General features: G+C 63.6%; 53 protein-coding genes and 2 pseudogenes (1 of these 55 only partly in view). 25 read left to right on the forward strand and 30 right to left on the reverse strand.

What is annotated here, in order from left to right; translation table 11 throughout:
• From BDO18943_RS28455 to BDO18943_RS28485, 7 genes are all read right to left on the reverse strand, one after another.
• Positions 1–954: CheR family methyltransferase (locus BDO18943_RS28455; protein WP_175024902.1), on the reverse strand; the 954-nt coding region annotated here is incomplete at its 3' end.
• Positions 951–1463 carry a chemotaxis protein CheW gene (locus tag BDO18943_RS28460; protein ID WP_043177938.1) on the reverse strand — a complete coding sequence of 171 codons (513 nt, stop codon included), beginning with the start codon at positions 1461–1463 and terminating at the stop codon, positions 951–953. The genes BDO18943_RS28455 and BDO18943_RS28460, both read right to left, overlap by 4 nt.
• Positions 1460–3136 carry a methyl-accepting chemotaxis protein gene (locus BDO18943_RS28465; protein ID WP_175024903.1) on the reverse strand — a complete coding sequence of 559 codons (1677 nt, stop codon included), beginning with the start codon at positions 3134–3136 and terminating at the stop codon, positions 1460–1462. Before BDO18943_RS28465 ends, BDO18943_RS28460 begins: the two co-directional genes overlap by 4 nt.
• Before the next feature lie 123 nt (positions 3137–3259).
• Positions 3260–4393 carry a hybrid sensor histidine kinase/response regulator gene (locus BDO18943_RS28470; RefSeq protein ID WP_175024904.1) on the reverse strand — a complete coding sequence of 378 codons (1134 nt, stop codon included), beginning with the start codon at positions 4391–4393 and terminating at the stop codon, positions 3260–3262.
• A gap of 481 nt (positions 4394–4874) precedes the next feature.
• Positions 4875–6458, reverse strand: a complete 1584-nt coding sequence (locus tag BDO18943_RS28475) for a Na+/H+ antiporter (protein WP_175024905.1) — start codon at positions 6456–6458, stop codon at positions 4875–4877.
• A gap of 240 nt (positions 6459–6698) precedes the next feature.
• Entirely contained in the window at positions 6699–8132 is a 1434-nt protein-coding gene (locus BDO18943_RS28480; RefSeq protein WP_175024906.1) for an aldehyde dehydrogenase family protein, read from the reverse strand.
• 29 nt (positions 8133–8161) lie between these two features.
• A complete protein-coding gene (locus BDO18943_RS28485) occupies positions 8162–9802 on the reverse strand; it encodes an acetolactate synthase large subunit (protein WP_175024907.1) in 1641 nt (546 codons plus the stop codon).
• 350 nt (positions 9803–10152) lie between these two features.
• On the opposite strand from BDO18943_RS28485, the gene BDO18943_RS28490 reads away from it, so the two are divergent.
• A complete protein-coding gene (locus tag BDO18943_RS28490) occupies positions 10153–10470 on the forward strand; it encodes a type II toxin-antitoxin system RelE/ParE family toxin (protein WP_240199875.1) in 318 nt (105 codons plus the stop codon).
• 3 nt (positions 10471–10473) lie between these two features.
• Complete coding sequence (locus BDO18943_RS28495; RefSeq protein WP_021157290.1) at positions 10474–10773, forward strand: addiction module antidote protein; 300 nt, start codon at positions 10474–10476, stop codon at positions 10771–10773.
• A gap of 48 nt (positions 10774–10821) precedes the next feature.
• Here the strand turns inward: BDO18943_RS28495 and BDO18943_RS28500 are convergent, their stop codons facing one another.
• From BDO18943_RS28500 to andAc, 5 genes are all read right to left on the reverse strand, one after another.
• On the reverse strand, positions 10822–12108 hold the full coding sequence (locus tag BDO18943_RS28500; RefSeq protein ID WP_175024909.1) for a DUF445 domain-containing protein: 1287 nt from the start codon (positions 12106–12108) through the stop codon (positions 10822–10824).
• Between the two features lie 169 nt (positions 12109–12277).
• The gene (gene andAa / locus BDO18943_RS28505) at positions 12278–13498 is read right to left on the reverse strand and encodes an anthranilate 1,2-dioxygenase system ferredoxin--NAD(+) reductase (protein WP_175024910.1); all 1221 of its coding nucleotides are present in this window, start codon (positions 13496–13498) and stop codon (positions 12278–12280) included.
• On the reverse strand, positions 13488–13814 hold the full coding sequence (gene andAb, locus BDO18943_RS28510) for an anthranilate 1,2-dioxygenase ferredoxin subunit AndAb (protein ID WP_175024911.1): 327 nt from the start codon (positions 13812–13814) through the stop codon (positions 13488–13490). The genes andAa and andAb overlap by 11 nt, the downstream gene beginning before the upstream one ends.
• A gap of 20 nt (positions 13815–13834) precedes the next feature.
• Complete coding sequence (gene andAd / locus BDO18943_RS28515) at positions 13835–14323, reverse strand: anthranilate 1,2-dioxygenase small subunit AndAd (RefSeq protein ID WP_011355917.1); 489 nt, start codon at positions 14321–14323, stop codon at positions 13835–13837.
• Between the two features lie 14 nt (positions 14324–14337).
• Complete coding sequence (gene andAc / locus BDO18943_RS28520) at positions 14338–15609, reverse strand: anthranilate 1,2-dioxygenase large subunit AndAc (RefSeq protein WP_089453466.1); 1272 nt, start codon at positions 15607–15609, stop codon at positions 14338–14340.
• A 213-nt stretch (positions 15610–15822) separates the two neighbouring features.
• Between andAc and andR the strand changes: the two genes are divergently transcribed.
• Entirely contained in the window at positions 15823–16782 is a 960-nt protein-coding gene (andR, locus tag BDO18943_RS28525; protein ID WP_175024912.1) for an anthranilate 1,2-dioxygenase regulatory protein AndR, read from the forward strand.
• 146 nt (positions 16783–16928) lie between these two features.
• Here the strand turns inward: andR and BDO18943_RS28530 are convergent, their stop codons facing one another.
• Positions 16929–17819: a LysR family transcriptional regulator gene (locus tag BDO18943_RS28530; protein WP_175024913.1), complete on the reverse strand. Its 891-nt coding sequence runs from the start codon at positions 17817–17819 to the stop codon at positions 16929–16931.
• A gap of 91 nt (positions 17820–17910) precedes the next feature.
• On the opposite strand from BDO18943_RS28530, the gene BDO18943_RS28535 reads away from it, so the two are divergent.
• From BDO18943_RS28535 to catC, 3 genes are read left to right on the forward strand one after another with little or no spacing between them, the layout of a single operon-like run.
• Positions 17911–19044 (forward strand): muconate/chloromuconate family cycloisomerase, encoded by a 1134-nt coding sequence (locus tag BDO18943_RS28535; protein WP_175024914.1) that lies wholly within the window; start codon positions 17911–17913, stop codon positions 19042–19044.
• 31 nt (positions 19045–19075) lie between these two features.
• Positions 19076–19978 (forward strand): catechol 1,2-dioxygenase, encoded by a 903-nt coding sequence (catA, locus tag BDO18943_RS28540; RefSeq protein ID WP_043177969.1) that lies wholly within the window; start codon positions 19076–19078, stop codon positions 19976–19978.
• A gap of 43 nt (positions 19979–20021) precedes the next feature.
• Positions 20022–20312 (forward strand): muconolactone Delta-isomerase, encoded by a 291-nt coding sequence (gene catC, locus BDO18943_RS28545; protein WP_011355923.1) that lies wholly within the window; start codon positions 20022–20024, stop codon positions 20310–20312.
• 105 nt (positions 20313–20417) lie between these two features.
• Here catC and BDO18943_RS28550 read toward each other — a convergent pair whose 3' ends face one another.
• Entirely contained in the window at positions 20418–21602 is a 1185-nt protein-coding gene (locus BDO18943_RS28550; protein ID WP_175024915.1) for a hypothetical protein, read from the reverse strand.
• Between the two features lie 152 nt (positions 21603–21754).
• The gene (locus BDO18943_RS28555) at positions 21755–22540 is read right to left on the reverse strand and encodes an NAD(P)H-dependent oxidoreductase (protein WP_175024916.1); all 786 of its coding nucleotides are present in this window, start codon (positions 22538–22540) and stop codon (positions 21755–21757) included.
• Positions 22541–22626: 86 nt separating this feature from the next.
• On the opposite strand from BDO18943_RS28555, the gene BDO18943_RS28560 reads away from it, so the two are divergent.
• Both BDO18943_RS28560 and BDO18943_RS28565 read left to right on the forward strand, forming a co-directional pair.
• On the forward strand, positions 22627–23520 hold the full coding sequence (locus BDO18943_RS28560; protein ID WP_175024917.1) for a LysR family transcriptional regulator: 894 nt from the start codon (positions 22627–22629) through the stop codon (positions 23518–23520).
• A gap of 163 nt (positions 23521–23683) precedes the next feature.
• A complete protein-coding gene (locus BDO18943_RS28565) occupies positions 23684–24088 on the forward strand; it encodes a DUF2471 family protein (protein ID WP_011355927.1) in 405 nt (134 codons plus the stop codon).
• A 250-nt stretch (positions 24089–24338) separates the two neighbouring features.
• On the opposite strand, the gene BDO18943_RS28570 is transcribed toward BDO18943_RS28565, so the two are convergent.
• Positions 24339–26372: an NADPH-dependent 2,4-dienoyl-CoA reductase gene (locus tag BDO18943_RS28570; RefSeq protein ID WP_089453568.1), complete on the reverse strand. Its 2034-nt coding sequence runs from the start codon at positions 26370–26372 to the stop codon at positions 24339–24341.
• A gap of 85 nt (positions 26373–26457) precedes the next feature.
• Between BDO18943_RS28570 and BDO18943_RS28575 the strand changes: the two genes are divergently transcribed.
• The 3 genes from BDO18943_RS28575 to BDO18943_RS28585 are packed head-to-tail and all read left to right on the forward strand — an operon-like array spanning position 26458 to position 28783.
• Entirely contained in the window at positions 26458–27540 is a 1083-nt protein-coding gene (locus tag BDO18943_RS28575) for an AraC family transcriptional regulator (protein WP_175024918.1), read from the forward strand.
• Complete coding sequence (locus tag BDO18943_RS28580; protein WP_235996212.1) at positions 27540–28184, forward strand: hypothetical protein; 645 nt, start codon at positions 27540–27542, stop codon at positions 28182–28184. Before BDO18943_RS28575 ends, BDO18943_RS28580 begins: the two co-directional genes overlap by 1 nt.
• Positions 28181–28783, forward strand: a complete 603-nt coding sequence (locus tag BDO18943_RS28585) for a hypothetical protein (protein ID WP_175024919.1) — start codon at positions 28181–28183, stop codon at positions 28781–28783. The genes BDO18943_RS28580 and BDO18943_RS28585 overlap by 4 nt, the downstream gene beginning before the upstream one ends.
• Positions 28784–28803: 20 nt before the next feature.
• Here the strand turns inward: BDO18943_RS28585 and BDO18943_RS28590 are convergent, their stop codons facing one another.
• The 3 genes from BDO18943_RS28590 to BDO18943_RS28600 form a co-directional block, all read right to left on the reverse strand.
• A complete protein-coding gene (locus tag BDO18943_RS28590) occupies positions 28804–29253 on the reverse strand; it encodes an aconitase X swivel domain-containing protein (protein ID WP_175024920.1) in 450 nt (149 codons plus the stop codon).
• Positions 29246–30493, reverse strand: a complete 1248-nt coding sequence (locus BDO18943_RS28595; protein WP_175024921.1) for an aconitase X — start codon at positions 30491–30493, stop codon at positions 29246–29248. The genes BDO18943_RS28590 and BDO18943_RS28595 overlap by 8 nt, the downstream gene beginning before the upstream one ends.
• 185 nt (positions 30494–30678) lie before the next feature.
• Entirely contained in the window at positions 30679–31107 is a 429-nt protein-coding gene (locus BDO18943_RS28600; protein WP_175024922.1) for a MarR family winged helix-turn-helix transcriptional regulator, read from the reverse strand.
• 91 nt (positions 31108–31198) lie between these two features.
• On the opposite strand from BDO18943_RS28600, the gene BDO18943_RS28605 reads away from it, so the two are divergent.
• The 7 genes and pseudogenes from BDO18943_RS28605 (at position 31199) to BDO18943_RS28635 (ending at position 37750) form a co-directional block, all read left to right on the forward strand.
• Entirely contained in the window at positions 31199–32119 is a 921-nt protein-coding gene (locus BDO18943_RS28605) for a LysR family transcriptional regulator (protein ID WP_175024923.1), read from the forward strand.
• A gap of 81 nt (positions 32120–32200) precedes the next feature.
• Complete coding sequence (locus BDO18943_RS28610) at positions 32201–32632, forward strand: MarR family winged helix-turn-helix transcriptional regulator (RefSeq protein ID WP_175024924.1); 432 nt, start codon at positions 32201–32203, stop codon at positions 32630–32632.
• Between the two features lie 64 nt (positions 32633–32696).
• The gene (locus BDO18943_RS28615; RefSeq protein WP_175024925.1) at positions 32697–33791 is read left to right on the forward strand and encodes an HlyD family secretion protein; all 1095 of its coding nucleotides are present in this window, start codon (positions 32697–32699) and stop codon (positions 33789–33791) included.
• A gap of 13 nt (positions 33792–33804) precedes the next feature.
• Positions 33805–35379 carry a DHA2 family efflux MFS transporter permease subunit gene (locus BDO18943_RS28620; protein ID WP_175024926.1) on the forward strand — a complete coding sequence of 525 codons (1575 nt, stop codon included), beginning with the start codon at positions 33805–33807 and terminating at the stop codon, positions 35377–35379.
• A 19-nt stretch (positions 35380–35398) separates the two neighbouring features.
• Entirely contained in the window at positions 35399–36835 is a 1437-nt protein-coding gene (locus tag BDO18943_RS28625; RefSeq protein ID WP_175024927.1) for an efflux transporter outer membrane subunit, read from the forward strand.
• Between the two features lie 115 nt (positions 36836–36950).
• Positions 36951–37381, forward strand: a pseudogene (locus BDO18943_RS43175) (STM2901 family protein).
• Between the two features lie 3 nt (positions 37382–37384).
• Positions 37385–37750 carry a DUF1493 family protein gene (locus tag BDO18943_RS28635; protein WP_175024928.1) on the forward strand — a complete coding sequence of 122 codons (366 nt, stop codon included), beginning with the start codon at positions 37385–37387 and terminating at the stop codon, positions 37748–37750.
• A gap of 51 nt (positions 37751–37801) precedes the next feature.
• Here BDO18943_RS28635 and BDO18943_RS28640 read toward each other — a convergent pair whose 3' ends face one another.
• The 8 genes and pseudogenes from BDO18943_RS28640 to BDO18943_RS28670 all read right to left on the reverse strand — a co-directional run bounded on the left by BDO18943_RS28640 (position 37802) and on the right by BDO18943_RS28670 (position 42482).
• Positions 37802–37984: a hypothetical protein gene (locus BDO18943_RS28640; protein WP_175024929.1), complete on the reverse strand. Its 183-nt coding sequence runs from the start codon at positions 37982–37984 to the stop codon at positions 37802–37804.
• A gap of 7 nt (positions 37985–37991) precedes the next feature.
• Positions 37992–38615, reverse strand: coding sequence for a LysE family transporter (locus BDO18943_RS28645; RefSeq protein ID WP_175024930.1), 624 nt, complete (start codon positions 38613–38615; stop codon positions 37992–37994).
• Positions 38616–38697: 82 nt separating this feature from the next.
• Positions 38698–39357, reverse strand: coding sequence for a hypothetical protein (locus tag BDO18943_RS28650; protein WP_175024931.1), 660 nt, complete (start codon positions 39355–39357; stop codon positions 38698–38700).
• A gap of 25 nt (positions 39358–39382) precedes the next feature.
• Positions 39383–39889, reverse strand: coding sequence for a hypothetical protein (locus tag BDO18943_RS28655; RefSeq protein WP_175024932.1), 507 nt, complete (start codon positions 39887–39889; stop codon positions 39383–39385).
• 142 nt (positions 39890–40031) lie between these two features.
• Positions 40032–40664: a glutathione transferase gene (gene yfcF, locus BDO18943_RS28660; RefSeq protein WP_175024933.1), complete on the reverse strand. Its 633-nt coding sequence runs from the start codon at positions 40662–40664 to the stop codon at positions 40032–40034.
• A 116-nt stretch (positions 40665–40780) separates the two neighbouring features.
• Positions 40781–40876 (reverse strand): annotated as a pseudogene (locus tag BDO18943_RS42780) (TIGR02594 family protein); the annotation flags it as partial.
• A gap of 98 nt (positions 40877–40974) precedes the next feature.
• A complete protein-coding gene (locus BDO18943_RS28665; protein ID WP_175024934.1) occupies positions 40975–42075 on the reverse strand; it encodes an SH3 domain-containing protein in 1101 nt (366 codons plus the stop codon).
• Positions 42072–42482 (reverse strand): TIGR02594 family protein, encoded by a 411-nt coding sequence (locus BDO18943_RS28670; protein WP_175024951.1) that lies wholly within the window; start codon positions 42480–42482, stop codon positions 42072–42074. Before BDO18943_RS28670 ends, BDO18943_RS28665 begins: the two co-directional genes overlap by 4 nt.
• 260 nt (positions 42483–42742) lie before the next feature.
• Between BDO18943_RS28670 and BDO18943_RS28675 the strand changes: the two genes are divergently transcribed.
• The 4 genes from BDO18943_RS28675 (at position 42743) to BDO18943_RS28690 (ending at position 47435) form a co-directional block, all read left to right on the forward strand.
• Positions 42743–43717 (forward strand): hypothetical protein, encoded by a 975-nt coding sequence (locus BDO18943_RS28675; RefSeq protein ID WP_175024935.1) that lies wholly within the window; start codon positions 42743–42745, stop codon positions 43715–43717.
• A gap of 108 nt (positions 43718–43825) precedes the next feature.
• Complete coding sequence (locus BDO18943_RS28680; protein ID WP_175024936.1) at positions 43826–44737, forward strand: LysR substrate-binding domain-containing protein; 912 nt, start codon at positions 43826–43828, stop codon at positions 44735–44737.
• Positions 44738–44870: 133 nt separating this feature from the next.
• Positions 44871–46187 carry an MFS transporter gene (locus BDO18943_RS28685; RefSeq protein ID WP_175024937.1) on the forward strand — a complete coding sequence of 439 codons (1317 nt, stop codon included), beginning with the start codon at positions 44871–44873 and terminating at the stop codon, positions 46185–46187.
• A 12-nt stretch (positions 46188–46199) separates the two neighbouring features.
• Complete coding sequence (locus tag BDO18943_RS28690; protein WP_175024938.1) at positions 46200–47435, forward strand: metal-dependent hydrolase family protein; 1236 nt, start codon at positions 46200–46202, stop codon at positions 47433–47435.
• An 84-nt stretch (positions 47436–47519) separates the two neighbouring features.
• On the opposite strand, the gene BDO18943_RS28695 is transcribed toward BDO18943_RS28690, so the two are convergent.
• Entirely contained in the window at positions 47520–47765 is a 246-nt protein-coding gene (locus tag BDO18943_RS28695) for a hypothetical protein (RefSeq protein ID WP_235996215.1), read from the reverse strand.
• Between the two features lie 53 nt (positions 47766–47818).
• Between BDO18943_RS28695 and BDO18943_RS28700 the strand changes: the two genes are divergently transcribed.
• The 3 genes from BDO18943_RS28700 to BDO18943_RS28710 all read left to right on the forward strand — a co-directional run bounded on the left by BDO18943_RS28700 (position 47819) and on the right by BDO18943_RS28710 (position 53103).
• Complete coding sequence (locus tag BDO18943_RS28700) at positions 47819–50146, forward strand: AAA family ATPase (protein WP_175024939.1); 2328 nt, start codon at positions 47819–47821, stop codon at positions 50144–50146.
• Entirely contained in the window at positions 50143–52038 is a 1896-nt protein-coding gene (locus BDO18943_RS28705; RefSeq protein ID WP_175024940.1) for a UvrD-helicase domain-containing protein, read from the forward strand. Before BDO18943_RS28700 ends, BDO18943_RS28705 begins: the two co-directional genes overlap by 4 nt.
• A gap of 66 nt (positions 52039–52104) precedes the next feature.
• Positions 52105–53103: an HNH endonuclease gene (locus BDO18943_RS28710; RefSeq protein WP_175024941.1), complete on the forward strand. Its 999-nt coding sequence runs from the start codon at positions 52105–52107 to the stop codon at positions 53101–53103.
• 1255 nt (positions 53104–54358) lie between these two features.
• Here BDO18943_RS28710 and BDO18943_RS28715 read toward each other — a convergent pair.
• Both BDO18943_RS28715 and BDO18943_RS28720 read right to left on the reverse strand, forming a co-directional pair.
• Positions 54359–55147 (reverse strand): hypothetical protein, encoded by a 789-nt coding sequence (locus BDO18943_RS28715; RefSeq protein ID WP_175024942.1) that lies wholly within the window; start codon positions 55145–55147, stop codon positions 54359–54361.
• A gap of 104 nt (positions 55148–55251) precedes the next feature.
• Positions 55252–55956, reverse strand: the 3' end of a protein-coding gene (locus BDO18943_RS28720; protein ID WP_175024943.1) for a methyl-accepting chemotaxis protein. 1158 nt of this gene lie beyond the right edge of the window; only the last 705 of its 1863 coding nucleotides appear in the window; the start codon falls outside the window, past its right edge; the stop codon is at positions 55252–55254.

Below are 55956 nucleotides of genomic sequence, written 5' to 3' on the forward strand. Positions count from 1 at the left end.
CACCGAGCGCGTCGCCGCGAGCGGCGCGACCGTGAAGCGCTCCGTGCGCCGATTCGACGCCGCCGCCGACAACGACGCCACCGGGCGGGCCGCGCATGCGTCGGCCGTCGCGCCGGCGGGCTCGCGATGAAATGCGAATGCCAGCGGCACGCGCGCCGAGCGCATCCCGTGCCGCATCGCAACACCCGTTTCGGCCGGCCCGACGAACAGCATGCCGTCGCCGGCAAGACGCGCGTCGAGCGAGCGGATCACGCGATCCTGCGCATCGCGATCGAAGTAGATCAGCACGTTGCGGCAGAACACGAAATCGTAGCGAATGCCGGTATCGACGGCCGGTTCGACGAGGTTCGCCTGACTGAACTGAACGCACGCGCGCACGCGCTCGTCGAGCAGCCAGCCATCGCGGGTCGGCGTGAAGTGCCGCGCACGGAATTCCGTCGCGGTGCCGCGGAACGCATTGCGCCCGTAGCAGCCGAGCCGCGCCTGCTCGATCGCGCGCGCGCTGAGGTCGATCGCGTCGATCGTGAAGCTGGCCGGGTCGAGCCCCGCGTCGAGCAGCGCCATCGCCGCCGAATACGGCTCCTCGCCCGTCGAGCACGGCGCGCTCAGCACGCGGATCACGCGGCCGGGCAGCGCGGCGAGCCGCTCCACCGCGAGCCGCGCGAGCGTCGCGAACGCCTCGCGGTCGCGGAAGAACCAAGTCTCGGGCACGACGAACAGCTCGATCAGCGCACGCCGTTCGTCGGCCGACGCGTTGAGCTGCTGCCAGTAGGCGTCGAGCGCGTCCTGCGTCACGGGCGGCCGCGCCGCCGACGGCAGGCGCTCGCCGTCCGCCTGCAGCGCATGCACGCGTTCCGTCAGCGCGCGGCTCAGGAAATCGTTACCGAGCGAATCGGGGTCGATGCCGGTCTCGCGCAGCAGCCAGCCGCGAAATCGCGATTCGGACTCTTTCATGCAGACTCTCCCCCGTGGCCCGGCAGGCCGTCGAACAGATACAGGCGCGCGACGTCGTCGATCAGGTCGGATACCGACACCTGTTGCACGACGCCGTCGGGCGTGTTCGCGACCGGCCCGAGCCAGCGCGTGCGCGCGGTCGAGATGCCGCTCGTGCGAAACGCGGCGCGGTCGATCCGCATCGTCTGCGTCGCGCGCTCGACGATCAGCCCGATCGTGCGCTCGCCGCCGGCCTCGTCCGCGCGATAGCGAACCATCACGAGCCGCGTCGAACGCAATGCATGCGCGCGGCGCCCGAGCGCCAGCATCGGCACGTCGATCACCGGCACCGGCTGGCCGCCGCGCATCAGCAGCCCGGCGATCCAGTCGGGTGCGCCGGGCACGGCCTTCGTGACCGCGAGCGGCAGCACCTCGTCGATGCCGGCCGCGTCGAGCGCATAGCGTTCGCCGTCGAGCTCGAACATCAGGAACAGCGCGTGGGCGCCGTTCTGCGTGTCGGCGCGCGTCACGCGTCGACCTTGAAACGCGACACGCTGGTGCGCAACTGGTTCGCGACGAGCGTCAGGTCGTCGATCGCCTGCGACGACTGGCGCAGCGACTCGGCCGTCTGCTGCGCGGCCTCCGACAGTTGCGACAGCGCCTGCGTGATCTGCTCGGCGCCGTTCGCCTGCGTCTGCATCCCTTCGTTGACCATCTGGAAGCGCGGCGCGAGCGTCTGCACCTCGGCAATGATCTGCGACAGCTGCCCGCCGACCTGCTGCACGTCGAGCATGCCGCGGCGCACTTCCTCGGAGAACTTGTCCATCCCCATCACGCCCGCCGACACCGCCGACTGGATTTCCTTCACCGTCTGCTCGATGTCGTAGGTCGCCACCGCCGTCTGGTCGGCAAGGCGGCGAATCTCGGTCGCGACGACCGCGAAGCCGCGGCCGTACTCGCCGGCCTTCTCGGCCTCGATCGCCGCGTTCAGCGACAGCAGGTTGGTCTGGTCGGCCACCTTGGTGATCGTCGCGACCACCTGGTTGATGTTCAGCGCCTTCTCGTTGAGGATCGCGAGCTTCGCGTTCACCGAACCGGCCGCGTCCATCACGCTGCGCATCGTCTCGCCCATCCGCGTGAGCCCGCTCTGGCTCACGCCCGCGAGCGTCGCCGACTGCTCGGCCACGCCGGCCACCTCGTTCATCGTGCGCAGCAGGTCGCGCGACGTTGCGAAGATCTCGCGCGAGGTCGCGCCGATCTCGGTCGTCGTCGCCGCGGTTTCGTTCGCGGTTGCCTGCTGCTCGCGCGACGTCGCCGCGATCTCGGCCACCGACGTCGTGACCTGAAGCGACGACTGCTGGGCGCGCGCCACGAGTTCGGTCAGCTCGTCGGCCATCCGGTTGAAACCCGTCTCGAGCGTGCCGAATTCGTCGCGGCGGCGCAGGTCGAGGCGGCGCGTCAGGTTGCCGGTGCGCATCACGTCGTGCACCTCGACGAGCCGCGCCATCGGTACGGTCACCGAACGGTACAGCACGTAGCCGAGCGCGAGCGCGGACAGCAGCACGAACGTCACCGCGACCGCGAGCACGATCTCGGTATCCTGCACGGATTCGCGGATCAGCTTCGCGGATTGCTCGGCGAACTTGCGGTTTTCCTGCACCAGCACGTTCGCGTTGCGCACGACCTCGGTCCACGCGGGCAGCGTTTTCGCGTACGCGGCGACGGCCTCCTCGCGCGACACGCGGCTCTTCTGCACGGCTTCGTTCAGCAGCGGCACGTAGTGGTCGTACGCGCCGCGGAACGCCGCGAAGCGCTGCCGGTCGTCGTCGCGGAACGTCGTGCTCTGGTAGTCGGCCGTCAGCGACTCGATGTCCTTCAGCGCGTCGGAGATCTTCGCGAGATCGCGTTGCACGGTTTCGGGCTCGGTGTCGACGAAGGTCGCCTGCTGCAGCAGCGTGAACGATTCGTTGACCGAACCACGCAGCGTCGACGCGAGGTAGACGCCGGGCAGCGAGTCGCGCTCGATGCTGATGGCTTCGGTATTGATCGCGCGCAGTCGCTCGTACGACACGCCGGCTGTCACCAGCATCAGCACGAACAGTACGCCGAAGCTGAGCAGGATGCGATTGCCGAGCGTCAGCCGGGCAGCGCCGATCGTCGGATGCAGGCTTTCATTGGTCGCGCGGGGCGTCACGGTGGCCATGTTCGTTATGGGCTTTCTAAAATCAGCGTTGAAAAAATTCGCGCCCGCCTGTGCGCCGGACGGCGCGCCACGAGCGCATCGGGGTCTGCGGGCAGCGCGGCGCCGGCAGGCCGCGCCGCGAAATCACCGCTCCGCTTGCGCCGGCAGCCGAAGCGCGACCATGAAGCCGCGCGCCGTATTGCGCATCAGGATCTGGCCGCGATGCCGCGCCGCCGTCGCGCGGACGAACGCGAGCCCGAGGCCGAAGCCGCTGCGCGCCGCGCCATGCACGGATTCGAGCTGCACGAACGACTCGGTCGCGGCCGCGCGCTGCTCCGGTGCGATCCCGGCGCCGGTATCCTCGACGCCGATCAGCCAGGCGCCGTCCTCGCCGCCCAGCGTGCAGTGCACGTCCGTGCCGGCCGGGCCGTACTTCAGCCCGTTGTCGATCAGGTTCGCGACCGCGCGCGTGAGCATCATGCGGTCGCCCATCGTCACGCACTCGGTATCGGGCACCTGCGCGGCGACCCGGCTGCCGAGCCCGGCCGCCTTCTCCCACAGCTGGTCGACGGCGTCGAGCACGATCTCGTTGAGACTCACGACCTCGTGCGCGCGGCGCTCGGACTGCGCGCGGGTCAGGTGGATGAAACCATCGGCCAACGCGAGCGCGCGCCGGGCATGGCCGGCAATGCGCTCCATGATCGCCGGCATGTCGCCATGCTCGGCCCGGTAGACGTCGAGCAGCGCAAGGATCGACGTCTGCGGCGAACGCATGTCGTGCGACAGGAAATCGAGCGCCTCGTCGCGCTGCCGCGACATCAGGTACGAATTCGAGTGATAGCGGATACGGGCGGCCAGCTCCATCGCGTCGGGGAGCTTCACCAGATAGTCGTTCGCGCCGGCAATGAACGCCTCGCGCTTGACGATCGGCTCCTCCTTCGCGGACAGCACGATGATCGGCACGCGTGCGGTGCCGGCATCCGCGCGCCACGCGCGGACGAGATCGAGGCCGTCGATCTCCGGCATCACGAGATCCTGCAGGATGACCGTCGGCTTCACGTCGCGCGCGACCGCCATCGCCCGGTGCGCGTCAGTGCACACGTGCAGGTCGATGTCGTGTTCGCTGCGCAGCGCGCGGCGGATCACCTCGCCGACGAACGGTTGATCGTCGACGAGAAGGACCGATAACCCCGATTCAAGACAATCCGAGGCATTATCACCGCTCGATTCTTTCATAAATACAGTTTCAAACGCCGATTCTCCAATCGATTCTTTCATGGGAGTTGTTTATCCGGCTTGGACGCTATCTTATTTCGGCGGTTGAAAATCCCGCCCGATTCCGCCGATTTGGCCTGTCGGCACTGCCTAGCGGGGCTTCGGACGCCGATTTCTCCCCGTTGGCGGCCGCATTACCTCCGCATCCTTTCTCTCAATAAACATAACCGGCTGATTCTAAATGAAATTAGAACACAGCATCTATCTCCTTCCGGTTTAGTTTTGCCAAATATGACGAAGGAGCCGGAAACAGTTAAATCAGATCATTTCCGGATTCGAAAGACGATAACGTTTGCGAGACCGGCGCCATAAGGCTTGCATGCGCTGCAAGGCCGGCTGCCCGTCGCATTGGGGGCCGGATGAAAAAGCGCCGAATCGGCGCGCAGGCGGAAGAAAAAATTGCGCGCCGGGCAACGATCGGCCCACGCGCGTCGCGCCGGCCGGAGCCGGCCACGCGACGGCGCTATGACGGTGGTGTGCGGCCTTACCCGCGCGCGTGCTGCGCGGACACTTCCTGTAGATCGAGGTCGCGTTCGAGCGCGTGCAGCATCTCGTCGTGGATGTGCCCCGAACGGTGCAGGCGCAACAGTTCCGCGCGCCCGGCCCGGATCGCGGCCAGCACGACGTCGTAGTGCGCGGTACGCACTTCTGCCGGATACGCGGGCTCGTCCTTCGCCCGCTCGGTCAGCTCCGCGCGATACGTGTACTGCTCGAGCAGGCGCGGATGAATCACGACCCCGTTCTCGTCGCGCACGAGCGGCTGGATCGCCGCGAGCTGGGCAGCCTCGACGTACGCCCATGTCTGCGGCTCGGTCAGGTGATGTGCCTCTCGCTCTACGCGCTGCGGCAGGCGCAGCAACCGGATCAGCGGCCCGATCGTCGTGCCCTGCAGCAGCACGGTGACGAGGATCACCGCGAACGACGCGACCAGGATCACGTCGCGGCCGGGCATCGCCTCGGGCAGCGACAGCGCGATCGCCAGCGTGACGACACCGCGCATCCCGGCCCAGCTCATGATCGTCGCGGCCTTCCAGTCGGGCGCTTCGCCGCGCCGCGCGATCCCGCGCACGGGCCACTTCAATGCCTCGACCGCGTAGATCCACACGAAACGCGACACGATCACTGCCGCCAGCACCGCGAGCATCGGCGGCACCATCGTGGCGAGCACCTGCTCGAAGCCGCCGAGCCGGTGGATCGCGCCGCGCAGCGACAGCCCGATCAGCACGAACACCATCGCTTCGAGCAGGAACACGATGACCTGCCAGAATGCGGTGCCGCGCGTGCGCACGGCCGCCGAGAACACCTCGTGCTGATGCCAGCCGACGATCATGCCGGCCGTGACGGTGGCGATCACGCCGGACACCTCGACCATTTCGCCCGCGATATAGGCGATCCAGCCGGCAATCACCGCGACGGTGATCACGAGGTAGTCGTCTTCGAGCTGCTTCAGGAACCACACGACGAGCTTGCCGACCGCGAAGCCGATCGCCACGCCGCCGAGCCCGAGCTCCGCGAAGCGCACGACCGCGTGCTCGAGGCTGAACGCGCCGGTGAGCGCGGCCGCGACCGCGAAGCGGAACAGCACGAGGCCGGCCGCGTCGTTCAGCAGGCTCTCGCCTTCGAGCAGCACCATCAGCCGGCGCGGCAGCGCGACGCGTTCCAGCACGGCCTTCGCTGCAACGGCGTCGGGCGGCGACACGATCGCACCGAGCGCGAAGCACGCGGCCCACGGCAGCGACGGCGCCACCCAGTGCACGGCGAAGCCGACCGCAAACGTCGTGAACACGACCGCGCCGATCGCAAGCAGCAGGATGCCGCCGACATTGCGCTTGAACTCCTCCCACACCGAGAAATACGCACCGTCCATCAGCAGCGGCGGCAGGAACACCAGCAGCACCAGTTCGGGATCGAGATTGATCGGCGGCAGGCCGGGGATGAACGCGATGCCGATGCCACCGATCAGCAGCGCGGCAGCGGGCGGTAGCCGCAGCCGCTTGGCGATGCATTCGAGCGCGACGATCGCGAGGAATGACAACAAAACCAGCTTGAATGCCGAGACGGGAGACATGAATCGACCTCGTGAAGAATGAATTGCGCTTTCCGGCGTCGTACCCCGGTCGGCAGTTTCGCGCGATTACATCACGAGGCGGGGCCCGCAGTCGAGCGCGGTCGGGCTGCCGACCACGCAGCACGGGCACGGCGCACGTCCGGTGCCGGCCCGATACGTACACCGCCATGAAAAACGGCACGCGGGCCGGCCCGATCGCCCGCCCGCGTGCCGTCGCGGCACCCTGCTGCTGCCCGCGCGTTACCGGCGCCGCACGACCATCAGCCGAGGCTCGGTCATGTCCTCGATCGCGTAACGGATCCCTTCGCGGCCGAGGCCCGAATCCTTAACGCCGCCATAGGGCATGTTGTCGACGCGGAACGATGGCACGTCGTTGATCACGACGCCGCCGACCTCCAGCTCGTCCCACGCGCGCTGTGCGTGCGTCAGCGAATCGGTAAACACACCGGCCTGTAGCCCGAAATCGCTGTCGTTCACGCGCGCGAGCGCATCGTCGAACCGGTCGAACTTCTCGAGGATCGCAACGGGGCCGAACGCCTCCTTCCGGTACAGGTCCTGCTCATGCCCGACGTTTTCCAGCAGCGTCGCCTCGAACATCGCGCCATCAACCTTGCCCCCCGCGACGATCTTCGCGCCCGCCGCGACGACTGCATCCATCCAGCCCGACAGCCGGCGCGATTCGGATTCGGAGATCATCGGGCCGACGAACGTCGACGGATCCTTCGGATCGCCCATTTTCAGCGAACGCGTCTTCGCGATCAGCTTCTCGCGCAGCGCGTCGTAAAGATCGGCATGCACGAGGATCCGCTGCACGCCGATGCAGCTCTGGCCCGACTGGTAGTACGCGCCGAACGCCAGACGCTCGACCACGTAGTCGAGCCGGTCGCGCTGATCCGCATCGACGATCGCAGCCGCGTTGCCGCCGAGTTCCAGCACGACTTTCTTCTTGCCGGCCTTCTCCTTCAGCGCCCAGCCGACGGCCGGCGAACCCGTGAACGACAGCAGCTTGAAACGCTCGTCGGTCGTGAACAGGTCGGCGCCGTCGCGGTGCGCGGGCAGCACCGAGAACGCCCCCTTCGGCAGATCGGTTTCCGCGAGCACCTCGCCGATGATCAGCGCGCCGATCGGCGTGCGGCTCGCGGGCTTCAGCACGAACGGACAACCGGCCGCGAGCGCGGGCGCGACCTTGTGCGCGGCGAGGTTCAGCGGAAAATTGAACGGCGAGATGAACGAGCACGGGCCGACCGGCACGCGCTTCGTGTAGCCCGTATAGCCCTGCGCACGCGCGGAGATTTCGAGGTTGATGATCTCGCCGTCGATTCGCACCGATTCTTCCGACGCCACGCGGAACGTGTCGATCAGCCGCGTCACTTCGCCCTTCGAATCGTTGATCGGCTTGCCGGCCTCGATGCACAGCGCCTCGGCCAGCTCGTCGAAGCGCTCGCGAAAGCGCGCGACGCAATGGTCGAGCACGGCCTGCCGCTTGTAGGCCGGCAACTCGCGCATCGGCTTCGCGGCATCGACCGCCGCGCCGATCGCCGCGTCGATGGCCTTCGCGTCGGCCAGCGCGACGCGCGTCGCGACCTTGCCGCTGAACTTGTCCGTCACTTCCAGATCGGTGTTCGCGTAGACGGCTTCGTTGGCGAGGTAGTACGGATAGGTTTCCTTCAACATGGAACGACTCCTTCCTGTGAACGGGACATTCAGAGTTGCGCCGACAGGCGCTTGATCTCGCGGTTCAGCACGCGCTCGTTGTCCGAGTAGTCGATCGGCACGTCGATCACGTGCACGCCCGGCGACGAGAAGCACTCGCGCAGCAGCGGCTCGAGATCGTCGGCCGATTCGACGCGATGCCCGTGCGCGCCGTAGCTTTGCGCATACGACACGAAATCGGGATTCTGCAGCGTCATCGCGAAATCGGGGAAGTTCATGTTCTCCTGCTTCCAGCGGATCATCCCGAACGCGTCGTCGCGCAGGATCATCACGACGATGTCGAGCTTCAGCCGCACGGCCGTTTCGAGCTCCTGCGAATTCATCATGAAGCCGCCGTCGCCGCACACGGCGATCACTTTGCGCTGCGGATGCACGATCTTGGTCGCGATCGCCGACGGCAGGCCGGCGCCCATCGACGCGAGCGCGTTGTCGAGCAGCAGCGAATTCGGCTCGTGCGCGCGCCAGTAGCGCGCGAACCAGATCTTGTACATCCCGTTGTCGAGACAGACGATGCCGTCGACCGGCAATGCGTTGTACAGATCGTTGACGATCCGCACCGGGTACATCGGGAAGCGCGGATCGTGCTGGCCCTTCTCCAGATGGGCGTCGAAATGCTCCTTGATCATCGCGAAGCGCGTGAAATCCCAGTGCGGCTGCGGCGCGAGCGCCTCTTTCATTTGCCACACCGCGTTCGCGATGTCGCCGACCACCTCGATCTGCGGAAAGTAGACGGGGTCGACCTGCGCGCCGAGGAAGTTCACGTGGATCACGGTCTTGTCGTCGGTACGCATGAAGAACGGCGGCTTCTCGATCACGTCGTGGCCGACGTTGATGATGCAGTCCGCCTGCTCGATCGCGCGGTGCACGAAATCGCCGTCGGACAGCGTCGCGTTGCCGAGCCACAGCGGGTGCGTCTCGTCGATCACGCCCTTGCCCATCTGCGTCGTGAAGAACGGGATACCCGTCTTGTCGACGAATTCGAGCAGCATCTTGCAGGTGGTCTTGCGGTTGCCGCCCGCGCCGATCATCAGCAGCGGATGGCGCGCGGCCTGGATCGCGTCGACCGCATGCGCGACCGCCTTCTCCTCGGCCACCGGCCGGCGGCTGTAGCTGCGCGGAATCGGCTTGCCGTCGCCCTCCTCGTGTGCGATGTCTTCCGGCAGCTCGAGGTGCGCGGCGCCCGGGCGTTCTTCCTCCGCGCGGCGGAACGCCTCGCGTATGGCCGACGGGATGTTGCCGATCGACACGATCTGCCGCGTGAACTTCGTGAGCGGCTGCATCATGTCGACCACGTCGACGATCTGGAAGTGGCCCTGCTTGCTGGACTTGATCGGCTTCTGCCCGGTGATCATCAGCATCGGCATGCCGCCGAGCTGCGCATACGCGGCGGCCGTCACGAAGTTGGTTGCGCCAGGCCCGAGCGTGGCGATACACACGCCGGTGCGGCCCGTCAGGCGGCCGTAGGTGGCGGCCATGAACCCGGCCGCCTGCTCGTGCCGGGTCAGCACGAGCTTGATCTTCGATCGCCGCAGCGATTCGAGCAGATCGAGGTTTTCTTCGCCGGGAATGCCGAACACGTACTCGACGCCTTCGGCTTCCAGCGCCTTCACGAACAGATCCGATGCTTTCATGGGGACTCTCGGTTGATGCCGCCTGCCCGGCCTACGGACACGCAGCGTTCAGAACGCGCGCCGGCCTACGGCACGCGGACGCTTTACCTACTGGACACAAACCACGGCACTGCCCGCCGTGCAACACGCGCTGCGCGGCGGCGCCTCCGGATACCGGAGGACAAACGGATCCGCCCGCGCGCGGCAGGCGCGCACGGGCGGCAAAGACGTTTTTGATTGTAGACGGATTCGGAAGATCCCGACTTCGGCCGAACGGCCATTTAGCCCGCAAACGAAGCGCGCGGCCCTACTGTAGCGGCAACGCAATCAACCCATCAGACATGTGAACCATGGTTGACATACTGGAATCCATGCCCTACAGTGCGCCTACGTTCAGCATCCGGACCACCGACGTCTTCGACGCCTGGTTTGCCGGCCTGCCGGATCGCGTCGCGAAGCGACGCATCCAGGCACGCATCGACCGCCTCTCGATGGGCAATCCGGGCGACTGGAAGTCCCCCGGCTCGCCGGTCGTCGAGATGCGGATCGATCATGGCCCCGGCTATCGCGTCTACTACGTCCGGCGCGGAACGATCTGGGTCGTCCTGCTCTGCGGCGGCGATAAATCGACGCAACAGGCCGACATCCGTGCCGCCCACGCGATGCTCGCGCATCTCGACATGGAGTAATCGATGGACAAGATCAGCACCCGGCCGTGGGATTCGGCCGACCACCTGAAAACCGAAGACGACATGGCCGACTACTTCGAAGCGTGCCTGCAGGAAGCCGGCGACGATCCGGCCTTCATCGCGCACGCGCTCGGCGTGATCGCGCGCGCGCGCGGCATGTCGCAGGTCGCACGCGATGCGGGCCTGTCGCGCGAGGGGCTGTACAAGGCGCTGTCGCACGATGGCAATCCGAGCTTCGGCACGATCCTGAAGGTCATCAAGGCGCTCGGCCTGCAACTGCACGGCGCAAAAGCGCACGCATGATGCGCGGGCACGGCCCGGCGCGCCCGCCGCGCGATACCCGTGGCCGCGTCAGTGCAGCCAGCCGGCCGCCCAGCGCGGCACCAGCGACACCAGATACAGCCCGAGCCCGATCAGCCCGCCGACCAGCGTGCCGTTGATGCGGATGTATTGCAGATCCTTGCCGATATTCAGCTCGATCTGCCGCGACATCTCGCGCGCATCCCAGTTGCGCACCGTATCGCGAATGTGACGCATCAGGAAATCCGCGAAATCCGGCGCCATCTCGTGCACCGCCTTCTCGACGTGCTCGTTCAGCGACGCGCGCAATGCCGGGCTCTCCGCCAGCCGCGCGCCGAGCCAGCCGCCGAGCGTCGCGGCCTGCCGGTGCAGCGCCGAATCGGGGCGCGCGAGATCGGCCTTCAGCCACGCGCGCAACTGATCCCACAAGTCGCGCACGTACTCGTTGAACGCAGCGCCGTCGCGGATATAGTGCTTGATCTCCTCGCCCTTCGCGATGAACGCCGGGTCGTGTTTCAACCGCTCGGTCAGCCGCACGACCGTCCGGTCGAAGCGCTGCCGCAGCTCGTGCTCGGGGTCGGCCGCCACGCCTTCCAGCACGCGACTCACCGCGTTCGCGAGCATCCGCGCGCCGTTCTCGCCGAACCACTGCGTCGGCATGATCTTCTCGACCTTCGGGTACTGCGTCTTCAGCCATTCGACGATGAAGCCGGCGATCACCTCGCGGTTCTCCTCCTTGTCGAGCACGTCGACCACCTGCTCGATCGCGTCGTCGAGCAGCGCCTGGTGACGGCCGTCCTTCGTCAGCGTGTCGAGGACCGCGCCGGCCGATTGCGACAGGTCGACCCGGTCGATCACCGCGCGAAACGCGTCGTGCACGAACGACTGGATCCGTGCGTCGTCGGTCATGTCGAGCGCGAAGCTCATCAGCTTCGTCACATAGCCGCCGAGCGCCTCGGTGTTCGCCGGCTCACCGAGCCACGCGCCGAGTTTCTGCGCGGGATCGTGCTGGCGGATCTGCGCGGCAAGCGCGTCGGGGCCGAGGAACTTCTCGCGCACGAATACCGCGAGGTTGTCGGCGATCTTGTCCTTGTTCTTCGGAATGATCTCGGTATGGCGCGACACGAACGGGATCGGCACGCGGCGGAACAGCGCGACCACCGCGAACCAGTCGGCGAGCGCGCCGACCATCGCGGCTTCGGCCACGGCCTTGAAGCCGTCGACCCACGGGCCGCGCGGCAGCAGGATCGTCGTGACGAACACCGCGACGGCGGCCAGCAGCAACCACAGCGCACGGCGCTTGCTGCGTTTCAGTTCGAGGGCTTTGTCTGGCGTCATGGGCAACGGTCGGGCGAACGATGCCGCTAATATGCACCGGTTGCGGTGTTGCCGACAAACATTGCGACGCGCATCGCTCCGGCAGCAACCCACCGGAACGAACCGGCGGGGCGCGCACGATGCCGGCCGGCGCCGTCACCGCCAGCCGGGCCGGATCACCATGCGCGTGCTACAGAAACGTCTTCAGGTTCACGGCCGGATCGGCGAGCTTCACCGGGTCCGGCACCGCGCTCGCCGCGATCAGCCGGCGCGATGCACCGATGTCGCGCCCCAGGTTCGCCGCGGCCACCGCGACGATCCTGCCGTCGTCGCCCAGCCCGAACACCGTGAACGGCCCGTTCGCGGGATCGCCGCGCACGACGATCGTAAGTTCGCTGCCGAACAGCCCGAGCATCTGCAGGTTGCAGTCGTACTGATCGGACCACAGCCACGGCAACTCGGCATAAGTCTCGTCGGCGCCGAGCAGGTTCGCGGCCGCGACGGCCGGCTGGTTTTCGGCGACCTGCCACGATTCGATCCGCACGTGACGCCCAAGCAGCGGATTGAAGTGCATCGTCACCTCGCCCGCCGCGAAGATCGCGGGATCGACCGTGCGGCAGCCTGCGTCGACGCGTATTCCGTTGTCGACCTCGAGCCCCGCCGCCTGTGCCAGCTCGGCATTGGGCACCACACCGATGCCGACCACGACGAGGTCAGCCGGCACGTCGCCACGATCGGTCTCGACGATCGCGCCGCCGCCCGGTGCGCGACGGATCGCGCTCGGCAGCGTCGCCATCTGGAAGATCACGCCGCGTGCATCGTGCAACCGATGCGCGTACGCGCCGACCACCTCCGGCAACGCACGCTGCAGCAAGCGCGGCGCCGGATCGATCACCGTCACGTCGCAACCGAGCTGACGCGCCGCCGCGGCGACCTCGAGGCCGATGAAACCGCCGCCGAGCACCGCCACGCGACGGCCCGGCGAAAGCTGCGCGCGCAACGCACGCGCATCGTCGATGGAGCGGACGTAATGCGGCTTGACGCCTTCGTCGACCGCCCCGCCGAACGTGCGCACCCGCGAGCCCGTCGCGAGCACGAGCCGCGCATAGGGCAGCGTCGCGCCGTCGTCGAGCCGCACACGCTGCGCCTCCCGCTCGATCGCATCGACACGCGTGCCGAGCCGCAGCTCGATGCGCTGCGCGTCGTACCACCCGGCATCGCGCACGAACGCACGCTGCTCGCCGCCGTCGCTCAGCAGTGCATCCTTCGACAACGCGGGCCGGTCGTACGGCAGCTCGCGTTCCGCGCCGATCATCACGATGCGCGCCGCGGCGTCGCGTTCGCGCAGCGCTTCGGCCGTGCGCCGCGCCGCATGGCCGGCGCCGACGATCACGAACGGATCAGCCGACATTGACTTCCACCTGCCCGGCGACGATCCGGATCGGATAGGTCCGCACCGGTTCGGTGATCGGCGCGCATTTCGGCGCGCCGGTGCGGATGTCGATCAGCCCCTGGTGCAGCGGGCATTCGACGCAGCCGTCCTCCACATAGCCTTCGGACAGCCGCGCATGGCCGTGCGTGCAGAGGTCGTGCATCGCGAACAGTTCGTCGCCGATCCGGAACACGGCGATCGGCTTCTGGCCGGCGACCCGCGCCGCCGGTTCGTCTTCGGAGAATTCGTCGAAAGCGCCGAGCGGATGCCACTCGGCGAGCGTTGCTTCGGTCATGTCTGTTCCTTGCTTCCGTATCAGATCGGGGTGGCGAGCAGCGTCTGCACGCGCGACGTGTCGTAGATCACCCGCTTGGTCTTGTAGCGCAGCCCGTCCGGCGTGCGCACGACCGTGTCGTAGTACTTGCCGGCCTGGTACACGTTCGACTCGCCGTTGCTGCGCGTCTGCACGACGACGTAGTTGCTTTCCGTGTCGATCTCGCCGTCACGTTCCGCAACGATCGTCAGGCCCGACGTCATGTGCCGGTACGTATGCTCTTCGTAGATGTTCGCGTGCCGCAGCGACACCACGCGGTCGCGCAGCATCCGCTGGTTCGTGCAGTGGACGATCCCGACCGGCAGCCCGAGGTCGGCGTTTTCCTTCGGCACGATTTCGTACGTGCAGTCCTCGGTGAACATCGTCGGCCATGCTTCGAGCCGGTTGTTGTCGAGGTGCCCGATATAACGGTTCTGGAGCATGTAAATCTCGAACCACGTCTTCATGTCTTCCGTCAGGTTTTCCATCATTCCGCGCTCCCGCTTCAATAGCCCATCAGCTTCTGGTAGCCGACCCAGAACTTGCGGATCAGGCTTTCGGTGATCACCGTGTCCTGCTGGTCCGGATTGCCGCGCGACATCTCGATCACCGACGTCGCGTCGCCGTCGCGCACCGTGCCGCGCTGCACGAGCTCGGTCGCCTCCGTGTCCTCCATCGAGATATAGCCCGCGGGCCCGACGAGGTTCGCCTGCTTGATGCGCAGCGCGCGCAGCTCGGGCGTATCGTCCGCGTAGCCGAAGAAGTGGAAGATCAGTTCGAAGTTGTCGGGGCCTTTCGGCAGGATCTGGCGTGCGACCAGCGTGTTGTGAATCTGCTGGATCACGAGCTGCGGGAAGATCGGCTGGATATGGTTCGTGCAGTCCTCGTCGTATTCCGACACGAGATCGAGGATCGATTCGTCCTCCAGATGGAAGCCTTCGTCGAACGAACGGATGTTCTGCTGCTTGTACGCGGCCGACGTGTCGTCGCCGGTCTTCGTCACCGTGATGATGCTGTGCAGCCCGTGGTTCGCGTCCGGAATCGAGCGCGCCTTCATCCCGACGCGGAAGATGTTGAAGGTCGTATGGAACAGGTGCAGCATGCTCGCGTGATACGGATCCTTCACGTTCTCCATGTACAGCTTCCAGTTCGACTTCGAATACTGGCGCGTACAGCCGAGATACTCGATCGGCTTGTGGAAGATCCGGTCGATCCACGGGCGCATCTGCTCGCCGAGATAGTCGGGCAGCGGCATCACGTCGTCGCTGAAGGTGGCGAACACGAGCCCGCGATAGCTGTCGACGCGCAGCTTGCGCAGCCCGTGCTGCTTCGGGTCGAAGTCGGCCGGCATCCCGGACATCCCCTTCTGGCCGCGCCGGAACGGCACGCCGAGCAGGTTGCCCGAATTGTCGAAGCTCCACTGGTGATAGACGCACGTGTGCGAGCTCGCGTTGCCGCGCGACTTGCGGCACACCTGCGCGCCGCGGTGCGCGCAGCGGTTCACCCACGCGGAAAGCGTGCCGTCCTCGGTCCGCGTGACGACCACCGGCGTATCGCCGACGAACGTGCTCTTGAAGTCGCCGGCGTTCGGGATTTCCGCTTCCAGCGCGACGAAGTTCCACGTCGGGCCGCGGAAGATGCGTTCCTGTTCGCGATCGTAGACCGCGCGCGAGCTGAACACCTTGTACGGCACGCGCGAGCCGTCGTCGTGCGGAAAGGTCACGTCGGACGCGTCACCGCGCGCGGCGAAAACGACGGGCGATTCTGTCTGCTCCATGTCGGACTCCTGGTCGATCCGTTTCGTTGAATGCATGGAGCAGATTTTTGAAAAGCTAATATTCGCCGTCTATCCGGAAAGTGCGATTGCGGCGGCGCAATATCCACTTTCGGCGGATTTCTGCGCTAGCATGACGGCACACGCGACCCGGCGCGCGATCGCGACCCATTCGTCGGATCGAAGCGCACGTCGCTCATACCAAGGCTGAGGCCCATGTCCCCAACGTCGTTCGAGCCGCTCGCGCTGCGCGCGCACCGGCTGTTCGAATCCCGCGATCTCGACGAGACGCGCGAGCGGATCTCGCGCGTGATGCAGCCGCATGCGCTGCTGCCGAGCGGCCGCACGCATGGTGCGTCGCACATGGATTTCGTCAAGCTGGGCGGGCTCGGGATCGGCACGATCGCGTTCGGCGACGCGATGCGCGTGCAGGTCGACGCGGTCGACGGCTATTACCTGCTGATGTTCTGCCTGTCCGGCCAGGCCGAGGTGCGTGCGATGGGCCGGCAACTCGGCGTCGACGGCCAGACGGGCGTGCTGTGCGCACCCGGCGAGCGCTTCGACGCGGTGCTGTCCGCCGATTGCGAGCAGTTCGTGCTGCGCATCGACGCGGCGACCGTCGGCTCGCTGACGGGCGACCCGCGCGCAACGCTCGATCCGGTGCTGCATGTCAGCGATGCCGCGCTCGCCGCATGGCGCCAGCAGCTGATGCTCGTCGCGCGCTCGCCCGAACTGCTCGAACGCGCGAACGCGAACCCGCGCGTCGCATCGCAGCTCGAACACCTGCTGATCGACCTGCTGATCGAAGGCCACCCGCCGTCCGTGCTGCAGGCGTCGCACCGCGACCCGGTGCCGGGTTTCGTCCGGCGCGCGCAGGAATTCGTGAACGCGCACTACGCGCAGCCGCTGCAGCTCGCCGATATCGTCCAGGCCGCCAACGTGCCGGAACGAACGCTGCGCGACGCGTTCCTGCAGTTCCGCGGGATGAGCCCGATGCAATACCTGCGTGCGACGCGGCTCGACCATGCGCGCGAGCTGCTGCGCGGTGCGGTGTCCGACCGGCGGATCGCCGATGTCGCGCTCGATTGCGGGTTTACACACCTTGGGCGGTTCGCAATCGCGTATCGGGAAAAGTTCGGGGAATCGCCGTCGGAAACGCTCGACGGGAAGCGCTAGCGCCGCGTATGCTCGCGCGCCCGGCGGCTTGCCTGGCCGGTCGCGACGTTGCACGGCACGACCTGAAACCGTGACGCCCTCCCCGCATTTGCCTGTGCCTGCCGAGACAGACCGTTAGTTGCGATTTGCAGAAACAATGACGATCGCTACGCCACCGGCACGATCATCTCCCGCGCAATCGCGCAAAACGCCGCCGTGGCGGCGCTTTCGCCGTGCAGCCGGCGGCTCATGATGATCGGCGACGTCGCGGCCGGCTCCGGCAACCGCCGGTAGACCACGCCCTTCACACGCACCCCCTCCACACTCTCCGGCACCAGCGACACGCCGACCTGCGCGGCCACGAGCCCGAGCGCCGTCTGCAGCTCGCGCACCTCGTGAACGGCCGTCGGCACCAGCGCGCCGTCGCGCAGCGCGGACAGCTGCTGATCGGCAAAGCTCGGCCGCGGCGTGCTCGGATAGACGATCAGCGTCTCGTTCGCGATATCCGAGAGCGTCAGCGGCCGGGCCGGATCGGCGAGCGGATGCCCGACCGGCAGCGCCGCGATCAGCTTTTCCTCGATCAGCGCCTCGCGCACCAGCTGATCGTCGTCGAACCGCAACCGGCCGAACCCCACATCGATCCGCCCGCCCTTCAACGCGCCGAGCTGTTCGAGCGTGAACATTTCGATCAGCGACAGCTCGACGTCCGGCTGCGCCTCGCGAAACGCGCGGATCACGTCCGGCAGCGCGCCGTACAGCGTCGACGGCACGAAGCCGATCACGATCCGCTCCGACAGCTGCGCGAGCCGCCGCGTCAGCGGGCCGAGCTCGTCGGCCTGGTCGACGAGGCGCTTCGCCTGCGCGTAAAACACGCGCCCCGCATCCGTCAGTTTCAGCGGCCGCGCACCGCGCTCGAACAGCGGCAACCCGATCTCGTCCTCGATCGCCTGGAGCTGGCGGCTCAGCGGCGGCTGCGTCATGTGCAGCCGCTCGGCCGCCCGCGTGATGTTCATTTCCTCGGCGACGGCGATGAAGTAGCGGAGCTGACGCAATTCCATTTCATGCCTCAAAGGTATGGAAGTAGTCGGAAAGAGTGTTGGACGACGCGGGGCGGGAATTCCTACCATGTGCACCAACAGGAGGAATCGCATGATAGCAACTGCCGCCACCATCGAATGCATCGAGACGCTGCTCGTCGACGTGCCGACGATTCGGCCCCACAAATTGTCGGTCGCCACGATGAATTGCCAGACCCTCGTGCTGGTGCGTGTTCGATGCACGGACGGTATCGAAGGCGTCGGCGAGGCAACGACCATCGGCGGTCTCGCGTATGGCGAGGAGAGCCCCGAAAGCATCAAGGTCAACATCGACACCTACTTTGCACCGCTGCTGCAGGGCATGGACGCGACGCGTCCGGGAGCCGCGCTGGCGCGCGCCCGCAAGCTGTTCCAGGGCAACCGCTTCGCAAAATGCGCGATCGAGACCGCGCTGTTCGACGCGCAGGCGCGCCGCCTCGGCGTGCCGCTGTCCGAGCTGTTCGGCGGCCGCCGGACCGATGCGGTGGACGTCGCATGGACGCTGGCGAGCGGCGACACGCAGCGCGACATCGCGGAAGCCGAAGCGATGCTCGACGCCCGTCGCCACCGCGCGTTCAAGCTGAAGATCGGCTCGAACGCCGTGGCCGACGACGTCGCGCATGTGATCGCGATCAAGCGCGCGCTCGGCGAGCGTGGCGACGTGCGCGTCGACGTAAACCAGGCATGGAGCGAAACCGATGCGATCTGGGCCGGCGCACGGCTTGCGGAAGCCGGCGTGAGCCTCGTCGAGCAGCCGATCGCCGCGACCAACCGCGCGGGGCTGAAACGCCTCACGCAACTTGCGCAGGTGCCGATCATGGCCGACGAGGCGCTGCACGGCCCCGTCGATGCGTTCGCGCTCGCGCAGGACCGCGCGGCCGACGTGTTCGCGGTGAAGATCGCGCAATCGGGCGGCCTGCAGGGCGCGGCGAGCGTCGCGTCGATCGCCGCGGCGGCCGGTATCGAACTGTACGGCGGCACGATGCTCGAGGGCGCGGCCGGCACGATGGCGTCCGCGCAACTGTTCAGCACGTTCGACTCGCTGAAATGGGGCACCGAACTGTTCGGCCCGCTGCTGCTCACCGAGGAAATCCTCGTCGAGCCGCTGCGATACGAGGATTTCAAGCTGCACCTGCCGGCAGCGCCCGGCCTCGGCATCACCTTCGACTGGGCCCGCATCGAACGGATGCGACGCGACGCCCGCTGACCCCACACGACAACCGAAACCGGAGACACAGATGAACAAGCAAGCCATCGACGCACTGCTGAAGACCTTCGACGACGCCGCAGAAAAGCCGGGCAACCCGCGCGTGCGCGCGATCGTCAACCGGATCGTGCAGGACATCTGCTACACGATCGAGGACTTCGACGTGCAGCCGAGCGAATTCTGGACGGCGCTGAACTACCTGAATGAAGCCGGCCGCGAATTCGGGCTGATCGCCGCGGGCCTCGGCCTCGAGCGCTTCCTCGACGTGCGCATGGACGAAGCCGAGGAAAAGGCCGGCATCCAGGGCGGCACGCCGCGCACGATCGAAGGGCCGCTGTACGTCGCCGGTGCGCCGGAATCGGTCGGCCATGCGCGTCTGGACGACGGCACCGATCCGGGCCAGACGCTCATCATGCGCGGCCAGGTGCTCGGCCAGGACGGCGCGCCGCTCGCGAACGCGCTGGTCGAGGTGTGGCACGCGAACCATCTCGGCAACTACTCGTACTTCGATCAGTCGCAGCCCGCGTTCAACCTGCGTCGCTCGATCCGCACCGATGCCGACGGCCGATACAGCTTCCGCAGCGTGCTGCCGGTCGGCTACAGCGTGCCGCCGGGAAGCAAGACCGAGCAACTGCTCGACCAGCTCGGCCGCCACGGCCATCGTCCGGCGCACATTCACTTCTTCGTTTCGGCGGACGGTTATCGTAAGCTGACGACGCAGATCAACATCGATGGCGATCCGCATCTGTGGGACGACTTCGCCTTCGCGACGCGCGACGGGTTGATCCCGCCGGTGAAGCAGGCCGAAGGCGCGGAAGGCAAGCCGTATGGCGTCGACGGGCAGTTCGCGCTGATCGACTTCGATTTCTCGCTGCTCAAGGAAAAGCAGGACGTGCCGGGCAGCGAAGTCGAGCGGGCCCGCGCGCAGGCGTGAGCGGCCTTCCGATTCGACGAACCGATAACGCAAGGAGTGCAGGATGCTGTTTCATGTGGAAATGACCGTCCGTCTGCCGACGGACATGGATCCGGTCAAGGCGGCCACGCTGAAGGCGGAAGAAAAGGCGATGTGCCAGCGGTTGATGAACGAAGGGACCTGGCGGCATCTGTGGCGGATCGCCGGGCAGTATGCGAACGTCAGCATCTTCGACGTCGAAAGCGTGCAGCAACTGCATGACCTGCTGAGCCAGCTGCCGCTGTTCCCGTATATGGAAATGGAAGTGCGGGCGCTGTGCCGGCATCCGTCTTCGGTACGGGAAGACGATCGCTAAACAAGCGGCCGAGCACTGACAAGGAAGACGGGCGGCCTGCGATTGCCTCGCAGGCCGCCTGTTTCATTGCGTCATCCACAGCGGTGAATCGAGTTGCCGCGCGGCTTACTTCTGCGCATCCATCTTGTCGGCGGCTTCATCGCCGTACACCTTCGCGACGCGTCGCGCGACGATCGCCTCCATCAGCGTCTTGTCGAAATCGTCGGCGGTTTTCCAGCCGCTGCCGTCCTTGACGAACGTGAAATCGCCCTTCAACTGCAGCATCGACGGCGCGCCGATCGCGCCGAGCAGCCGGTCGCGATAATCGATCAGCAGCGGACACGACACGTGGTCGCCGTCGATCTGCCGGCAGTCGGCGGCCGGCATGACGCCCAGCACGTTGCTCGTCAGCGTCGTCGGTTTGTCGTCGCCGAACATCGGCTTGCCGTAGCTCGGCATCCGCGCCGACACCGCCTTGTCGAATTGCGCGACGCCCGCCATGAAAGCCGTGCTGATGACGTCGCGGCCGAGCGGTGCGCCGAGCTTCGGATTGAGGCCCTGCGCACTGTAGCGAACCGTCACGTATTCGGGCGGGAACATCTGCACGACAAAGGCGCTCTTGTCCTTGTCGTCGTGCCGGACCACATAGCCGATCGTCGCTTGCTCGTCGGCGATACTCACATCCACCAGGCAGCCGCGCGCGCGATTGGCCTCGTCGTAGCCGACTTCACGCGGGTTGCTGACGTGCGGAAACGACTTGCTGCCCTGGTTGAGCATCTGCATCGGGTTCTTGAGCATCATGTCCCTGCGCGCGTCGAACAACAGCGAATTCAGCGCCTTGGTCGTGCTCGATGCGCCGCACGCGGGCGCCGATGCGGGCCACAACAGGTAGGCGCCCACCGCGAGCGCGGCAGCCAGGCCGCCGAAGCCGATCAGCATCTGCTTCTTTTTTTGCTCACGCTGCATCGATGCGACCGTTTCGTTCCGACGCTGTTCGAAGCGGGGCGGATCGATCTCCTCCAGCACCGTCATCAGGATGAGTTTCGCGTTGCCGGTCGCATAGTGGCCGTCCAGCAGCTCATGCGTCGCTTTCGCCTCGGCGTCCGCCGTCGTGTAGCCCTCGGCGATCAGCCAGTCGAGCATGACACGCACGGAATCGGTATCGGGAAGCTCGGCCGGTGCGTCCCGCAGACGCTGGGTGACGCGTGCCGCCTGCTCCTCCGTCAGATAGCCGCCGGCTTCGAGTGCGATCAGCAGCGGCGCGCGCGGGTCATCGATCGGTTCTGCCTGGCCCGGTTGTTCGAAAGACATGGTTGTAGTTCTCCGTCGAGACCGATTCGCTGCGCGGGCCACGCCGGCCTATTGTGCAGACGAATCGCGTCGATCCCCGGAAACTACTTGATTCGAGCGCATGTGTCGATATGCCCGCGCGTCGCGTGCGCGCGCGGGCCTGCCATCCGACATCAAGCCTCGTGTATCAGATGCGCCGCATACCCCACCTTCCCCGGTGCGATTTCGTCCTTCAGCGTCAACGCCGGGATCTCGTAATCGCCCATGTTCTGGCGCCGGAACGGGATCGGCTGCGTGGTCCAAAGCTCATCCAGACGCTGGCCGAGCGCCGCACGCGTTTCGTCGAAGCGTGCTTCGTTCATCTTCCCCGACCGGTAGATCACGAACGGCGGCAGCACGGAGAAGCCCGGGTAATACAGCATCCCGTGCTGGATCGGGAACAGCACGTCGTCGATCGGTCCGTTGATGCCACGCGGGCTGTAATGCGACTGCCATCCGCCTGCCGCGACGATCACCATCGCGCGCTTGCCGACGAACGAACCCTCGCCATAACGATTGCCCCAATGCGTGTCGGAATGCTCGCCCACCCCGTAGGCAAAGCCGCACGCATACACGCGCTCGAACCAGCCCTTCATGATCGCCGGCATCGAGAACCACCACAGCGGGAACTGCAGGATCACCGCATCGGCCCACCTCAGCTTGTCCTGCTCGCGCACGATGTCGTCGCGCTGCGTGCCGGTTGCGAACGCGTGCTTCGAGTCGTTCGACGGATCGAAACGCGCGTCCGGCTCACGCCCGGTCATGTCGTCCGCGTCGAATGCCGCCTTCCAGTTCATCGCATACAGGTCGCTCACCTGCACCGTATGGCCGGCCGCTTCGAGATGCTCGACGGTGAAGTCGCGCAACGATCCGGTCAGCGAACGCGGTTCGGGATGGGCATAGACGATCAGCGCATTCATGTTCGGTACTCCGTTGATTGAATGACTGCAGGATGCCGCGATCGAAGGTATATTTGAAATGAATTCCTGATATTCCAGGTATATCCATGAATAATCTCAGGCGACTCGATCTCAATCTGCTCGTCACGCTGGACGTGCTGCTCGCCGAGCACAACGTCACGCGCACGGCCGAGAAGCTGAACATGTCGCAGCCGTCGGTAAGCGTGCAGTTGCAGAAGCTGCGCGACCTGTTCGGCGATCCGCTGCTGCTGCCGGGGCCGCGCGGGATGCGGCCGACTGCGCGCGCGGAGGCGCTGCGCGAGCCGTTGCGGGACGCCATCGAAGCGATCGAACGCGCGGTGATCCCCGCCACGCCGTTCGATCCCGCCACCGCGCAGAACACGTGGCGCGTGGCGGCGACCGACTACGGCGAATCAACGATCGTCCTGCCCGCGCTGAACGCGCTGCGTTCGACCGCCCCCGGTACGCGGCTCGCGATCGTCGAGCTCGTCCCGCCGAGAATCGAGCAGGATACCGAACGAAACGGCATCGACCTCGCCTTTCACACGACCGACGAATCGCCGGCCGGCATGCGGCGGCTGCCGCTGTTCGTCGAGCGTTATGTGCTCATCGGCCGCGCCGGTCACCCGAAGCTGAAGCGGCGCCCCACGCTCGCGCAGTTCGGTACGCTCGAGCACGTGATCACGTCGCCCGACGGCGCCGGCTTCTTCGGCGTGACGGACGAAGCGCTCGCGAAGGTGGGTGCCACGCGGCGCGTCGTGCTGTCGGTGCCACACTTCCTGTTCGTGATGTCGGCCGTCGCCAGCACCGATCTCGTCGCGATGGTGCCCGAGCGGCTGGTGCGCGGCGTGCCCGCGTTGCGGGTCGTGGAAGCGCCCGTCGACGTGCCCGGCTACGAAATGTCGATGCTGTGGCACGAACGCGTGCATCGCGATCCGGCCCACCGGTGGTTGCGGGAGACGATCGCGGCAGCGGTGTAGATCGTTCGCCCGCCCGGTGCGGCCGCCCGCGTCGATGGCCATCGCACAAAATCCTTCATCCGGGGCTTGAAACCGCGCCAAACACTGTATATATTTACAGTGCTTTTGCACCATTTGACCCGAATTCCGTCATCACAGACGGACGGACCTTTGTGAGGCGACCATGTTCCAGGCATCCGCATTCGATCCCGAGCAACCCGGCTTCAACCCCGTCCACTTCGAACGCGCCGCACAGCGGGCGGTCGTCGATCTGCAGCGTGTCGCCGGCGGCCCCGCGCAGCGGGCGCTCGGCCTGCGGCGCCGCACCCATCCTGCGGCCGTCCGCACGATGAGCTGGCAGGCGCTGCTGAACGTCGAAGAGCTGGCATTCTCGAATGCCGGCTTCCTGAACCGCAACGAGCCGGCCGTCGTCGACGCGTTCATCCGGCTGCGCGACAGCCGCCTGGTCGCCGCGGACGTCGAGGAGCCGGTCGATTGGCGCCGCGACGATGACGACCTGCCGGCCATCTACCTGATCGTCAAGGCAATGCTCGACGCGGAAGAGGAAGAACGGGCCGAAGCGGCCTGAACGGCGCCGACGCCGGCCGCTCGCGCTTGCCGGGATCGTGCCGCCACGCTGCGTGGTGGCGCGGGACACCCGCTACATTGGCCACATGCGCGCGCGTATCGGCGTATCGGCGTATCGGCGTATCGGCGTATCGGCGTATCGGCGTATCGGCGTATCGGCGTATCGGCGGACCGGCGGATCAGATGGCAAATTGTGGTTCGTCGCGCCGTCAAGCGACGAACATCGTCACGAACGCCGCAGCAGCCACCCGTTACAACCGCGCCGCGAGCCGTGAACCCTGATCGATCGCGCGCTTCGCGTCGAGTTCGGCGGCCAGTTCCGCGCCGCCGATCAGGTGCACCGAGCGCCCGGCCGCCTGCAGCGGCGCGAGCAGCGCGCGCTGCGGCTCCTGCCCCGTGCAGAGCACGATCGTGTCGGCCTCGATCAGCTCGTGATCGGTACGCTGCTCGCCGTACGACACGTGCAAGCCGCGCGCGTCGATCAGTTCATAGTTCACGCCGCCGATCATCTTCACCTGCTTCATCTTCAGCGTCGCGCGGTGAATCCAGCCGGTCGTCTTGCCGAGCCCCTTGCCGAGCGGCGCGGCCTTGCGCTGCAGCAGCGTCACGTCTCGCGCCGGCGCCGTCACCTGCGCACGCGTCACGCCGCCACGCGTCGCGGCCGGGTCGGTCACGCCCCACTCGGCCTTCCACTCGTCCAGATCGAGCGCCGGCGATTCACCCTCCTGCACCAGATACTCGGCGACATCGAAGCCGATCCCGCCCGCGCCGACCACCACGACACGCCGGCCGACCGGCTGCCTGCCCGCGAGCACGTCGATGTAGCTGAGCACGTTCGGCCCGTCCTGCCCCGGAATCTTCGGGTCGCGCGGCGCGACGCCGGTCGCGAGCACGATCTCATCGTAGCCGCCCGCGATCAGGTCGCTCGCGTCGACGCGGCGGTTCAGGTGCAGGTTCACGCCGGTCAGCTCGACCTGGCGGCCGAAGTAGCTCAGCGCTTCGTGAAACTCTTCCTTGCCCGGAATCCGCTTCGCCATGTTGAACTGGCCGCCGATCTCGGCCGCACCGTCGAACAGGTCGACCTGATGGCCGCGCTGCGCGAGCACGGTCGAGCATGCGAGCCCGGCCGGCCCCGCGCCGACCACCGCGATGCGCTTCGGTTGCGCGGCGGGCGTGTATTTCAGCTCCGTCTCGTGGCATGCGCGCGGATTCAGCAGGCACGACGCGATCTTGTTCTTGAACGCATGATCGAGACACGCCTGGTTGCAGCCGATACAGGTATTGATCTCGTCGGCGCGGCCCTGCGCGGCCTTGACCACGAACTCCGCATCCGCGAGCAGCGGGCGCGCCATCGACACCATGTCCGCGCAGCCGTCCGCGAGGATCTGCTCGGCCACTTCGGGACGGTTGATCCGGTTGGTGGTCACGAGCGGAATGCCGACCTCGCCCTTCATCTTCTTCGTCACCCACGCGAACGCGCCGCGCGGCACCGACGTCGCGATCGTCGGCACGCGCGCCTCGTGCCAGCCGATCCCCGTGTTGATGATCGTTGCGCCCGCGCGCTCGACGGCCTTCGCGAGCTGCACGGTTTCGCTCCAGTCGCTGCCGTCCGGAATCAGGTCGAGCATCGACAGCCGGTAGATCAGGATGAAGTCGCGGCCGACCGCTTCGCGCGTGCGCTCGATGATCTCGATCGGCAGCCGGATGCGGTTCTCGTACGAACCGCCCCACTGGTCGGTGCGCTTGTTCGTATGCATCGAGATGAACTGGTTGATCAGGTAGCCCTCGGAGCCCATGATCTCGACGCCGTCATACCCGGCCTCACGCGCGAGCTTCGCGCAGCGGACGAACGCGCGGATCTGCCGCTCGACGCCGCCCGCGCTCAGTTCGTGCGGCGCGAACGGCGAGATCGGCGACTTGATCTTCGACGGCGCGACCGCGAACGGGTGATAACCGTAGCGGCCCGTATGCAGGATCTGCAGCGCGATCTTGCCGTCTTCCGCGTGCACGGCCTCCGTGATCTGACGATGCCGCCGCGCGGCGGCCGACGTCATCAGCGTGCCGCCGAACGGCTTGGTCCAGCCGGCCACGTTCGGCGCGAAGCCGCCCGTCACGATCAGGCCGACGCCGCCGCGGGCGCGTTCGGCGAAATATTCGGCGAGCCGCGGCAGCGTCTTGCGGCTGTCCTCGAGGCCCGTGTGCATCGAGCCCATCAGCACGCGATTCTTCAGCGTCGTGAAGCCGAGATCGAGCGGGGCGAGCAGGTGGGGAAAGGTCGTGGTCATGATGTTCGTGCCAATGCGTGCCAATGAGCGATGCGTGACATCGTAGGCGCGCGCCGCCTTGAACGTGAGGTGGCAAACAGCCATAATGCTTGTCATTTCCGGCCAAGACGACATGACTTCCCCTCTCGCCAAGGACCGCCTCGGGCTGCGCCGGCCGACGATTCCGGTCGCCTATACGCGCCTGCTGCTGCAGGCGCTGGCCGCGCGCGGCGTCGACCTGGCCGCCGTGCGCGCCGGCACGGGCCTGCGCGACGCGGTGCTGGCCGAACCGGACGCGCGCGTCGCGCCTTCGCAATGGGGGCGGCTCGTGCTCAATGCGATCGAGATCGGCGGCGATCCGGGCATCGGGCTCGCGTTCGGGCTGCTGTTGAAGCCGACCGTGCACGGCTTTCTCGGCTACGCGACGCTGACCGCGCGGGACATCCGCGAGGCGCTGTCCGTCACGCAGCGCTACTTCCGGATGCGCAACCGCCAATATCGGCTGACCTACGAGGAAGACGCACGCGGCGCGACGCTCGAACTGCACGGCGTGCAGGCCAGCCCCGTGCTGCAGCATCACGTGATGTTCGAGTTCGTGTTGACCGGGCTCGCGCAGAACATCTCGCAATGGGCCGGGCGCGCGTCGCCGCCGATCAAGCTGCAATTCGCGTGGCCGGAGCCGCCCTATTTCGCCCGCTATCGCGGCCAGTTGCCGCCGGTCGAATTCGGCTGCGCCGCCAACGCGCTGTGGATCGCGCGCGACGTGCTCGATTGGCCGCTGCCGCTCGCCGACGAAGTCGCGCACCGGCAAGCGCTCGTGCAGGTGGAGCGCGAGTATGCGCAGGTGCGCCAGGAGGAAGGCGATCTCGTCGAACGCGTGCGCGCGGAGCTGGCACGCGGGGCCGGCGCCTACCCGGGGCCGGAGACGCTCGCCGATGCGCTGCTCGTGTCGACGCGCACGCTGCGGCGCCGGCTGGAGGAAGCCGGTTCGAGCTATCGGCAATTGCTCGACGAAGCGCGGTTTCGCGACGCGAAGCAGTTGCTCGCCGCGTCGGATCTCGACCTGAAAACCATCGCCGAGCGGCTGCAATTCACCGATCCGGCGAATTTCACGCGCGCGTTCCGGCGCTGGGCCGGGCAGACGCCGAGCGCGTACCGGGAGGCCGCCGCGGGTGCCGCACGCGAGTAATGGGGAAACCGCGAACGGCACGACGCCCCCGCCCGCGATTTCATCAGTATGATCATTCCCACGCCAAAGCGGCGCCCACCGGCGCACTCTCCCGCCCCATGCCCAATCACACCACCCTGATCGAAGCGACGATCGACCGTATCGATGCGAATCTCGTCCGTGTCGCGGCCGATATCGAGAAGGTGCCGCTTTATCGCCTGACGATGCAGGACGTCTGCTACTTCATCGCCGCCGACGATATCGATGCAGAGGCGTTCAAGAAAATCGATCAGTTGAAGCCCGGAATGGCAGTGCGCGCATGCACCTTCGACGATCGCGGTCGCCACCGCATCGCGTGGATCAGAAGCAACGACGTCGCACTCGCGCCTTACGATGCATTCCGCCAAAAGAGCAGCAACGTGTCACTGCTCACCTGGGCGTCCTGCATCTTCATGCTGAGCCTGCTGATCGCTGCGGCCGCCTTCAAATCGGGCTGGACGTTCGTCAGCGCAGCAAGCGTGGTCGTCAGCATCATCAGCCTGCTGGGCGCCCTGCTCGCGATCGCCGGCCTGTCCGAACGGGCCTTCCGGCCCCAGCGGCGCGAAGCCCAGGAAAAGTGGCAATGCGAACCCGCCAGTTTCGCGGTGGAACGGATCAACGCATGAGCGATCGCACCATGCAGATCGCATCCGGCTGCGTGACGTCCGTGAGCCAGAAGAGGATCGGTACGAAGTTCTGGAGCGTCAACCTGGGCCCGTCCACGCAAAGCATCCAGGAAATCACGCTGCAGCTCGACACGTTCGACGCGCCGCTCACGCTCAGGACGAACAGCACGCACAGCCTGTTCGTCGTCGCGTGCGACCGGCTGGATGTCGCGTACGCCCAAAGTCAGGATCGCCGTGCCATCTTCGGTATCCGGAACGTAACCAACGGCTCGGTGTATCTCGTTCGCACAGCGAAAGTTGCCGCAGCCCGCATCGATGTCGTCTCGATGATCGGCCTGATGGTCGCCATGCCCCTCACGATCGTCATGGTGTCCGCGTTGAGACGTAGCACGGAGGGGGCGCTGGACGCGTCCGTGTGGTTCGGTGTGGCCGGGGTCAGTTTCTTCGCGCTGAGCACGATCCTGCGTACCGTGTTCGGCATCATCATATGGCCCGAGATCCGGCGACTCAGGCAGCCCGGCGGCAAGCGCGAAATGAATGCCGCAAGACACGCGCTGTCGCTCGCGAACGAAGATACACCGCACGTTCAAATCATCTGACTCGACAAGCACGCAACGCGTCAGTGGCCGACGCAAATCCTCGCACCGCCGTCACCCTCGGCCGCTTCGATCCGCACGTCACCGGCCGCGGCCACGATCGCGTCGTACACGTCATCGGTCACGCACACCACCGGCACCGCGATCGCATACAGTTCGGCGGCCACGATCGCGCCGATCGAGATGATCAGGTCGCGCTCCTTCAGCACGATCCCGACCGGCCCCGTGCCGTTGCGCACGGCTTCCGCAAGCACGCTGCTGCTCGAGCTCGAGCCCTTCGCGTGCGGCATCACCATCACCTTGCCGGCGAGGCTCGCGCCGGCCTGCGGATGTCCGCGATCGACGATCTTTCCCGCGCCGGAGTCGTAACCGCCCCAGAAGCTGAGCGGCTTGTCGAGCACGAACGGCCGCGCGCATGCGCTGCCCGGCACGAGCGTATCGCCCGTCAACAGCTTGCCCGTCGCTTCAGTCATCGAATCGCACCTTTCCTTCATATGCCGAACGCACGCATTCGCGCATGCTGCCGTACGCGACCGTCACGCCGATGTTCGCGGGCGCATACGACGCCCATTTCCCCGAATTGGTCATCACGAGCCCCGACAGTTGCTTCATCACCGGCGTGATGTACGTACAGGTATCGACGACGATCTGAATGCCGCGCGCAGCGAATTTCTCCGCGAGGCCGGCCTCCTCCAGTTCCCACAGGATGAACCGGCTCGTGTTCACGTAGAAATCGCAGGCCGGCTTGCCGTCGAATGCATCGAGCAAGGTATCGAGCGTGCGAAATTCGGCCAGCGAGAAATGCGGCGTGCCGAGCGCCACCGCGACGAGCGCGTCGCCGGCCGCGCCGTGGTTCAGCGTGTGACGAATCGCATCGAGATCGCCCATCGTGACGTCGACCGTGCGTTGCGCCGCTTGCCCGTGCAACGCGGCATCGAGCGTCGGCGCCTCGGGGGTCACGCCGACCGCATGGAACAGCGCGACGGCACCGCTCGACGCGGCAGCCGCACCGAGCGCCTTGAGTTCGTCCTCGGTGGTGTCCGCCGGCAGCCCGACGATCGCCGGCACGACCGCGCCCGCGATCCTGCCGATCAGCAGCCCAAGCGCGGCGAAATAGATGTCGCGCGACGGCAGGTGGCTGAAGTCCGGCGCGTTGAACACGATCCGTGCGGCACGGTTCGCTTCGACATGCAGCCCCGCATACGGCGCACGTCCGGTGATCGCGGCGGCCAGGTCAAGAAAATCGCCGTACCGGCTCGTCCGCGCGCCGAGCACCGAGTTCGCGAACACGATCGCGTTCGATTCGGCCCAGGCGATCTGCTCGCCTTTCGCGGGACGGTTCTTCAACTGGTACGGCGCGCACGTGAAGCTCGATTCGCAGCCGAGCTGCAGATGCGCATCCATCAGGCGCTGCGCGTCGCGCTGGATCGTGCGGTCGCCGTGGTACAGCTCGGGATGGATCAGGTCGAGCGACCCGACGTTCAGCGTGGTCGGTACCGCGACCTTCGCGCCGGTGTCGACGAAATACTCGACGAAGTCGAGGCTGGTCTGGCCGTGGTACAGACAGCCGTCGATATGCGCGGACGTGATGTCGATCAGGTGCGGCGCGGACATCACTTGCGCCGTGCGCGCGACGATCCGCATCGCGCGCGCGACGCCCTCGCCGAAATCCCCGCGCAGCATCGCGCTGTCGCGGTCACTCAACTGCAGCATCGGTGGCTCCTCTGACGCGTGCCGGCGGCGCCGGCCCGTGAAATCCGTCAGGGGACTCTACAACTGGAAATAAAAACTGTCCAGATCGCCATCGATCCGGACATTTTCAAAAACCAATTTCCGCTCTTGAGCGCCACCGAAGTGGGCAATGGCTCGAATTCTGCTCCAGTTTGCCGCCGCGCCGTCTAGCGTTCCGCGGTCACACTGAACAGTTCGTCGCGCAGCGCCTTCGCGCGGTCGCGGCCGAACTGCGTCTCGAATTCGTCCTGCGCGGCCTGCCATGCGACCAACGCCTGCGCGAACGTGCGCTCGCCCAGCTTCGTGAGGCTCAGCGCATGCGCGCGCGCATCGTGCTCGGACGCGGCCGTCGCGACGAAGCCGTCGCGCTGCAGCGGCTTCAGTGCGCGCAGCAGCGTCGTGCGATCCATCACGAGCGCATCGGCGAGTTCGCTCATCAGCAGGCCGGGCGTGCGCGTCAGGTTCGCCATGATCGAGAACTGGGCGGGCGTGACGCCAACCGGGGCCAGATGGCGCTCGTACAGTTGCGTGACGAAGCGCGCCGCCTGACGCAGCGCGAGGCAGTTGCACGCCTGGGCAATCGAGGTGTCGTTCATGCTTGGCAATTTATATGTGCATATGCATAAAGTCAATGTACACTCCGCCGTAACAAGGCCGGTGGCCGGCCCTCGCGTCAAGGAGACGGACATGGACTACATCGACAAGCTGCGGATTTTCCGGTCGGTGGTGGAGATGCGCAGCTTCACGCGCGCCGCCGACATGCACGGCCTCGCGCGGCCTGTCGTGTCGCGTGCGGTCGCGGATCTGGAAGCGCGTTTCGGCAGCCGGCTGCTGCACCGGACCACGCGCCAGGTGTCGTTGACCGAAACGGCCGAGCGCATCTACGAGCGCTGCGCGGCCGTGCTCGACGAACTCGACTCGCTCGAAGCGGAAGCGCAGGCGCCGACACGCGAGCCCGAAGGCCTGCTGCGGCTCGTCGCGCACACGACGGCCACGCTGAACCGGCTGGTGCCGCTGATCGCCGGCTTCAAGGCCGCGCACCCGAAGGTGCGCCTCGACGTGACGCTGACCGAGCGGCCCATCGATCTCGTCGGCGAAGGCTACGACATCGCCATCGTCGTGCCGTACATGCTGACGAACGAATCGACCGTCGTGCGGCTGGTCGAGCGGATTCCGCTCGTGATCGTCGCGACGCCCGCCTACCTGCGCGCCCATCCGCACCCGGCCGCGCCGGCCGATCTCGCCGACCATCCGTTCGTGCCGATGTCGCCGTCGCTGCGCCGGCCCGCGCTGTCGTTCCGCGTCGATGGCGACCTGCTGACCGTGCCGTTTCGCTTCGACATCTCGTCGAACAGCCCCGTCTTCAATCGCGAGATGGTGATGCACGACTTCGGGATCGGCGTCGTGCCGAAAACGCTCGTTCAGGCCGAACTCGCATCGGGCGCGCTCGTGCAGTTGCTGCCGAACGCCGATCTCGTCGACGCGTTCGTCGAGATCAAGCTCGCCTACGCGAGCCGCGCGCTGCTGCCCGCGAAGGTCAAGGCGTTCATCGACTACACGGCCGCCTACTGCGACCGCGAAGGCTGGATCGTGCCGGCGGCGGCCTGACGCCGATTGGTACAGCCATGACAACAATCTGATCGCGCCCCGCCGCTCGCTTCGCGCCGTATTGCCCCCTAACATGTGTACATGCACAAGACGACGCTCATCGATGACGATTGCTTCGCGGTCCGGCAAGCCGCCCGCCGGATCTCGCAGTTCTACGAGCGGTATCTGTCGCGGGCGGGCGTGACGCCGTCGCAATACAGCATTCTCGCGCTGCTGCGTGACCGGCCGGGCCTGACGATGGCGACGCTGTCGGCCGTGCTGGTGATCGAACGCACCGCGCTGCTGCGCGCGCTCAAGCCGCTCGTCGGCGCGGCGCTGGTGGCGGGCCGGATCGAGCCGCCGTGCCGCCGCCAGACGTTCGCGCTGACCGCGCACGGTGAAACGAAGGTCGCCGACGCGCAGGTGCACTGGCTCGCCGCGCAGGAAGCGTTCGAGCAGCGGTTCGGGCCGACGCAGGCGGCCCGCCTGAGAGACGAATTGTTCCGGATCACGCACAACCTGCCGGAACGCTAGCCCCTTCCCCGATCGACGACACTTCGTCGATCGACTTGATAAGTGCATATACATAGGTGAATCGATGGAAACGACCCAAGCCGCTGCCTCATCCCGTGAAGCAGCCACACTCGACCGGCCCGCGAAGCAACAGCGCCGCGTGCCGTGGATGCGCATCGCGGTGGGTGCCGTCGTCATCGTCGTTGCCGCCGCCGCGCTCGACTGGCTGTTCGTGCTGCGTTTCCAGGAGAGCACCGACGATGCGTATGTCGGCGGCGACGTGACGGTGCTTGCGCCGAAGGTCAACGGCTTCGTCGACAAGATCCTCGTGACCGACAACCAGCGCGTGAAGGCCGGCGACGTGCTCGTTCAGCTCGATGCGCGCGACTACGACGCGAAGCTCGCGCAGGCCAGCGCCGAAGTCGACAGCGCGCGCTCCGCCGTGACCGAACTCGCGGCGAAGCAGCAACTGCAATACGCGGTGATCGGCCAGCAGGCAGCCGACAAGAACGCGTCGTCGGCCGAGCTTACGCGTGCCGCATCGGATCGCGTGCGCTACCGCGAGCTCGTGAAATCCGACGCCGTGTCGAACCAGATCGTCGAACGCGCGGACGCCGACTACTCGAAGGCCGGCGCCGCCGTCGAGCGCAGCGACGCCGCGCTGCTCGCGTCGAAGCGGCAGCTCGACGTGCTCGGCGCGCAGCTCGTCGATGCGCAAGCTCGCGTGAACACCGCGCTCGCCGCGCAGCGCGTCGCCGCGCTCAACGTCGAATACACGACGATCCGCTCGCCGGTCGACGGCTACGTCGGCAATCGTACCGGCCGCGTCGGGATGCTCGCGAACGTCGGCGTGCCGCTGCTGACGGTCGTGCCGGCTTCCGGGCTGTGGATCGACGCGAACTTCAAGGAAGACCAGTTGCGCAAGATGCACGCGGGCGATCGCGTCGACGTGTCGCTCGATGCGTCGAGCACGCGCCTGCACGGTCGCGTCGACAGCCTCGCGCCCGCCACGGGCGCGACCTTCAGCGTGCTGCCGCCCGAGAACGCGACCGGCAACTTCACGAAGATCGTCCAGCGCGTGCCCGTGCGTGTGCATCTCGATCCGCAGCCGGGCCTCGACCATGTGCTGCGCCCCGGCCTGTCCGCGGTCGTGACCGTGCATACCGGCCGCGCGAGCTGAACGGGAGACGACGATGACCACCGCGTTTTCCGGCGACCCGGCGTCGCAACCGACCAAGCAGCGCGTATTCGCGTTCGCGCTGATGTGCGTCGGCTTCTTCATGGCGACGCTCGACATCCAGATCGTCGCGTCGTCGCTGCGCGACATCGGCGGCGGCCTCTCTGCCAGCCAGGATGAATTGTCGTGGGTGCAGACCGCCTACCTGATCGCCGAGATCATCGTGATCCCGATGTCCGGCTGGCTGTCGAAGGTGATGTCGACGCGCTGGCTGTTCGTCGCGTCGGCCGTCGGCTTCACGATCACGAGCATGCTGTGCGGGCTCGCGTGGGACATCAACTCGATGATCCTGTTTCGCGGGCTGCAGGGCGCGCTCGGCGCCGCGATGATCCCGACCGTGTTCACCACCGCGTTCGTGCTGTTCCCCGGCAAGCAGCGGCTGATCGCGTCGACGACCATCGGCGCGCTCGCATCGCTCGCGCCGGCGATCGGCCCCGTGATCGGCGGCTGGATCACCGATCAATGGTCGTGGCACTGGCTGTTCTACCTGAACCTCGTGCCGGGCATCGCGGTGGCCGCACTCGTGCCGCGCTACGTGCACATCGACGAACCCGATCTCAGCCTCATCAAGCGCGGCGACTATCTCGGCATCATGCTGATGTCGGGCTTCCTCGGCTGCCTCGAATACGTGCTGGAAGAAGGCCCGCGCAAGAACTGGTTCGGCGACGACGTGATCGTGATCTGCGCATGGATCTCCGGCATCTGCGGTTTCCTGTTCATCGTGCATGCGCTGACCGCGAAGGATCCGGTCGTCGACCTGCGCGCGCTCGCCGTGCGCAACTTCGGGATCGGCAGCCTGCTGTCGTTCGTGACCGGCATCGGGATCTTCGTGACCGTGTTCCTGACGCCGCTGTTTCTTGCGCAGGTGCGCGCGTTCAGCTCGCTGCAGATCGGCATGGCGCTGCTGTCGGTCGGCGCGTTCCAGCTGGTCGCGCTCGGTGCGTATGCGTTCGCCGCGCGCTATTTCAGCCTGCGCGCGCTGCTCGTGTTCGGGCTGATCTGCTTCGGCCTCGGCTGCTACCTGTACACGCCCATCACGCACGACTGGGGCTGGCGCGAACTGCTGCTGCCGCAGGCGCTGCGTGGCATCGGCCAGCAGTTCAGCGTGCCGCCGATCGTGACGATGGCGCTCGGCTCGCTGCCGCAGTCGCGCCTGAAATCGGCCAGCGGCCTGTTCAACCTGATGCGCAATCTCGGCGGGGCAATCGGCATCGCGGTGAGCGCGACGATGCTCAACGACCGGCTGAATTTTCATTACCTGCGTCTGAACGAGCACGTGAGCGCCGGCCAGCCGCAGATCGCATCGCTGCTCGATCGCCAGGCCGCGTACTGGTCGTCGGTGGCCGGCAATACGCTGGATACCGCGCAAGCCGGGCTCGCGAACCTGCACCACCTGATCTATCGCGAAGCGTTGACGCTTACCTATGCGGATGCGTACTACGCGTTGTCGCTGTGCTTCGTCGTCGCGCTGCTCGCTGTCGTCTTCTCCAAACCCATTTCCCTGAACGCGCCGCCGCCGGACGCGCACTGAGGTTGAGGTCATCGCCATCATGAAAAAATTTCTCGTCGCCCTCGCCGTCAGCGCACTCGCCGCAGGATGCGCGGTGCAGCCCGCGCAGCATCCGGCGCTTCAGGATTCGGTTCGCACGCTCGCGCCGGATGGTTGGGATACCGATGTGCCGCGCGCGGACATCGACGCCGCCGCGTGGTGGGCGCAATTCCACGATCCCGTGCTCGACCGGCTGATCGCCACCGTGCTCGACGGCAACCTCGATCTGCAGGCAGCCGCCGAACGCGTGAAGCAGGCGCAGGCGTTGACCGTGCAGAAGCGCGCGGTGCTGTTGCCCGAACTCGATGCGACCGCGCATGCGGCCGACGCGCGGCAGAACACACCGCCGCCGCTTGGCTATGTGCGACAGGCCGGTGCGGGACTCGCGCTGAGCTGGTCGCCCGACGTGTTCGGCGGCGAACGGCTCGATCTGCTCGCCGCGCAGGCCAAGCTCGTCGGGCAGAAGCATGCGGAAGATGCGATGCGGCTCGCGCTCGCGGCGGATGCGGCTTCCGCGTATGTCGATCTGCGCTGGGCGCAGCAGGAATTGAAGATCCTGCAGGACAACGCCAAGATCCGGCAGCATGCGCTCGAACTCACGCGCAAGCGGCAGGCGTTCGGGCTGTCGACTGAGCTTGACGTCACGCGTGCGCAGAACCAGCTCGACGCGCTCGAAGCGCGGATTCCGCCGACGCAGGCGCAGATCTCGCATCAGCTCAACCTGATTGCCGTGTATTCAGGGCGCACGCCGGAATCGGTCGATCGGCTCGTGCTGGCGCAGGCCGGGGAGATTCCGGCGCCGCCGGTTGGCGCGCCGGGAACACTGCCCTCGCAGGCGTTGTTACGGCGGCCCGATGTGCTGACGGCTTATGCGCAAGTCGAGCGGCGTGCGGCGCAAGTGGGCGTGGCGAAGGCCGAGCGGTATCCGAAGTTCTCGTTGAACCTGACGGACGGGATTCTGGCGGCTTCGTATCTTGGGTTGCCGACGTTGACCGATAACCTGTTCAGCGCGGCGTTGAGTGCGACGAGCCCGATCTTCAACGCGGGGCGAATTACCGCCGACATCTCGCAGAGCGAAAGCCGGATGCGGGAGTCGGAACTCGGGTTACGGCAGACGATGCTGCAAGCGCTGCGCGAAGTCGAGGACGCGCGCGCGAATCTCGTCAGTTCCGATGAGGCGACGCGGAAGCTGGGTAGCGCGCTTGCTGCGTCGGACAAGGCGCTCGGGTTGGCGAATCAGCTCTACAAGGGTGGCGCGACCGATTTTCTGGATGTGCTGTCCGCGCAGGAGGTGTATCTGCGGGACTCGGATTCGCTCAATCAGGTCAAGCGCGAGCATGCGCTGGCGGCGGTGGCGCTGTATCGGTCGCTTGGGGGTGGGTGGAGCAGGAATGAGGCGGCGGGTGGGCCGGAGGTGGAGGCTGTGGCGAAGAACTGAGCGGGATCACGATATGGCGCCGGCCGGGCTGTTGCAGGCGATGCGGTAAAGTATCGCGTTCGCGAGGGGCACACGCTGAGAGAGCAGCGCCCTTGCCGGATCAGGAGAACAATGAATGAGTGAAAACCGGTACACCTACGGCACTTAGCAGAATCTACGGCCCGTCGACGTCTTTGCCCTGGTGGCGTTCGACGAGACGCGCAAGCAGCTGGGCCTGGACGATCTGGCAGCCGCGTCGGCAATGCTGCTCGGTCAGGCTGACGTCCCTGTCCCCGGCAAGTTCGCAGGGGCTACACCGGGCACCTCCGTCGCCTTGCTTGCTGCCCGCAAGCTGTTCCCGCAGACACTACCGTTTCGCCTGCCGATGATCATGGGCGTGGGGTTGTCCGGTATTCGGATCGCCTTCACCTCCGCCTCGGCGCATGGGTCGGCCGGACGATTCCCGTCGTAGGCGAGGTGTTTCTGGCTCGCGATGCCTTCCTGATCATGCGCAACACCGTGACGACCTGCAACCGACTCGTGAAGCCCGAAGATCGAATGCTCTGAGCCATGAAAGACGATACCTGGGAACGTTTCGAAGCCTTCACCCGTCAGGAGCTTGGCCGGCCGTTGTTCGGCGGCAAGCTGAACCTTCAGCCCGAATCACGGCTTGAGGAAGATCTCGGCGTCACTGGCCTCGACGGGGTCGAGTTCATCGACAAGTGGGCCGAGACATTCAACGTCGACGCCGAAGGGTTCCCGTACCGACGCTACTTTGGCCCGGAAGGTCAGGAACTGCTGTCGCCACTCATTGGGCTATTCGTGAAGCGGCTCCGACCGCCAAAGCGCTACCCGCTGACGCTGGGTATGCTGGCCGAGGCAACGCGACGCGGGCAGTGGGACACGGACGCGATCGAGGCAGCTGCTGGGGAGTGATCGTCATTGGCTGGGCCGGTCGGCTGTTCACACTTGCCGGCGCCCCGCTCTTCACCCACACGATCCCAGACATTGAACCGACGACAACGCGATCAGATAAACCGCCGCCCACGCAATGCCCAGCCCTGCGATAACGGTGGCGATACGCGTGATCGGCTTGTGCCAGAACCGGATCGAAACGAACACGCCGGCAGCCAGCAGGAGCCCGATGAGGATCGGGCCAAGCACATTCATTACAGCGTTATCGGTCGAGTGCCAGCTTTGCGCCGAGCCCCAGCAGGATCGTCCCCATCACCGCGTCGATCGGCTTGCGCAGTTTCGCGTAGCCCGTCTGCACACGGTTCGTCGAGAACAGCACGGCGATCGTGCAGAACCACGTCACCGATACCGCGACGACCACGGTCAGCGTCGCGCCATGCACCCATGCCGGCGCATGCGCGGGCAGCAGCGTGACGAACAGGCTGCCGAAGAACGCCGCGGCTTTCGGGTTGGTCAGGCCGACCAGCAGCCCTTTCCGGTAGGCGTGCACGCCGCCGCGAATGACCGGCTGGCTCGCGGCTTCAGCCTGCTGTGCCGACTGGCGCAGGCCCGACAGCGTCTTGATGCCCAGATAGATCAGGTACGCGGCACCGGCGATGCGAATCGCCTCGTACAGCCACGCAAGCTTCGCGACGATCAGCCCGAGCCCGAAAATCGCCATCGCTGCCCAGACCGCATGCGACGACGCGATGCCCAGCGCGGCCAGTAGGCCCGCTCGGCGATTGCCGAGCGCGTGGGATGAAACGGCGATCAGGTCGGGGCCGGGGCTGACGCACGCCAGCAACATCACGCCGCCGACTGCGGCGAGTTGGGGAAGATAGCTCATGGCGGTTCGAGAGGATTTGGGTAAAGGGGGAAAGCCGATCTACTCTAGCATGCCAATTATGGGTGCATGCGGAATGGCACGCTCATGGGCGATCGATCAACTGTGAACACGCTTCAATTGGAGCAATTTTTCCATTTCGCCCGTCATAAAGGACACATAACGGCCTATTTTCGCTGGCGTGCATCGCCTTCCCCTTACACTCCGCTCCATCCATTACGCCTCCTGCTTTGTCAACACACACCCCACCAGACTGCACAAGCCAGATTTCTTTCGACAAGCGGATTTTTCCGTCAGACACCTCATAAAAATCCCGCCACCGACCATCTGCCTGGTCAAAATCGTAGGAATACCGACTCCCTCCCACATAATCTGCTCCCACCGGCAAATACCCTGAAAACTTCACGTCCCCGCCTCGAACCGCATAAACGTTCATTTGGGCGTTAACCCCCGACCTACCGGGATTTACCATGACCAACTTCGTATCAGTGCCGGTTAGCTCGTTCACAAGCCACAGACCACCACTGCAACTATCCGAATCATCCAATTTTTGATTCGCTACCAAATCGCTCGCCTTTCCCGCTCCATCACCATCAAACACCATGATTTCCGATCGTGCACGATCACAAACAAAGACAAGCGTCTTTCCGCCCGACACAACCGATAGAGACTGGGAAGACGACTTATCCTCTGCAAAAACCTTTCCAATCCCGAAGAAAAGAACAAAAACAATCAAAAACCTCATCTCTCCTCCAAGGAAAATACAAAAATTACCCATCCACATTGCGAACAAAGAAATACAACACTCTACTCACCGAATCCAGGAGATATCCACCACGAACATTCTGGAATGACCCACTTCTCCCAAGCCCGTCAAAATTGAAGCTCACACATAGATAACGCTGACGGCCTTCTCTTGCGATGCTCCACTCTGCCAGCGCGGGATTGAATGCCGTCGGCTTGATTCCGCCATTATTTCCAATGGGCATGGCGGTGGGCAATCGGTAGAGTTTTCCAGAATAGATCAACGCCTGCGTCGACTTCCCTTCCGCGTAGCCGACGTCGACACGGTCATGTTTGACGAGATAGCTTGCGTTATAGCCGGCTGCGTAGGCGTCCTCTTGTGACACCTCGTGCGTGTTGATGCCCTCGATCGCGACGGACTGAGAAACGGACTGCGCCAGAAGGCAGCTTTTAACCAAGCCCTCACCCGGAGATGCCGCCCATCCGATGCTGTAAGCGGCCATGACCACGACAGTCAAACAAATTTTCTTCATCGGGAATCACTCCCACTCAGAGTCGGTGGGCGGAATGACATCACGCGGGCATGCTACCTCCCGACGTGGGCTGGGCGGACCGTGATACGACGTATCGGCGTGCGGCGCAAACGACCGCGCCGCCGCCCCCTGCCCCCGCGATTTACAGCGGCGGCCGCTTCAGTTTCACCCAGCGCTGCACCGACGCCCGCTCCCACTGCGCACGCGCATAGTCGGCGAGGCGCTGCGGCACCGGATCGTCATTCAGCACCAGACGGTTCAGCATCACCGCCAGATCGACATCGGCAATGCTCCACTCGCCGAACAGGTTGGCCGCGCCCGGCGCGAGCAGCTTGTCGGCAGCCGCGAACAGCTTCTGTGCGGCGGCCTGCGCCAAGCTCGACAGCGGCTCGCTCGACGGCCCGTAGAACAGCACTTCGGTCGACCGCTCCGTCCGAACCGGCATCAGGTCGCTGCGCAGCCACGCCTGCACCTGTCGTGCGCGTGCACGCTGGCGCGGCTCGACCGGATAGAGCCGCGTGCCCGGGAAGGTCTCGTCGAGATACTCGGTAATCGCCGACGATTCCGACAGCGCGAAATCGTCGTGCACGAGCGTCGGCACGCGTTGCGTCAGCGACGTCGCCGCGTAGTCGGGCGCGAAATGCGCGCGGTTGCCGAGATCGACGGTCACCAGTTCGTAAGGCAGCGCTTTTTCCTCGAGCGCAACGAAGACCGACATTGCGTAAGGGCTTGCGTATTGCGTATCGGCGTAGAGGCGGAGATGACCGGGTTGCACTGCTGGCTCCTTGTGGGTACGGATGCTCGCGGCTGCTGGTTGATGCGGTTGTGTGACAGGTTAGCAGCGGCTGGTTTCGTCATGTTTGTGGTTTTGCGTGTGCTGTTGCTACGTGGTCATGCGGCGTCGGGCCAACGATAGCCGATCACTTCGTTCAACGGGTAGCCGAGTTCGCGTATTTCTTCCCGTTGATTGCCACCGAGGCGATACACCTGCTCACGAAACTGCTCAATGCTCCAACCCGTTCGAAATTTCACTTCGACAGTCTTGAATGAAACTCATATTCTCGAGCGGGGCGTGGCAACTTGCATCATTCATTGATCGAGATCTGGTCGGCTTTGATCCAACGAAGCACATGCTTACCGGATGCGCTAACGTAGTCCACATAGGCCCACCCAGCCGGAGATTGCTTCAGTACGGTTACGACATCATTCTGGACGAGATAGGTTCGACTGGCGGTCGCGTCGTCGGGGGCTGTGAACAGAGTCGCTTTTGCGACCGATACGATAGCGGTCCGGCGTTCGGCATCCGCGTCTTTCGACTCTCGCGTATCAAGAGAGCCGCCGAGGCCTTTCGAAAGCGCCGCTTCGATCAAACGTGCATCACTCGTTGCACTTTTCGTGCGCAAAGCTGCTGCTATCTTTCGATAGGATGCACGGTTACCCGACGATAACGGGTCACAACGAAGCACATTGTCGGCCCCAGAATCGTCGCGAAGAACCCAATCCGCCGGATGCCCTGCTTCGATGTAGCGGAGGACGTTACTTGCCGATGGACGATCGCTCTTCAGCATCGTGGAAGTTTGCTCGTCCGTTCCCCATTGAGCAGGCTGACCAGCAGTCCAACCTTGCCCGCAAATTTCACCCGTTTGATCTGAGGTAATGCACCCTGTGCGTACCTCGACGACTGGGCAATATTCCCGGCTCAGGACAGATTCGGGTTTCCCTTGCCCTTGCCATACTGTTCCAGTCTCCACTCGCCCGATGACAACATATTGCCCGGACGGCGAAATGTCAGCGGTTTTCGGCGGCTCAATCTCGGTACCTTCCGTATTCGTTTGGCCGGTACGCGGCAACAGACCGAACGTCGTTCCATCCGGGAACACAAATACCGCGCGCTTCCAAGATCGGTTGGACAAAGGTGCCTGAGGGTTCGCAGCATTGCTATAGATCACTGCTGCTCCCCCAGGCAATGCAAGGCGTAGAGTGGACTGCGGTGCTGCGCTTGCAAGACCTGACCAAAACATGGTCATCGCGAGCATCGTTCCGACATGCGTGACAAGCGAGCACGGGGTAACCTCCCGAAACAACGGAACACGTGGCTTCGTGAGTTTTAGCGCCGAGTCTTTCAAGATGGCATTGCCAAATGCTTGGACCCAATGTTGTTGGGTGTGCTGCAGCGATGTGATCATCCGGCGTCGGGCCAGCGGTAGCCGATCACTTCGTTCAACGGGTACGCAAGTTCACGGACTTCTTCCAGCTGGTTGCCGCCGAAGAGATACACCTGTTCGTCGTCGTGACGCAGGTAGAACCCGACATGCCCTTTCCAGCTTGCGGGATCGTCGCGCGTCAGAATCGCGATGCAGCCGTAGACCGGGCGATCCAGCGGACGGCCCCATTCGAGCCACGAACGTGCGAGTGCGGAACCGGTGCCGCGAATGCCGGCGTGCTTCATGCACCAGTTGACGAACGACGAACACCAGGAAATCTTGTCGTCGTAGCCGACCAGGTTCGTCTGGTTGTTGTATTCGACGATGCGCGGGTTGATGCTGCCGGGTGGGTGGCGGCGGATGCCGAGTTCGGCCATTGCGACGGGCATCCACGGCGGATGGGCGGCGTCCGGTCTGCTCTCAGGATTGAATAGGGTCACGTCGTTCTCGGGCGAGTGTGTTGTGCGGTCAATCTTCGCATGAATACGGCAGCGCGACAGCGCCCTTTCGGCTTGTGATCGCCTTTCAGTCCGCGCCGGCCGTATCGCTTTTTACCGTCTACCGGCCTCCGGGTAGTGGGCAGACACGCCCGCCAGATCGACTACCATATGACAAATCCAACCGGTTTCGACCGCCTCATCCGCGCACCATGACGACACCTTCCGACGACTCCGCCTCGCCCGAACTCGACAGCGCATCGGCTCGACCGGATGGGGACGCGGAATCGCAGCCGCGCGTCATCTCGCTGCCGGCGCACCTGCGCAGCATCCCTGCCTGCGAAGGTGTTCCCGACCTGTTCACCACCTACCTGATCAATATCGGCCTGACGCTGATGTTCGGCACGATGTTCACGGGGTTGCTCGTCAGTCCGTTTTACGACGGCTCCTTTTTCAACAAAGGCTTCATCGTGTTCGTCCTGTGGCTCGTGCTGCTGGGCGTGCTCGCGTGGGCCTTGAAGATTTTCATTCGTGGCGCGAGACACGCCGGCGCCTGGTTCGAGGTCGACTCGACCGGCTTTCGCTATGGCCTCGGCACGCGCCCGGAACCGGCTGCCATCCCGAAAGAACGGTGCGTCGAATGGCGCGAAGCCGTTGCCAACCCCGACCGACCCTATGACGTCGAATACAACACGGCGTCCGGCGTCACCAGGAGCCCCGCGAACTTCCAGTTCTGGCGACGCGCCACGCGCGAACCCGTCGCGGCCTATACGCTGCGCATGAACCTCATCCCGACCGACGCCGACGATGCCATTCGCTGCGCGGGCTTCAAGAATCGTCACGACCTGCTCGTCGCCATTCTGTGCGGCCTCGCGCATCAGGGGCTGCGCTTCAATCGCAATACCTTCATTGCCGCCGGCATTCACCCGGAGACCTGGCAGAAACTCAGAACGCCGTGGCGCAAGGCCGTCGTCTTTTTCTCCATTCTTACCGCGCTCGGCCTGCTGGCCTTCTTCATCTGGGGGCGCCTCTCCCTGATCTTCTCCTTCGCGATCTGGATCGTTTCGTTTTTATATTATTGCGGCGAGGGGAAGTACGACTTCTCTCCGGATATCAAGAACTATCCGCGAGGGCCGATCGTTTTTCGCATCGACGATAGCGAGACGCTCGACGAAAGCCCGCGTTGACGCGGCAGGCGACAACCCGAGGGTCGGGCTTTCACCCATGCGCGAGTTTGCGATTACCTCGCGATCCCCGCTTATGATGTCGCGAGCCACACGACCCTCACGCCCGCCATGCGCATCACGCCCCTGCCGCCCCTCCAGTGCCTCGTCGCGTTCGAAGCCGCGGTGCGGCACGCGAGCTTCACGCGCGCGGCCGCCGAGTTGCACCTGACCCAAAGCGCGATCAGCCGGCAGATCCAGCAGCTCGAGGAATTCCTCGGCCGCTCGCTGTTCGTGCGCGAACATCGTTCGCTGCGGCTGACGATCGCCGGCGAGCAATACGCGGCGCAAGTGCACCATCTCCTCACGCAATGCGCGGAAGCCACGCACGACGTGATGAAGCCCTACGGCGATCTCGAACTGACGATCGCGTGCTCGTCCGGCGTGGCGCTGCTGTGGCTCACGCCGCGCCTGCCCGCGTTTCGCGCCGCGTATCCGAACATCAAGCTGCGGCTGATCGTGCGCGACGGGCTCGCGTCGATGTCGCCGGCGGAGTTCGACGTGGGCGTCTACTACGTGCGCCAGCAGGCGCCCGCCGAATACACCGCGCGCCGTCTGTTCGACGAGGAAGTGTTTCCCGTCTGCGCACCGGGGTACCTGGCCGGCCGCACGCTCGACGCGGCCGATCTCGCGAACGAGACGCTGCTGCGCCTCGAGGACGGGCAGCGTCAGTGGATGTCGTGGTCCGAATGGTTCGACCAGAACGACATCGACCGGCAAAAGGCGCAGCCGCAGGACATCATGATCAACTCGTATCCGCAGATCGTGCAGATGACGATTCTCGGCCAGGGCGTGTCGCTCGGCTGGCGCTACATGATCGACGCATGCATCGAGGCCAGGCTGCTCGTGCGCGTGACCGACGCATCCGCGAGCCACGGCGGCGGCTACTACGTGATCTCGCCCAACGACCGCGCGCAGAACCAGGCCGCACGGCTGTTCTCACGCTGGCTGTTCGAGCAGGCGGAGCGGCAGACGGCGCCCTGACCTACCCTGAACGCGACGCATGCGTCCAGCGCATGCGTGCATGCAAATCTTTCGTTTCAGAAAAAAATCGCGCTGTCCTTAGCATGGGGTTCACGCGGGGCGCCCGTCCCGTCTTCTGACCAAGGAAGAGACCATGCAAGGAACGCTTTCCCCGCGCGCCGCGCCTGCCGTCGATGCGGCAGTGCAGCAGCGTCGCCGCGCCATCGTCGCGACCGTGATCGGCAACGGTCTCGAGTGGTTCGATTTCACCGTCTACAGCTTTTTCGCGGTCATCATCGCGAAACTGTTCTTTCCGACCGGCAACGAACTGACGTCCGTGCTGCTGACCGTCGCGACGTTCGGCGTCGGCTTCTTCATGCGGCCCGTCGGCGGCATCGTGCTCGGCATCTACGCCGACAAGGTCGGGCGCAAGGCCGCGCTGTCGCTCACCATCCTCATGATGGCAGCCGGCACCGCGCTCATCGGGCTCGCGCCGACCTACGAACAGGCCGGTATCGCCGCGCCGCTGCTGATCGTCGTCGCGCGGCTGCTGCAAGGTTTCTCGGCCGGCGGCGAGATGGGTGGCGCCACCGCGTTCCTCACCGAATACGCGCCGCCGGAGAAGCGCGCGTACTACTCGAGCTGGATCCAGTCGAGCATCGGCTTCGCCGTGCTGCTCGGCGCCGCGACCGGCACCTTCGTCACGACGTCGCTCGACGCGCAGGCGCTGCATAGCTGGGGCTGGCGACTACCGTTCCTGCTCGGGATCATCGTCGGGCCCGTCGGCTACTTCATCCGCAGCCATATCGACGAGACGCCCGCATTCAGTGCCGTCGAAGCGCAGGCGAAAGAGAGCTCGCCGCTGAAGGAGGTGCTGTCCACCTACCCGCGCGAAACGTTCGCGAGTTTTTCGATGGTCATTCTGTGGACCGTCTGCACCTACGTGCTGCTCTTCTACATGCCGACTTATTCCGTGCGCACGCTGCATCTGCCGCAATCGACCGGTTTCGCGGCCGGCATGGTCGGCGGGCTGATGATCATGTGCTGCTCACCGATCGTCGGCCGGCTTGCCGACGTGTGGGGACGGCGCGTGTTCCTGTCCGGATCGGCGCTGGTCATCCTCGTGCTCGCGTGGCCGATGTTCGCGTGGATCAACCATGCGCCCGGGTTCACGTCGCTGATCGTGTTCCAGGCCGTGTTCGGCGTGCTGATCGCGACCTACACGGGGCCGATCCTCGCGGCGTTCGCCGAACTGTTCCCGACCAAGGTGCTGTCGACCGGGCTGTCGGTCGCCTACAACTTCGCGGTCACGATCTTCGGCGGCTTCGCGCCGTTCCTGATCACGTGGCTCATCGCCCGCACCGGCAGCAACATGGCCCCTGCCTTCTACGTGACCCTCGCGGCGGCCGTCAGCTTCATCGGAACGCGCTTCGTGAAGGACGCAAAGCGGGCCGCTTCCGTCAATCGCTAAGGACCTCTCTCCATGACCATTACCGTGCTTCAAGGCGGCAACGTACTCGATCTCGAACGGGGCGTGCTGCTCGACCATCATCATGTCGTGATCGACGGCGACCGGATTGTCGAAGTCACCGATCGGCCGGTGGATTTTCCGAATGCACATGTGATTGACGTGCGCGGCAAGACCGTGATGCCGGGGTTCATCGATTGCCATGTGCATGTGCTGGCTTCGAATGCGAATCTCGGCGCGAATGCGACGCAGCCGAATATTCTTGCGGTGATTCGGTCGTTGCCGATTCTCGATGCGATGTTGTCGCGCGGGTTCACCAGCGTGCGCGATGCAGGCGGCGCGGACTGGAGCTTGATGCAGGCGGTCGAAACCGGGCTGGTGTCGGGGCCGCGGATTTTTCCGTCGGGAAAGGCGTTGTCGCAGACCGGCGGGCATGGGGACTTTCGGCCTCGCGGGGACTTGCTGGAGCCTTGTTCGTGCTGTTTCAGGACAGGGGCGATTGCTCGGGTGGTGGACGGGGTCGAAGGTGTGCGGCTTGCGGTGCGTGAAGAGATTCAGAAAGGCGCGACGCAGATCAAGATCATGGCGTCAGGTGGAGTGGCTTCGCCGACCGACCCGATTGCGAACACGCAGTATTCGGAGGATGAGATTCGGGCGATCGTCGATGAGGCTGTGGCCGCGAATACTTATGTGATGGCGCACGCGTATACAGGGCGAGCGATTGCGCGGGCGGTGCGCTGTGGGGTGAGGACGATCGAGCATGGGAATCTCGTGGACGAGGCGGCGGCGAGACTGATGCACGAGCATGGCGCGTTTGTAGTGCCCACGCTTGTCACTTATGACGCGCTTGCCAAACACGGCGCGGAGTTCGGGATGCCCCCCGAATCGGTGGCAAAGGTGGCTTCCGTTCAGCAGAAGGGGCGAGAGTCGCTGGAAATCTATGCGAACGCCGGCGTGAAGATGGGGTTCGGGTCGGATCTGCTCGGGGAAATGCATACGTTTCAGTCCGGCGAGTTTCGGATTCGGGCGGAGGTGCTCGGGAATCTGGAAGCGCTCAGGTCGGCGACGACCGTAGCGGCGGAGATCGTCAACATGCAGGGGCAGCTCGGGGTGGTGGCGGCGGGAGCGATCGCGGATCTGGTCGTGCTCGACGGGAATCCGCTCGAGGATATCGGGGTGGTGGCCGGTCAGGGGGAGCGCGTCGAATATGTGTTGCAGCGGGGGAAGGTTGTGAAGGCGCGGGGGGGTTAGGGTTCGCGGTTGTGCGGATTCCTTCGTGTACAGCGGTCGTGACAATCGTTCAAGGTGATCATCGACACGGACGCGGCGCCCGCGTTAACCCCCGCTCTCGGTCGTGTTCACGCGGTAACAGCAATCCAGCAGCAAGGGCCGCGCGAAGCGGCCCTTGCTGCTGGATTGCTCCTCTACCTGGGCGGCCGCGCCGTAAGGCTGCTCTCGCCAGCTCATCGCGCTGCGATCAGGTTTGATAGTGATGTGCCGAAGATCGAAATTGAACGTGAGATATACGCGATCATCCGGTTCGAATCCCAATAACGTGAAATGCGCGTCGATGGCGCGCATCCATGATCGGTTACTATGAGAGAGATAACTAACTGAGAATCGGGGAACAAGCTATGCGCATCGAATTCATTGAGATCGCAAACTTTAGAAAACTATTATCGGCCCGAGTAGGATTATCAACCGAAAGGACTGTCTTCGTTGGCGCCAACAATAGCGGAAAGACCTCAGCCATTACAGCGCTGCGCTATTTTCTCGTCGATCGAGAACGATCAAGCTTTTGCTTCAACGATTTCACACTCTCCCACTGGCCGACAATCAACGCAATGGGTGCCTCGTGGGAAGCTGCACATACTGCAAACCAGCCACTGCCCGATCCGACATGGGATAAGGTATTGCCGTTCCTCGATGTCTGGCTTCACGTTGCCGATGACGAAGTTCACTATGTTCAGAATATCCTGCCCACTCTCGATTGGGACGGGGGGCGACTAGGTGTGCGCTTGCGCCTCGAACCAAAGGACACTTTAAAACTACAGTACGAATATGTGACTGCACGGTCTCAAGCGCTGGCGCTTCAGTCGTCAGGCGCCGCCTTGGCCGAAGAGCAAGGTAAGGCTGCAGCTGATTTTCAAGTAGCAATTTGGCCTCAGGACCTTGTGGAGTTCCTGAAACGTCGACTTGCAGCGTTTTTTGTCGTCAAAGCCTACGTGCTCGACCCGGCTAAGTGCGTCGAGCCGGAGAATGGTCTGGCCAAGCCACAGACACTCAATGGGAGTGAACCAATTGATGGAGATCCGTTTCGCGGCCTCATTCGTATAGACGAAATCAGTGCTCAGCGCGGATTTGGCGTGGCGGGTGACGACAATACTGAAGACGCAACCGTCACCACGAGCGGGACACGAAAGCTGTCAACTCAACTCCGACAGTACTACACCCGCCATCTCGATCCCTATGAGAATCCGGATGCGCAAGACCTCCTCGCGCTCAAAGCGATCGAAGAAGCCCAGAAGGCGTTCAACCTAAGGCTTAGCGACGGCTTCAAAAGCCCGCTTAAGGAAATGCACAAGCTTGGCTATCCAGGTGTTACAGACCCCAAGCTGAACATTTCGACACGGCTACGCCCCGTTGAAGGGCTGAACCACGACGCGGCAGTGCAATTCATCGTACCTATCAATGACGGCGAAAACGCTGCCGATTTATATCTACCAGAGGACTCCAACGGACTCGGGTATCAGAATCTCATCTCGATGGTCTTCCGTCTTATGGCCTTTCGAGACAGTTGGATGCGCGTCGGCAAAGCGAAACATAAAGTTGCTGACGATACAATTATCCCACCCCTGCATTTGGTACTGATCGAAGAGCCCGAGGCCCACCTTCACACCCAAGTTCAACAGGTTTTCATCCGGCAAGCGCACAAAATTCTGCGTAATCACGTTGACCTCGGCACGAGCAAAAATTTTGTGACTCAAATGTTAGTCAGCACGCACTCGAGTCACATTGCTCACGAGTGCGATTTCGACTCCTTACGTTACTTCCGTCGTTTACCGGGTGGAGAAAAGGCGATTCCGACTTCGTGCGTCATCAACCTGGAAAACGCGTTCGGCAACGACTCAGACACAAAGCGCTTCGCGACCCGTTATTTGCGGGTCACCCACTGTGACCTATTCTTTGCGGATGCTGCAGTGCTGATCGAGGGGCCCGCCGAACGCATCCTTGTACCAAATTTTGTGAATTGCCATCCAGAGTTCGAGAAATTGTCAGAAAGTTATATCACTTGGCTCGAGATCGGCGGCAGTCATGCTCATAAATTGCGCAGCTTAATCGAAAAAATCGGCCTCACAACATTGATTATCACTGACATCGATTCCAATAATGCAGCGGGCGCCAGTGCACCACCGGTGCGCGGCGCAAACTACACAACCCGCAATACGACTCTGCGAACATGGTGGCCTGTCATCAGTGATCTCGACCTGCTGCTCGATATACCGGAGAACGAGAAGACCAAAGTCTATGCAGACGAAAATTTCTCAATACGCGTTGCTTACCAATCGCCCGTCCTGGCGACGTTCAAGGGAGTTACTGCCGAGGCACTCTCCTATACTCTGGAAGACGCAATTGTAATGGCGAATCTCAGTTTGTTCGAGACATTGCAGGGAACCGGACTCGTCTCCAAGTTCCGAGTTGCCATCACCAGTAGCGAAGATCTAAATGCTCTAAGCGGGACGCTCAAAAAGGCGCTTGAAGGTGGAGGGAAAGCTGAATTCGCACTGGATCTACTCGAGATTGAAAACCCCCTTTCGTTGAGCCCCCCTGCCTACATCCGCGAAGGTTTGCTATGGTTGGCAGCTCAACTCGAACGCAAACAGGTCGAACTAGGGCTTACACAAGTAGCAGGAGATGGGGACAACAAGGTCGACACCGCACCGGAAGAGGCAGCGGCATGACCACCATTGTCCCGTCAACGACAAACATTTTGCTCGACGAGCATATCGAAGAAGAACTAACTAGACTTTTGAGTCTGGAAAATCCCACAAGCTTCTTTCTGTTCGCGGGTGCCGGTTCGGGCAAAACTCGTTCACTTGTAAACGCACTGAATCATTTGGCTAAGACATACCGCGACGCACTCCGTCTACGTGGTCGACAGGTGGCAGTAATAACCTACACCAACGCAGCGTGCGACGAAATTATGCGACGCACCGAGTACGATCCGCTGTTCGTTGTAAGCACTATTCATAGCTTCGCTTGGTTACGTATCCAAGGATTAAATTCCGATATCAGAGCTTGGCTGAAGGACAACTTGCTGCGCGAGATTGCCGATCTCCAAGCTGAAGAAAGGAAGGGTCGCGCAGGTACAAAGGCATCGGCCGTACGTCAAAGTCAGATCGAGTCCAAACAACGCCGACTAGATAGGTTGGCCGACGTTAAGGCATTTACCTACAACCCCAGTGGTGACAACCGAGAACGCAATGCGCTGAACCACAGCGAAGTCATCAAAATATTTTCGGCGTTTTTACTTGAGAAGCCGCTTATGCAGCGTATCCTCGTCGAGAAGTTTCCGTTTTTGTTGATCGATGAGAGTCAAGACACTAACCGCACACTAGTTGATGCACTGCTCGCAGTACAGAAGAATCATGCCGACCGTTTTTGCCTAGGTCTCATCGGCGATACAATGCAACGCATCTATCCAGACGGCAAAGAGCGAATCGAACGAGAAATACCTGAAGACTGGGCTACTCCAGAGAAGAAGCTAAACCACCGGTGCCCTCGGCGCATTGTCAAGCTCATAAATCAGATTCGAAAAAGTACCGATAATCACAAGCAAGAACCGCGCGACGACCAAACCGAGGGTTGGGTGCGGCTCTTTGTCTTTCCAGCCGATGCACCTGACAAACCCGCTCTAGAGCAGGGAGTCCGAGACTATATGGCGGGACTCACAGGTGACGAAGGTTGGGCGGACACGAATAAATGCAAAATACTGACCTTAGAGCACCACATGGCGGCTAAGCGAATGGGTTTCTTGCAGATGTTCGAGGCGCTGGCTTCCGTTGATGACTACCGGACAAGCTTCCTCGATGGCAGCTTTGCGCCGACTAAATTCTTCACCCACTACGTGCTACCGCTTGTAACTGCACAACAAAACGGTGACAAGTTCGCAGTAACCAAGCTGGTACGCGAAAACTCGCCGTTGCTCAGCAAGGATACATTGAAGGCGAATGACAAACCGATAGCACAACTCCGCACTGCCAAGGTGGCCATCGACAGCCTAATGGCACTCTGGACCAATGGCGAACCAACCTGTTCTGCTATTGTCGCGAATATTGCCCAAACCAATCTCTTCGAGATCCCTGACGGCCTGAAAGCCGCTTTGGTAGCCACAAAGGCTGAGCCAGCAGGAACTTCCGACGAGGAGGCTGACCCTGTCGGCGACCATATCGCTGCACTGGTCGCGTTTCTCGACTGCGCATTCTCGGTAATCGCACCGTATGCCGCTTATATCGCACACGAGGCCCCATTTGATACCCATCAGGGGGTGAAAGGGTTGGAATTCGATCGTGTCATGGTGCTCATGGACGATGGAGAAGCTCGAGGTTTCCTGTTCGGCTACGATAAGCTACTAGGCGCCAAGACACCCTCAGCTGCCGATTTCAGGAATATCCAAGAAGGCAAAGAAACCTCCGTGGATCGCACACGACGCCTGTTCTACGTGACCTGCAGTCGCGCCCGGTCAAGTTTAGCTCTTGTCGCCTATTCCACTGAACCTGCTGCAGTTCGAGCACATGTCATCGCAAATGAGTGGTTCGGTGCCGACGAGGTTCTATCCAAGCTTCCTCAATGAACTACATCTAATTGCGAATAGCTACCTTCGACTGCAAACCTCCTAACCCTTGTGATAGCGTCAAAAATGGCTTCCGAAGATAGATTCAAACAACTCATAATTACAACCCTGGCGAAACGGTCTGCCTACAGATGTGCGAATCCTGATTGCGGGACAATCACAAGTGGCCCGACCGAAGATCCTAACAATGCGATCAATGTAGGTGAAGCAGCTCACATTTACGGCGCGAATCCGGGCTCCGCTCGCTATGAACCGGCAATGACCTCGGCAGAAAGAAGCGCCATCACCAATGCCATTTGGCTATGTAGTAATTGCCATAAAAAGGTCGATGACGATCCACTCAGGTATCCCGCCGGTCTAATGTTTGAATGGCAAAGAGCCCACGAAAGCCATATCGCTGAACAAATAGGAAAGTCAGCAGCGGATATTAGGCGTCGATATGAACAGCGGCATCTAGAAGAACTCGGACGCTTAAGCTACCTCTCCGAGCGCATTATTCTCGAGAAAGGGGAATTTTGGAAATTCCGTTTGACGGCAGAGATACTTCGCTATGAAATGTTGCCGATACTGCAACGATGGTCGGCACTTGAGCGAGGTCTTTATATAAAACCCGCAACTCGGATCGCGACGCCCGATATCGCCGCCTGGTTTCTTGATCGAATGCACGAGATTAGGCAGCTCGCCGACGCCTTTTCCGCGTTGATGAACACTGAACTTGCTCGAGCCTGGGGTGAACCCGGCGTAGCTGGTTCTGATGTCGAAATCATTGGTACATGCAGATTGATTGCCGAGATGTGCAGCAGCGCCCTCGCTTGGGAAGAAAGTGTCCGCTTCTCTCGGGTCGATGAGCCCTTCTCCGAGGTGCATGGGTTGCTTAGTGGTGCTGCCGCAGACTTCTTCGAGCAAGCCAGAAAGGTACCCGAATTCCTTTCTAGCGTAATTGAACAGAACCCTATCGGCGGACACTACGAACTAAATCTAGTGCTTGGTCTTCCAGACGATTTCGCTGAAAACATCCATGCGGCAACTGAAAGGGCGATGGCCATGATGCAGCGTCACCATTGAATTTGACTAACGTTCTTAACACTCTGATGCAATTCACATGTCTGGATTGCGTCTAGACAACGCAAAGACCACGTGATCGAGTTTCACCAGATTCTTCGCAGGATAGTACAGATCGTCGATGATATACCTATGAATAAAAAATAACGTCAATATTTCAGGTAACGATACTAGCGTCGCTGCCTGAACTACCCAAAAACCGTCCAGGCCATATCGACTGAAAAGATCACAAAGCGAAAAACGCACAAATCGTCGAGACTTGGGGAAATTTTACGAATAGTCAGACCGCTATCAAGCTGCGTGGGCTGGCGTTAAAAAATCGCTCCAGCAAGAAATAATACGCAGCCCTCAGCTGGAAATCAATCGATAATCAGCTTTCCACCCGATTTTATAACAGACTCTCGCAAACATCTAATCACTGAATCGATTAACCATCCCACCCACAAATTCAGACAAACCACCCAATTAAAAATTTCCAGCACCACCCCTTCCTATTCACCACCATTCTGTAAAATCAGATAAAATTGATGGCCGACTTTAAATATCAATCCACAAAAAATCACCACCACACTTAAAATATGTTCGCCATAAAAGATATCGAGAGCGTAAAGAACTTAGCGTCCATTCTTGTCATCCCGTTTTTCGCGGCTGCCTTTATCGCAGGTGGAGGCTTGAACACATTCAACGACCCTGTCACAGGCTGGCTTACGGCGTCCAGTTACCTGCCGTTCAAGATTATCGGTTACTCACTCCTTCTCGCCTCCGTTGTTGCACTGACCACACTAACATTCGCGATTGTTGACTATTGTGTTATCTGGATTCACGTAACGCTGAACAGTGCATATCCAATGGCAATCTTCGGGTTCACATCATTGACCGCAGGCTTATTCGTACTCTCGTTCGCCGTGCCAGGATTGCCCAAGAGCCCGCTCAACCCGTTTTGGCACTTTGGATTTCTTTGTTACGGCTTCTCCCTTCTCTCACGGGGAGAAAATCGCTAACCCCCCACCGTGAAAGCTGACACGCGTATGGTCAATTCCACGGTCACACTTTCATCCGCCCAAGCCGAATCAACTGCATCGTTTGATCGAGCAACTGCGCCGCATCGCCGATCTGGTCGATGTCGGCGCTCTATTTCAGGCTGATTTCAACAAGCGTGCAGCCCCTGCTCCTGCGAAGCGATATCTCTCGTCGCCCCTTCTACCTCGCTGACCGGCCGCGGACCCGATATTCACTGCTCCGCGACAACTACTGTTCGCTACCGCACCACGGCATCGACCATCAACTGTGCTTGTGCAACAAGTCGTGGATAAATCCTCTGCGAAACCACTTGTTTCGCGTAACATGCCTGTCGCGCGCCCTCGGTGACTTGTCCTGCACTGCACGATGCAATTTGCCGAACCGTCACATCCCTCCAGACGACATAAACCCGCTCTCCCTGCCTGACCGACACTACCAACGTATTCGGCCCCTCCGGCACGCCATCCTGGCTTTCCCCCAGCAGCAGCGCCTTCACCACCGCGTCAGTTGGCTTCCGCTTTACCGGCAATTCGGCAAACCGAAATGCAGCAGCGTCATCGCTGAACACGTCGGTATAAAACGTCTCGTTGTCGAACACAACGACAACGTCATCCGTTGGGTTGATCCCCGCATCCGCCGTCTTCGTCCACGCCCTCAAAAGCGGAACCGTCGTCACAACGAGATTCACCTTCCCGTCATTCGACTTCAAGAGCAGTCCATCCGGCCCGGGTGTCATCCCGTTGTCGATGTAGAGGGTGTCCACAGTACTCCCCGCCTTCCCGGGAAAACCTTTCGCCCTAACAGTCCCAACAAGCTTAACCAACCGCGCATTCACCTCAGCCGTGTATTTCTTGTCCAGATCCGCCTGATCTTCCATCCGCGCCGCTGTAATCGCGTCGACGGCTTTCTTCCGATAGGCAAGATAAGAATCGGTAGGCGACGCAATCACCTTCGCGCCCACCGCAGCCACCACCGCGACGAGCACCACCGCCCCCACCCCGATCTTCCACCTGGAAATGCGCTTCATTTTTATGAACGTCACCGAATCCTGCGCCGATATGCAAAACGGCTGCCGTGAACCCACGGCAGCCGTCCCTCAGAAACGCCCTATTCTAAATCGCGAATCAGGCTTTACTCATCCACCTTGAAAGCCGACACCAGCCGGGTCAATTCCGCCGCCTGCTGCTTCAAGCTTGCCGCAGCCGCCGCGCTTTCTTCCACCAATGCCGCATTCTGCTGCGTCATCTGATCGAGCGACTGCACCGCGTCCCCGATCTGATCGATACCGGCGCTCTGCTCCAGGCTCGCCTCAGCGATCTCGCTCATCATCGCGCTGACACCTTGAACCTGCGAGACAACGTCGCTCATCACCTTCCCGGCTTCCGTAACCAGCCGCGACCCGGTATTCACCGTCCCCGCGCTATGTTCGATCAGCGCCTTGATCTCCTTCGCCGCCTGCGCGCTGCGTTGCGCCAGATTCCGCACCTCCGAAGCCACCACAGCAAACCCGCGCCCCTGCTCCCCGGCCCGCGCCGCTTCCACAGCCGCGTTCAACGCCAGAATATTCGTCTGGAACGAGATGCTGTCGATCATCACGATGATCTCGGAGATCCGCTGCGACGCGTCGCTGATCTCCTGCATCGTGGTCACGACTTCACCCACCACCTGCCCGCCGCGCGCCGCCGTATCGGAAGCGCCGTTGATCATCTTCGCGGCCGTCGTCGCCGTTTCGGTGTTGTTCCGCACCACGGCCGTGATCTCTTCCATCGACGAAGCCGTGCGCTCCAGGTTGCTCGACTGCCCTTCGGTGCGTTCGCTGAGGTCCGCATTCCCCGT

It is taken from the genome of Burkholderia aenigmatica (genome assembly GCF_902499175.1).
Lineage (GTDB): Bacteria > Pseudomonadota > Gammaproteobacteria > Burkholderiales > Burkholderiaceae > Burkholderia > Burkholderia aenigmatica.

Excerpts from the sequence above, each read along its gene's own strand:
- BDO18943_RS28495 (WP_021157290.1), top strand. The coding sequence starts at position 10,474 with ATGGACAAGATCAGCACCCGGCCGTGGGATTCGGCCGACCACCTGAAA.
- BDO18943_RS28480 (WP_175024906.1), bottom strand. The coding sequence starts at position 8,132 with ATGTTGAAGGAAACCTATCCGTACTACCTCGCCAACGAAGCCGTCTAC.
- BDO18943_RS28705 (WP_175024940.1), top strand. The coding sequence starts at position 50,143 with ATGACCACCATTGTCCCGTCAACGACAAACATTTTGCTCGACGAGCAT.
- BDO18943_RS28535 (WP_175024914.1), top strand. The coding sequence starts at position 17,911 with ATGATAGCAACTGCCGCCACCATCGAATGCATCGAGACGCTGCTCGTC.
- BDO18943_RS28620 (WP_175024926.1), top strand. The coding sequence starts at position 33,805 with ATGACCACCGCGTTTTCCGGCGACCCGGCGTCGCAACCGACCAAGCAG.
- BDO18943_RS28690 (WP_175024938.1), top strand. The coding sequence starts at position 46,200 with ATGACCATTACCGTGCTTCAAGGCGGCAACGTACTCGATCTCGAACGG.
- BDO18943_RS28695 (WP_235996215.1), bottom strand. The coding sequence starts at position 47,765 with ATGCGCGCCATCGACGCGCATTTCACGTTATTGGGATTCGAACCGGAT.
- BDO18943_RS28560 (WP_175024917.1), top strand. The coding sequence starts at position 22,627 with ATGAATAATCTCAGGCGACTCGATCTCAATCTGCTCGTCACGCTGGAC.
- BDO18943_RS28475 (WP_175024905.1), bottom strand. The coding sequence starts at position 6,458 with ATGTCTCCCGTCTCGGCATTCAAGCTGGTTTTGTTGTCATTCCTCGCG.
- BDO18943_RS28610 (WP_175024924.1), top strand. The coding sequence starts at position 32,201 with ATGCACAAGACGACGCTCATCGATGACGATTGCTTCGCGGTCCGGCAA.
- BDO18943_RS28600 (WP_175024922.1), bottom strand. The coding sequence starts at position 31,107 with ATGAACGACACCTCGATTGCCCAGGCGTGCAACTGCCTCGCGCTGCGT.
- BDO18943_RS28650 (WP_175024931.1), bottom strand. The coding sequence starts at position 39,357 with ATGAGGTTTTTGATTGTTTTTGTTCTTTTCTTCGGGATTGGAAAGGTT.
- andAc (WP_089453466.1), bottom strand. The coding sequence starts at position 15,609 with ATGGAGCAGACAGAATCGCCCGTCGTTTTCGCCGCGCGCGGTGACGCG.
- BDO18943_RS28665 (WP_175024934.1), bottom strand. The coding sequence starts at position 42,075 with ATGATCACATCGCTGCAGCACACCCAACAACATTGGGTCCAAGCATTT.
- BDO18943_RS28570 (WP_089453568.1), bottom strand. The coding sequence starts at position 26,372 with ATGACCACGACCTTTCCCCACCTGCTCGCCCCGCTCGATCTCGGCTTC.
- andAd (WP_011355917.1), bottom strand. The coding sequence starts at position 14,323 with ATGATGGAAAACCTGACGGAAGACATGAAGACGTGGTTCGAGATTTAC.
- BDO18943_RS28595 (WP_175024921.1), bottom strand. The coding sequence starts at position 30,493 with ATGCTGCAGTTGAGTGACCGCGACAGCGCGATGCTGCGCGGGGATTTC.
- BDO18943_RS28625 (WP_175024927.1), top strand. The coding sequence starts at position 35,399 with ATGAAAAAATTTCTCGTCGCCCTCGCCGTCAGCGCACTCGCCGCAGGA.
- andAa (WP_175024910.1), bottom strand. The coding sequence starts at position 13,498 with ATGTCGGCTGATCCGTTCGTGATCGTCGGCGCCGGCCATGCGGCGCGG.
- BDO18943_RS28675 (WP_175024935.1), top strand. The coding sequence starts at position 42,743 with ATGACGACACCTTCCGACGACTCCGCCTCGCCCGAACTCGACAGCGCA.
- catA (WP_043177969.1), top strand. The coding sequence starts at position 19,076 with ATGAACAAGCAAGCCATCGACGCACTGCTGAAGACCTTCGACGACGCC.
- BDO18943_RS28580 (WP_235996212.1), top strand. The coding sequence starts at position 27,540 with ATGGGGAAACCGCGAACGGCACGACGCCCCCGCCCGCGATTTCATCAG.
- BDO18943_RS28715 (WP_175024942.1), bottom strand. The coding sequence starts at position 55,147 with ATGAAGCGCATTTCCAGGTGGAAGATCGGGGTGGGGGCGGTGGTGCTC.
- BDO18943_RS28680 (WP_175024936.1), top strand. The coding sequence starts at position 43,826 with ATGCGCATCACGCCCCTGCCGCCCCTCCAGTGCCTCGTCGCGTTCGAA.
- BDO18943_RS28575 (WP_175024918.1), top strand. The coding sequence starts at position 26,458 with ATGCTTGTCATTTCCGGCCAAGACGACATGACTTCCCCTCTCGCCAAG.
- BDO18943_RS28645 (WP_175024930.1), bottom strand. The coding sequence starts at position 38,615 with ATGAGCTATCTTCCCCAACTCGCCGCAGTCGGCGGCGTGATGTTGCTG.
- BDO18943_RS28670 (WP_175024951.1), bottom strand. The coding sequence starts at position 42,482 with ATGCCCGTCGCAATGGCCGAACTCGGCATCCGCCGCCACCCACCCGGC.
- BDO18943_RS28590 (WP_175024920.1), bottom strand. The coding sequence starts at position 29,253 with ATGACTGAAGCGACGGGCAAGCTGTTGACGGGCGATACGCTCGTGCCG.
- BDO18943_RS28685 (WP_175024937.1), top strand. The coding sequence starts at position 44,871 with ATGCAAGGAACGCTTTCCCCGCGCGCCGCGCCTGCCGTCGATGCGGCA.
- andAb (WP_175024911.1), bottom strand. The coding sequence starts at position 13,814 with ATGACCGAAGCAACGCTCGCCGAGTGGCATCCGCTCGGCGCTTTCGAC.
- BDO18943_RS28710 (WP_175024941.1), top strand. The coding sequence starts at position 52,105 with ATGGCTTCCGAAGATAGATTCAAACAACTCATAATTACAACCCTGGCG.
- BDO18943_RS28635 (WP_175024928.1), top strand. The coding sequence starts at position 37,385 with ATGAAAGACGATACCTGGGAACGTTTCGAAGCCTTCACCCGTCAGGAG.
- BDO18943_RS28565 (WP_011355927.1), top strand. The coding sequence starts at position 23,684 with ATGTTCCAGGCATCCGCATTCGATCCCGAGCAACCCGGCTTCAACCCC.
- BDO18943_RS28470 (WP_175024904.1), bottom strand. The coding sequence starts at position 4,393 with ATGAAAGAATCGATTGGAGAATCGGCGTTTGAAACTGTATTTATGAAA.
- BDO18943_RS28465 (WP_175024903.1), bottom strand. The coding sequence starts at position 3,136 with ATGGCCACCGTGACGCCCCGCGCGACCAATGAAAGCCTGCATCCGACG.
- andR (WP_175024912.1), top strand. The coding sequence starts at position 15,823 with ATGTCCCCAACGTCGTTCGAGCCGCTCGCGCTGCGCGCGCACCGGCTG.
- BDO18943_RS28585 (WP_175024919.1), top strand. The coding sequence starts at position 28,181 with ATGAGCGATCGCACCATGCAGATCGCATCCGGCTGCGTGACGTCCGTG.
- catC (WP_011355923.1), top strand. The coding sequence starts at position 20,022 with ATGCTGTTTCATGTGGAAATGACCGTCCGTCTGCCGACGGACATGGAT.
- BDO18943_RS28490 (WP_240199875.1), top strand. The coding sequence starts at position 10,153 with ATGCCCTACAGTGCGCCTACGTTCAGCATCCGGACCACCGACGTCTTC.
- BDO18943_RS28530 (WP_175024913.1), bottom strand. The coding sequence starts at position 17,819 with ATGGAATTGCGTCAGCTCCGCTACTTCATCGCCGTCGCCGAGGAAATG.
- BDO18943_RS28485 (WP_175024907.1), bottom strand. The coding sequence starts at position 9,802 with ATGAAAGCATCGGATCTGTTCGTGAAGGCGCTGGAAGCCGAAGGCGTC.
- BDO18943_RS28700 (WP_175024939.1), top strand. The coding sequence starts at position 47,819 with ATGCGCATCGAATTCATTGAGATCGCAAACTTTAGAAAACTATTATCG.
- BDO18943_RS28640 (WP_175024929.1), bottom strand. The coding sequence starts at position 37,984 with ATGAATGTGCTTGGCCCGATCCTCATCGGGCTCCTGCTGGCTGCCGGC.
- BDO18943_RS28550 (WP_175024915.1), bottom strand. The coding sequence starts at position 21,602 with ATGTCTTTCGAACAACCGGGCCAGGCAGAACCGATCGATGACCCGCGC.
- BDO18943_RS28655 (WP_175024932.1), bottom strand. The coding sequence starts at position 39,889 with ATGAAGAAAATTTGTTTGACTGTCGTGGTCATGGCCGCTTACAGCATC.
- BDO18943_RS28555 (WP_175024916.1), bottom strand. The coding sequence starts at position 22,540 with ATGAATGCGCTGATCGTCTATGCCCATCCCGAACCGCGTTCGCTGACC.
- BDO18943_RS28605 (WP_175024923.1), top strand. The coding sequence starts at position 31,199 with ATGGACTACATCGACAAGCTGCGGATTTTCCGGTCGGTGGTGGAGATG.
- BDO18943_RS28500 (WP_175024909.1), bottom strand. The coding sequence starts at position 12,108 with ATGACGCCAGACAAAGCCCTCGAACTGAAACGCAGCAAGCGCCGTGCG.
- BDO18943_RS28615 (WP_175024925.1), top strand. The coding sequence starts at position 32,697 with ATGGAAACGACCCAAGCCGCTGCCTCATCCCGTGAAGCAGCCACACTC.